The organism is Marinomonas sp. NPDC078689, from assembly GCF_044542435.1.
GTDB classification, from domain to species: Bacteria; Pseudomonadota; Gammaproteobacteria; order Pseudomonadales; family Marinomonadaceae; genus Marinomonas; species Marinomonas arenicola.
Map to the genome: position 1 here is coordinate 86,913 of NZ_JBITUJ010000009.1, position 56,940 is coordinate 143,852.

The 56,940-nt window shown below is 45.6% G+C and carries 55 protein-coding genes and 1 tRNA gene; 38 read left to right on the plus strand and 18 right to left on the minus strand.

Annotation, left to right across the window (positions count from 1 at the left end; translation table 11 throughout):
- Positions 1 to 421 precede the first annotated feature (421 nt).
- Positions 422 to 577 (plus strand): hypothetical protein, encoded by a 156-nt coding sequence (locus ACIGBN_RS14545; RefSeq protein WP_396666264.1) that lies wholly within the window; start codon positions 422 to 424, stop codon positions 575 to 577.
- A 228-nt stretch (positions 578 to 805) separates the two neighbouring features.
- Here ACIGBN_RS14545 and ACIGBN_RS14550 read toward each other — a convergent pair.
- From ACIGBN_RS14550 to ACIGBN_RS14580, 7 genes are all read right to left on the minus strand, one after another.
- Positions 806 to 889: transfer RNA gene (locus ACIGBN_RS14550), tRNA-Tyr, on the minus strand.
- Between the two features lie 54 nt (positions 890 to 943).
- Complete coding sequence (locus ACIGBN_RS14555; protein WP_133002687.1) at positions 944 to 1,906, minus strand: ProQ/FINO family protein; 963 nt, start codon at positions 1,904 to 1,906, stop codon at positions 944 to 946.
- A gap of 15 nt (positions 1,907 to 1,921) precedes the next feature.
- The gene (locus ACIGBN_RS14560) at positions 1,922 to 2,074 is read right to left on the minus strand and encodes a hypothetical protein (RefSeq protein ID WP_341565338.1); all 153 of its coding nucleotides are present in this window, start codon (positions 2,072 to 2,074) and stop codon (positions 1,922 to 1,924) included.
- Positions 2,075 to 2,088: 14 nt separating this feature from the next.
- The gene (locus ACIGBN_RS14565) at positions 2,089 to 2,565 is read right to left on the minus strand and encodes a hypothetical protein (protein ID WP_133002688.1); all 477 of its coding nucleotides are present in this window, start codon (positions 2,563 to 2,565) and stop codon (positions 2,089 to 2,091) included.
- Entirely contained in the window at positions 2,562 to 2,792 is a 231-nt protein-coding gene (locus ACIGBN_RS14570; protein WP_133002689.1) for a cell division protein ZapB, read from the minus strand. Before ACIGBN_RS14570 ends, ACIGBN_RS14565 begins: the two co-directional genes overlap by 4 nt.
- Before the next feature lie 56 nt (positions 2,793 to 2,848).
- A complete protein-coding gene (locus ACIGBN_RS14575) occupies positions 2,849 to 4,039 on the minus strand; it encodes a flagellar assembly protein T N-terminal domain-containing protein (RefSeq protein WP_396666267.1) in 1,191 nt (396 codons plus the stop codon).
- Positions 4,039 to 4,656, minus strand: a complete 618-nt coding sequence (locus ACIGBN_RS14580) for an LPP20 family lipoprotein (protein ID WP_396666269.1) — start codon at positions 4,654 to 4,656, stop codon at positions 4,039 to 4,041. Before ACIGBN_RS14580 ends, ACIGBN_RS14575 begins: the two co-directional genes overlap by 1 nt.
- A 334-nt stretch (positions 4,657 to 4,990) precedes the next feature.
- Between ACIGBN_RS14580 and dinB the strand changes: the two genes are divergently transcribed.
- From dinB to ACIGBN_RS14625, 9 genes are all read left to right on the plus strand, one after another.
- A complete protein-coding gene (gene dinB, locus ACIGBN_RS14585; RefSeq protein WP_396666271.1) occupies positions 4,991 to 6,052 on the plus strand; it encodes a DNA polymerase IV in 1,062 nt (353 codons plus the stop codon).
- A 68-nt stretch (positions 6,053 to 6,120) separates the two neighbouring features.
- Complete coding sequence (locus tag ACIGBN_RS14590) at positions 6,121 to 7,101, plus strand: hypothetical protein (RefSeq protein ID WP_396666273.1); 981 nt, start codon at positions 6,121 to 6,123, stop codon at positions 7,099 to 7,101.
- A 187-nt stretch (positions 7,102 to 7,288) separates the two neighbouring features.
- Positions 7,289 to 7,957 (plus strand): alpha/beta hydrolase, encoded by a 669-nt coding sequence (locus ACIGBN_RS14595; RefSeq protein ID WP_396666275.1) that lies wholly within the window; start codon positions 7,289 to 7,291, stop codon positions 7,955 to 7,957.
- A gap of 29 nt (positions 7,958 to 7,986) precedes the next feature.
- Positions 7,987 to 8,784 carry an inositol monophosphatase family protein gene (locus ACIGBN_RS14600; RefSeq protein WP_133002695.1) on the plus strand — a complete coding sequence of 266 codons (798 nt, stop codon included), beginning with the start codon at positions 7,987 to 7,989 and terminating at the stop codon, positions 8,782 to 8,784.
- Between the two features lie 83 nt (positions 8,785 to 8,867).
- The gene (locus tag ACIGBN_RS14605) at positions 8,868 to 9,332 is read left to right on the plus strand and encodes a DUF2489 domain-containing protein (protein WP_396666277.1); all 465 of its coding nucleotides are present in this window, start codon (positions 8,868 to 8,870) and stop codon (positions 9,330 to 9,332) included.
- 53 nt (positions 9,333 to 9,385) lie between these two features.
- Complete coding sequence (locus ACIGBN_RS14610) at positions 9,386 to 9,700, plus strand: hypothetical protein (protein ID WP_243711969.1); 315 nt, start codon at positions 9,386 to 9,388, stop codon at positions 9,698 to 9,700.
- A gap of 50 nt (positions 9,701 to 9,750) precedes the next feature.
- Positions 9,751 to 10,572, plus strand: coding sequence for a mechanosensitive ion channel family protein (locus ACIGBN_RS14615; protein ID WP_396666332.1), 822 nt, complete (start codon positions 9,751 to 9,753; stop codon positions 10,570 to 10,572).
- Between the two features lie 95 nt (positions 10,573 to 10,667).
- Positions 10,668 to 11,177, plus strand: a complete 510-nt coding sequence (greB, locus tag ACIGBN_RS14620; RefSeq protein WP_133002699.1) for a transcription elongation factor GreB — start codon at positions 10,668 to 10,670, stop codon at positions 11,175 to 11,177.
- Entirely contained in the window at positions 11,174 to 12,037 is an 864-nt protein-coding gene (locus ACIGBN_RS14625; protein ID WP_396666279.1) for a DUF72 domain-containing protein, read from the plus strand. The genes greB and ACIGBN_RS14625 overlap by 4 nt, the downstream gene beginning before the upstream one ends.
- A 70-nt stretch (positions 12,038 to 12,107) precedes the next feature.
- Here ACIGBN_RS14625 and ACIGBN_RS14630 read toward each other — a convergent pair whose 3' ends face one another.
- The gene (locus ACIGBN_RS14630) at positions 12,108 to 13,118 is read right to left on the minus strand and encodes a D-cysteine desulfhydrase (protein WP_133002701.1); all 1,011 of its coding nucleotides are present in this window, start codon (positions 13,116 to 13,118) and stop codon (positions 12,108 to 12,110) included.
- Between the two features lie 150 nt (positions 13,119 to 13,268).
- Here ACIGBN_RS14630 and ACIGBN_RS14635 point away from each other — a divergent pair, with 150 nt between their 5' ends.
- The 5 genes from ACIGBN_RS14635 (at position 13,269) to ACIGBN_RS14655 (ending at position 18,559) form a co-directional block, all read left to right on the plus strand.
- A complete protein-coding gene (locus ACIGBN_RS14635; protein WP_133002702.1) occupies positions 13,269 to 14,174 on the plus strand; it encodes a LysR family transcriptional regulator in 906 nt (301 codons plus the stop codon).
- Positions 14,175 to 14,835: 661 nt separating this feature from the next.
- Entirely contained in the window at positions 14,836 to 16,149 is a 1,314-nt protein-coding gene (hisD, locus tag ACIGBN_RS14640) for a histidinol dehydrogenase (protein ID WP_396666282.1), read from the plus strand.
- A gap of 10 nt (positions 16,150 to 16,159) precedes the next feature.
- Positions 16,160 to 17,350 carry a DegT/DnrJ/EryC1/StrS family aminotransferase gene (locus ACIGBN_RS14645; protein ID WP_396666284.1) on the plus strand — a complete coding sequence of 397 codons (1,191 nt, stop codon included), beginning with the start codon at positions 16,160 to 16,162 and terminating at the stop codon, positions 17,348 to 17,350.
- Complete coding sequence (locus ACIGBN_RS14650) at positions 17,350 to 18,081, plus strand: aspartate/glutamate racemase family protein (protein WP_133002705.1); 732 nt, start codon at positions 17,350 to 17,352, stop codon at positions 18,079 to 18,081. The genes ACIGBN_RS14645 and ACIGBN_RS14650 overlap by 1 nt, the downstream gene beginning before the upstream one ends.
- 166 nt (positions 18,082 to 18,247) lie before the next feature.
- Positions 18,248 to 18,559, plus strand: coding sequence for an NGG1p interacting factor NIF3 (locus tag ACIGBN_RS14655; protein ID WP_396666286.1), 312 nt, complete (start codon positions 18,248 to 18,250; stop codon positions 18,557 to 18,559).
- On the opposite strand, the gene ACIGBN_RS14660 is transcribed toward ACIGBN_RS14655, so the two are convergent.
- The 3 genes from ACIGBN_RS14660 to ACIGBN_RS14670 all read right to left on the minus strand — a co-directional run bounded on the left by ACIGBN_RS14660 (position 18,537) and on the right by ACIGBN_RS14670 (position 21,199).
- A complete protein-coding gene (locus ACIGBN_RS14660; protein WP_396666288.1) occupies positions 18,537 to 19,082 on the minus strand; it encodes an NUDIX hydrolase in 546 nt (181 codons plus the stop codon). The genes ACIGBN_RS14655 and ACIGBN_RS14660 overlap by 23 nt on opposite strands.
- Positions 19,083 to 19,092: 10 nt before the next feature.
- Positions 19,093 to 20,349: an HlyC/CorC family transporter gene (locus ACIGBN_RS14665; protein WP_133002708.1), complete on the minus strand. Its 1,257-nt coding sequence runs from the start codon at positions 20,347 to 20,349 to the stop codon at positions 19,093 to 19,095.
- A gap of 82 nt (positions 20,350 to 20,431) precedes the next feature.
- Positions 20,432 to 21,199 (minus strand): inner membrane protein YpjD, encoded by a 768-nt coding sequence (locus ACIGBN_RS14670; RefSeq protein ID WP_133002709.1) that lies wholly within the window; start codon positions 21,197 to 21,199, stop codon positions 20,432 to 20,434.
- Positions 21,200 to 21,329: 130 nt separating this feature from the next.
- Here ACIGBN_RS14670 and ffh point away from each other — a divergent pair, with 130 nt between their 5' ends.
- The 10 genes from ffh to ACIGBN_RS14720 all read left to right on the plus strand — a co-directional run bounded on the left by ffh (position 21,330) and on the right by ACIGBN_RS14720 (position 30,594).
- Positions 21,330 to 22,712, plus strand: coding sequence for a signal recognition particle protein (gene ffh, locus ACIGBN_RS14675; RefSeq protein ID WP_133002710.1), 1,383 nt, complete (start codon positions 21,330 to 21,332; stop codon positions 22,710 to 22,712).
- A gap of 177 nt (positions 22,713 to 22,889) precedes the next feature.
- On the plus strand, positions 22,890 to 23,138 hold the full coding sequence (gene rpsP / locus ACIGBN_RS14680; protein ID WP_012071436.1) for a 30S ribosomal protein S16: 249 nt from the start codon (positions 22,890 to 22,892) through the stop codon (positions 23,136 to 23,138).
- Positions 23,139 to 23,153: 15 nt separating this feature from the next.
- Positions 23,154 to 23,699: a ribosome maturation factor RimM gene (gene rimM, locus ACIGBN_RS14685; protein ID WP_396666292.1), complete on the plus strand. Its 546-nt coding sequence runs from the start codon at positions 23,154 to 23,156 to the stop codon at positions 23,697 to 23,699.
- A 21-nt stretch (positions 23,700 to 23,720) separates the two neighbouring features.
- Positions 23,721 to 24,473: a tRNA (guanosine(37)-N1)-methyltransferase TrmD gene (gene trmD, locus ACIGBN_RS14690; protein ID WP_133002712.1), complete on the plus strand. Its 753-nt coding sequence runs from the start codon at positions 23,721 to 23,723 to the stop codon at positions 24,471 to 24,473.
- Between the two features lie 68 nt (positions 24,474 to 24,541).
- Positions 24,542 to 24,904 carry a 50S ribosomal protein L19 gene (gene rplS, locus ACIGBN_RS14695; protein WP_133002713.1) on the plus strand — a complete coding sequence of 121 codons (363 nt, stop codon included), beginning with the start codon at positions 24,542 to 24,544 and terminating at the stop codon, positions 24,902 to 24,904.
- Between the two features lie 104 nt (positions 24,905 to 25,008).
- A complete protein-coding gene (locus ACIGBN_RS14700) occupies positions 25,009 to 25,728 on the plus strand; it encodes a thioredoxin fold domain-containing protein (protein WP_133002714.1) in 720 nt (239 codons plus the stop codon).
- A 146-nt stretch (positions 25,729 to 25,874) separates the two neighbouring features.
- Positions 25,875 to 27,176 carry a homoserine dehydrogenase gene (locus ACIGBN_RS14705; protein ID WP_396666295.1) on the plus strand — a complete coding sequence of 434 codons (1,302 nt, stop codon included), beginning with the start codon at positions 25,875 to 25,877 and terminating at the stop codon, positions 27,174 to 27,176.
- Positions 27,177 to 27,188: 12 nt separating this feature from the next.
- Positions 27,189 to 28,574 (plus strand): threonine synthase, encoded by a 1,386-nt coding sequence (gene thrC, locus ACIGBN_RS14710; RefSeq protein WP_133002716.1) that lies wholly within the window; start codon positions 27,189 to 27,191, stop codon positions 28,572 to 28,574.
- 88 nt (positions 28,575 to 28,662) lie between these two features.
- Entirely contained in the window at positions 28,663 to 29,388 is a 726-nt protein-coding gene (locus ACIGBN_RS14715) for a 16S rRNA (uracil(1498)-N(3))-methyltransferase (protein WP_133002717.1), read from the plus strand.
- Between the two features lie 93 nt (positions 29,389 to 29,481).
- Positions 29,482 to 30,594, plus strand: a complete 1,113-nt coding sequence (locus tag ACIGBN_RS14720) for a GGDEF domain-containing protein (RefSeq protein ID WP_396666298.1) — start codon at positions 29,482 to 29,484, stop codon at positions 30,592 to 30,594.
- A 53-nt stretch (positions 30,595 to 30,647) separates the two neighbouring features.
- Here the strand turns inward: ACIGBN_RS14720 and ACIGBN_RS14725 are convergent, their stop codons facing one another.
- Both ACIGBN_RS14725 and ACIGBN_RS14730 read right to left on the minus strand, forming a co-directional pair.
- The gene (locus ACIGBN_RS14725) at positions 30,648 to 31,880 is read right to left on the minus strand and encodes a sugar MFS transporter (protein WP_133002719.1); all 1,233 of its coding nucleotides are present in this window, start codon (positions 31,878 to 31,880) and stop codon (positions 30,648 to 30,650) included.
- A 248-nt stretch (positions 31,881 to 32,128) separates the two neighbouring features.
- Entirely contained in the window at positions 32,129 to 34,513 is a 2,385-nt protein-coding gene (locus ACIGBN_RS14730; protein ID WP_396666300.1) for a methyl-accepting chemotaxis protein, read from the minus strand.
- Positions 34,514 to 34,698: 185 nt separating this feature from the next.
- On the opposite strand from ACIGBN_RS14730, the gene recJ reads away from it, so the two are divergent.
- From recJ to ACIGBN_RS14765, 7 genes are all read left to right on the plus strand, one after another.
- The gene (gene recJ, locus ACIGBN_RS14735) at positions 34,699 to 36,423 is read left to right on the plus strand and encodes a single-stranded-DNA-specific exonuclease RecJ (protein ID WP_396666302.1); all 1,725 of its coding nucleotides are present in this window, start codon (positions 34,699 to 34,701) and stop codon (positions 36,421 to 36,423) included.
- A gap of 114 nt (positions 36,424 to 36,537) precedes the next feature.
- Positions 36,538 to 37,380: a bifunctional methylenetetrahydrofolate dehydrogenase/methenyltetrahydrofolate cyclohydrolase FolD gene (gene folD, locus ACIGBN_RS14740; protein WP_341565313.1), complete on the plus strand. Its 843-nt coding sequence runs from the start codon at positions 36,538 to 36,540 to the stop codon at positions 37,378 to 37,380.
- 187 nt (positions 37,381 to 37,567) lie between these two features.
- Positions 37,568 to 38,158, plus strand: a complete 591-nt coding sequence (locus tag ACIGBN_RS14745) for a UPF0149 family protein (protein ID WP_133002723.1) — start codon at positions 37,568 to 37,570, stop codon at positions 38,156 to 38,158.
- Between the two features lie 77 nt (positions 38,159 to 38,235).
- Positions 38,236 to 39,549, plus strand: a complete 1,314-nt coding sequence (locus ACIGBN_RS14750) for an aminopeptidase P N-terminal domain-containing protein (protein ID WP_341567942.1) — start codon at positions 38,236 to 38,238, stop codon at positions 39,547 to 39,549.
- A gap of 36 nt (positions 39,550 to 39,585) precedes the next feature.
- On the plus strand, positions 39,586 to 40,791 hold the full coding sequence (locus tag ACIGBN_RS14755) for a UbiH/UbiF/VisC/COQ6 family ubiquinone biosynthesis hydroxylase (RefSeq protein WP_133002725.1): 1,206 nt from the start codon (positions 39,586 to 39,588) through the stop codon (positions 40,789 to 40,791).
- A gap of 128 nt (positions 40,792 to 40,919) precedes the next feature.
- Positions 40,920 to 41,747, plus strand: coding sequence for an HDOD domain-containing protein (locus tag ACIGBN_RS14760; RefSeq protein WP_133002726.1), 828 nt, complete (start codon positions 40,920 to 40,922; stop codon positions 41,745 to 41,747).
- A gap of 137 nt (positions 41,748 to 41,884) precedes the next feature.
- Positions 41,885 to 43,081: a class I SAM-dependent rRNA methyltransferase gene (locus tag ACIGBN_RS14765; protein WP_133002727.1), complete on the plus strand. Its 1,197-nt coding sequence runs from the start codon at positions 41,885 to 41,887 to the stop codon at positions 43,079 to 43,081.
- A 106-nt stretch (positions 43,082 to 43,187) separates the two neighbouring features.
- Here the strand turns inward: ACIGBN_RS14765 and ACIGBN_RS14770 are convergent, their stop codons facing one another.
- Entirely contained in the window at positions 43,188 to 43,844 is a 657-nt protein-coding gene (locus ACIGBN_RS14770; RefSeq protein ID WP_396666306.1) for an HAD family hydrolase, read from the minus strand.
- A gap of 135 nt (positions 43,845 to 43,979) precedes the next feature.
- On the opposite strand from ACIGBN_RS14770, the gene ACIGBN_RS14775 reads away from it, so the two are divergent.
- From ACIGBN_RS14775 to lgt, 3 genes are read left to right on the plus strand one after another with little or no spacing between them, the layout of a single operon-like run.
- Positions 43,980 to 44,483, plus strand: a complete 504-nt coding sequence (locus ACIGBN_RS14775; RefSeq protein ID WP_133002729.1) for an RNA pyrophosphohydrolase — start codon at positions 43,980 to 43,982, stop codon at positions 44,481 to 44,483.
- A 30-nt stretch (positions 44,484 to 44,513) separates the two neighbouring features.
- Entirely contained in the window at positions 44,514 to 46,802 is a 2,289-nt protein-coding gene (gene ptsP, locus ACIGBN_RS14780; RefSeq protein ID WP_133002730.1) for a phosphoenolpyruvate--protein phosphotransferase, read from the plus strand.
- A gap of 29 nt (positions 46,803 to 46,831) precedes the next feature.
- Positions 46,832 to 47,629, plus strand: coding sequence for a prolipoprotein diacylglyceryl transferase (gene lgt, locus ACIGBN_RS14785; RefSeq protein ID WP_396666308.1), 798 nt, complete (start codon positions 46,832 to 46,834; stop codon positions 47,627 to 47,629).
- 124 nt (positions 47,630 to 47,753) lie between these two features.
- Here lgt and ACIGBN_RS14790 read toward each other — a convergent pair whose 3' ends face one another.
- Entirely contained in the window at positions 47,754 to 48,605 is an 852-nt protein-coding gene (locus ACIGBN_RS14790; protein WP_133002732.1) for a thymidylate synthase, read from the minus strand.
- A gap of 165 nt (positions 48,606 to 48,770) precedes the next feature.
- Between ACIGBN_RS14790 and folA the strand changes: the two genes are divergently transcribed.
- A complete protein-coding gene (gene folA, locus ACIGBN_RS14795; RefSeq protein ID WP_396666310.1) occupies positions 48,771 to 49,280 on the plus strand; it encodes a type 3 dihydrofolate reductase in 510 nt (169 codons plus the stop codon).
- Between the two features lie 353 nt (positions 49,281 to 49,633).
- Complete coding sequence (locus ACIGBN_RS14800; RefSeq protein ID WP_396666312.1) at positions 49,634 to 50,911, plus strand: cation:proton antiporter; 1,278 nt, start codon at positions 49,634 to 49,636, stop codon at positions 50,909 to 50,911.
- A gap of 156 nt (positions 50,912 to 51,067) precedes the next feature.
- On the opposite strand, the gene ACIGBN_RS14805 is transcribed toward ACIGBN_RS14800, so the two are convergent.
- The 3 genes from ACIGBN_RS14805 to ilvD all read right to left on the minus strand — a co-directional run bounded on the left by ACIGBN_RS14805 (position 51,068) and on the right by ilvD (position 55,088).
- Positions 51,068 to 52,300, minus strand: coding sequence for a sensor domain-containing diguanylate cyclase (locus ACIGBN_RS14805; protein ID WP_133002735.1), 1,233 nt, complete (start codon positions 52,298 to 52,300; stop codon positions 51,068 to 51,070).
- 22 nt (positions 52,301 to 52,322) lie between these two features.
- Entirely contained in the window at positions 52,323 to 53,165 is an 843-nt protein-coding gene (locus ACIGBN_RS14810) for a 23S rRNA (adenine(2030)-N(6))-methyltransferase RlmJ (RefSeq protein ID WP_133002736.1), read from the minus strand.
- Between the two features lie 78 nt (positions 53,166 to 53,243).
- Positions 53,244 to 55,088 carry a dihydroxy-acid dehydratase gene (gene ilvD, locus ACIGBN_RS14815; protein WP_133002737.1) on the minus strand — a complete coding sequence of 615 codons (1,845 nt, stop codon included), beginning with the start codon at positions 55,086 to 55,088 and terminating at the stop codon, positions 53,244 to 53,246.
- Between the two features lie 134 nt (positions 55,089 to 55,222).
- On the opposite strand from ilvD, the gene ACIGBN_RS14820 reads away from it, so the two are divergent.
- Entirely contained in the window at positions 55,223 to 56,440 is a 1,218-nt protein-coding gene (locus tag ACIGBN_RS14820) for an HDOD domain-containing protein (protein ID WP_133002780.1), read from the plus strand.
- Positions 56,441 to 56,940 lie beyond the last annotated feature (500 nt).

The following is a 56,940-nucleotide window of genomic DNA, read 5'->3' on the forward strand; positions in this document are numbered from 1 at the left end:
TCGTCTATCGTCTATCGTCTATCGTCTATCGTCTATCGTCTATCGTCTATCGTCTATCGTCTATCGTCTATCGTCTATCGTCTATCGTCTATCGTCTAGTTTAAGTGGGCTGCCTATTTTTTTTGTGGGCTGGAGTGCTTGTAAAAAAGAGTGTCAGATTTAGATTTTCGTCGTGCCTTTGTTTGTGCTGGCTGATGGTTTTTTTAGCTATTTTCGTCCGCAAATGAATAGGGTGCCGCCGATTGTTTTAACTTTAACCTATGATCGGTTTCATTTATTCATCGGTTACTGGCCTGAAGGTCAGTCTACAAGGTTGAGTGTCGCTGGGCTAATAAAGCCAATCATGCGAGATGCGTGTGATGAAAGTGGTGTTTTTGTAGTGTGTAGGTGAACGCTGCGTTTTCAGTGCCGGATTCCCGTCGTGCCTCCGTTCGTGTTGGTCTACGATTTCAGCTCACAAATGGATGTGGTGTCGTCGATTATTTGGTCTTTGGCTCACATGGCGTCATTTGTTGGTTTGGCTTTCTGTGGTGCTCTGAGGGCTTGCGGTGTGGTGTTTCTTGTTTGGTGTGGGTAACTTGTGGTTTTGTTTGTTTTAGTGGATTAAAAGGCTCTGAATGCACGTTTTGTGGATAAGCTTGTGCTTAACCGGTGTAGTTATTCAGTTTTTTCTTTTTTAGTGTGATGGTGTTTTTCTGTGGATAAGGTTTTGATTGTTTGCTGATGTGGTGAGAAGTATCAGAAAAATCTAAATAGGAATGTCGTATTTATAGATAAAGGATTGATCTATAAAGAAAAGAATTAATGGTGGAGGGAGGTGGATTCGAACCACCGAAACTTTCGTGGCAGATTTACAATCTGCTCCCTTTGGCCACTCGGGAACCCCTCCACAGCAGCGCGGCATATATTATATGCCGCGCATCATCGTGTAAACACTTTTTTCTTATTTATTAAGAAGTTTTTCAAGTTTTGCCTTCATACGCTCTTCAGGAGACAGATTATCGTATGCGTCATCCTGGCGTTTTTGTGGGCTAGGTGCGTTTTTAGGCTTGTTGTTCGGCTTGCTAGCGGTTTTTTTGCTGGCTGGCGCTTTTGCCTTTGAACGTGGTGTTCTGTCGCTCTTAGGACGATTAAAGGTGGTTTTTTCCTTTTTAGGAATCATCGACTCAGGCAATGCTGGCTCGTTGTTAACAGGGGTGCCTTCAAGGTCAATGCGAGGTTGTCCTGACAATAGGCATTTTTTGTACCTGTCAGAGCGAGTGTAAGCGGCTAGGGCGCGTTTCTGCTTGCTGGCATTGAAGTCATCATCAAGAACCATGTCTTTATCGATACCGACCTTCAGAGGTTTAGGCTGGTTCCAATCAAACGCTTTTGGATAACGGTCTTCTAGCATCTTAATTAGGCGGCGGTTATTTTTTTGATTCTTCTGGCGCTTCTTTTGCTCTGGCGTCAGTGTCGCTGCTTCTTGCGTGCTTTCACTTGCTGGTTGTACATCGTTTGTGGTGGTTTCCACTTGGATTTCGTCTTGTACTTCTGGCAAGCCGTTAAGCTCTGGTTGTTGTATTGTCATGTAATCAGTCTGTTCTGTTGTCGTGGTTGTGATGCTGGTTTCAGCAAGAGAGTTCAGCAAGTCAAAGCTCAGTTGATTTTCCACTTCGCTTTTCGGTGCTGGGGTATTTATTGTGTCAGCCGGTACGAGAAGATCTAAAGAGTCTTCAATATACAATTGTAATTGATCTTCAGTCGAACGCGATACCATGTTCTGTAAAAGATCCATTGAGGCGCTACTGCTGTCAGGTGAATTTGCATTCTCCGTTTTCAGTTGTGCGATTTCCTCGTTGGCGGCTTTTAGCTTTTCGATAAGCTGGTCGACCTCAGCTTCGAGTTTGGCGATTAATTGTTCCATACGCAAGGCTCAATTCTATAACGGTGTTAATGGAATGCTTGGGGTGTTTTTCACTCCAATCATTTCTTGCCGTTGAGTATCATTCGGCTGAACGACCGAGATAGTCGGATTACTTTTATGCCATATGAAAGCAGAGGCAGCCAATAAGCAGATAAATAAGCTAGACATTAATTTCATATTGCTTAGAAAGTAAGTCCAGCTCCGACCATCACGTGTTGATCGTATTTGGCGCTGCTACTGTTTAACAGTTTTACAAAGACATCCAATCGACTTGTATTCGATGTTGCAATGCGAAACCCTGCTTCTGGGTAATAAACATTGTCGTCAAAAAAGTCGACACCAAGGCCAATATAAGACCACATTGGAGAGCCTGGTATTATTTGGAATGCAGGGGTGGCGCTGTAGTAGCGGCCACCTAAAGCAATCGCACTTTCAGGGTCATCACCCAATGAAAAAGCAAAACCACCGTACATAGAGAAGTTAGATGGTGTTGTGAATTCCATCATGGTTCTCAGAATAGAGGTTGTGCTGCCGGTATCATTGTCTGTTGAAGGACGAGCGGCCGTTGCTTCAAAGCTCAATAAGCTTGCAACTTGTCCTTCTTCAGCAATTGCGCTTCCGCAGAAGAAAACTAAAGTGGCAAAGAGTAAAGATCTCATTGTTTATTATCCAATTGGTTAAGACGGTTTAGCATCTCAGATAAAGAAGATTCCCAGTTTGATTGCTGTTCAGATTTTTGAGTTAGCATGGTTTCTAATTCACTTTTGCCTTCGCTTAGCTCGTAGTTCTGCATTTCTAGTTCAGAAATTTTCTGACGTAGAGAAGAGATTTCTTCAACAGCTTCGTTAATGCGTTGTTCTAGGTGGTGAAGTAATTCGTTGTTCATTGTGTTTATCCTAAAGTATATAAAATCGCTTTATAAAAATAGCGTTAGTGTGAAAATTACCAAGCAATCACAACATCTTGTTGCTGAACATTTAATATCTGAGCGTCAACGGCAAGCTCACCAATGGAAAAGTTGGGTTGCACTTGCTTGATAGTAACATTGATATTGGCATTATTCAGTTGTGTCTGCGCTGTTTGGTTTTGATTGTGGATTTCAAAGCGACGGTAGACGCTTAGTTTATCGCCTTGTTTAATTCCAGATAAAGAGCCGGCAGAAATATGAACGCGGTTGCCTTCGGTGTGAAATATGCTGGCAATAAAAGGTTGGCAGCGTAGTTTCTCACTGGTATCAATCGCACTTTCTCTTAAGATCTCTCGGACCACTTTACCGTAATGAACCGTCCAGAACTTGGCACTGCCAAAGCCTACACGTGCATTGTCTGCGATGTCCCACTCACCAATTTCGCTGTAGCGTTTTTGGAAAAAGAGTGCGCCGCTGAAACTGTCATAGATGTATAGATCTAGGACGAAGTTTCGTTCTTTTTGGATACCATCCTCTTGATTGTCAGAGGGACTATCGGGTGTTCTTAAATACAGCGGGCTAATGTCACGAATGACGCCGCTGATAATATATTGTACGCCCAGCTGCTGGCCGATACGAGTGACATTGCTTAACGCGCCTTCGTCGTTGATCGCCGATGGTGCATTAATAAGATCTGGGTAAATGGCGACGTTGGTTGCGTTCAAAGCCCGAAGAAAGCCTTGTTTGTTGATCGCATTGGCTAGATCTCTAGGAAGCTCCCTAGAAATATTATTGAGTCGCCCTAAGCTGGCTTGCTCTGGGTCTTGAAGTTTAAAGCCCGTCACGCCGACGGATTTTTGATAGAAGTTGGTCGCTCCATTGCCGCACTGAGAATCGGGTGTGACATTGACGCGAGCGACAACCGTAAGAAAGTCACCTTTGCGCTCTTCATGGAGGATTTTAGCTTGTTGAACGCGTCCAGCACTGCGAATTTGTATGTCGGAATCCAAATCGCCATTTTTTAGCCGATCATTTACGCTCACTCTAGAGCTGGATTGCAGAACGGCTTGTTTGATTGCTTGTTGCGTTGCTCGATAGCGTGCATCGTCTACATCGTCATTATAGACAATGGCCTTCCCGGTTGCGGTAACCGATTGCGCAAAGCTGGGTGCGATGGACAGCACCGAGAGCGCGATAAACAGACAATACTTACGTGTGAAAGACATTATTCAATCGTATAGAAATTAGCAGTGGAATTCGAGCGAGAGGCGTTCACTGTTTTGTAATTTTGGTGTGTCTGACATTGTGGGTTATTGGCAATATTGCTTGGCGAGCTAACGCATTCGCGGAAATTTTCCTGTAATGCCATTTCAACCACTGTTTCAAAGGTGCCATCTTCGTGTTCACGCTGAGATACGACCTTAGCGCCGACAAGGTAGGAGTCGATGTAAGAACGCAATTCGTCGTGTTGTAACACCATGTTATTCAAGGAGCTTGAACCGTCTAATTTCAAACCGTAGACACGTTCAGAAAGGTTTCGGTAAGCATCAAGAGTGGAGCTGCGCAGCGCCATAAGGCGAGCCTGAGACTTAGAAAAACGTTTGCTGGTGCTTACCGCAGCATAACCGGTTGCGTTAACAATAATTGGGGGTTGCTTCACGACGCGGCGAACTTGGCTTTGCGTGTTGGTGTTGAGCAGGCTGTTATTGCCAACGTCGACTGTGTTGCCGTTACAAGGTCCAACTGTGTTGCACTCTTCGCCTGTTCTTTGGAATAAATTCTGACAACCCGCAAGCGCTATACTCATTATGGCGATGGAAAATAATTTAAAACCTGATGTCATAATGGTGTCCCTGTCGTGTTTTATATAAAAAATCATGATAATTCTACGGTATAAAAGTGCATTTAATGGTGTAAAGAAGCAAGAAGCAGGCCACGGCTTGCTTTGATGCATTTTATACGATGCAAAATGTAAACTATTTTGCTTGTTAGCGTCCATGTTTGCTGGTGTAAATAAGCAAATTTCTGCTGTTTTTTTGGGAAATCTATACTTTCTCTTGGTTTTTTCTTTTTTACTTTAAGTGGTGTGGTAGCACAATGGCTCGATTGCGCTAGGTTGTTTTGCTTTGCTAAGTGTGTAGACTGTTTTTATATACAGTGTTTTCCTGAGCGTGACTATGTCTAACCCACGTAAAATTATTCACATTGATGCCGATTGCTTTTATGCCGCCATTGAAATGCGCGATGATCCTAGCTTATGCCAAGTGCCATTGGCGATTGGTGGTTCCTCCCAAACCAGAGGCGTATTAAGTACCGCTAACTATATCGCGCGCTCTTTCGGTGTTCGCTCTGCAATGCCAACGGCGGTGGCAAAGCGATTGTGCCCAGCTTTAATAGTCGTGCCTGGGAACATGGAAAAATATCGCCTTGCCTCGCGGCAAATGCATGCCATTTTTCGCCAGTACACAGACATTATTGAGCCGCTTTCTTTGGATGAAGCCTACCTTGATGTGACGGATTCTGACGCCTGCCAAGGCAGTGCGACGAGAATCGCTGAGCAAATTCGCCAGCAAGTTTTGGCGCAAATTGGTATCACTGTATCCGCTGGCGTGGCGACCAACAAATTCATTGCAAAAGTCGCCAGTGATTGGCAAAAGCCAGACGGCCTAACCACTATTCCCCCAGACCAACAGTTTGAATTTGTCTCGCAATTACCGGTTAAGTGCATTTCAGGTATTGGCAAGGTCTCTCAAGAGCGGCTTGCGGCGTTAGGGGTGTTTGTTTGCTCAGACCTGCAGAAAGTCGATTTCTCTATTTTGCAAAAAAACTTCGGCAGCATGGCTTTTCGCTTGTCTCAATATGCCCTTGGTATTGATCATCGGCCTGTGCAAACTTCCCGTGAGAGGAAGAGTGTGTCTGTGGAACATACGTTTGCCGAAGATCTGCAATCCTTGGAGTCGTGTTTGGCGCAATTGCCTGAGTTGCTCGCGAGTCTCGATCAGCGCATGGCTGGTCGTGGTTTTGATGCCCAAGTGAGCAAGTATTACCTCAAATTGAAATTTAACGATTTTAAGCAAACAACGATAGAGCAAGCGATTCAAAGTAGATTTTCGAAAGAGGTCTTTGTTGCTTTGTTAACGCGTGCCTACCAAAGGCAATCTCGTCCAGTGCGGCTGATTGGAGTGGGCTATCGTTTGTCCGCTCCCGCGCCCCGGCAGCTTGATATGATGTTTGAGTAGTGCTTAAAAAATAACCGCATTTTTATCTTGCTGCTATAGTTACTGAAGTAATGCGGAGGTACTGTCTTATGAATAGAAATCCCAAATTATTAAATGGCTGGAAGCATGAGGTGCCAGACTCGTTAGCGGGGCGTTTACGCTTTGAGGTTGAGCAAACTCTAAAAAGTTTGTACGCCAGCGATGCGTTAGTAGATCAATTAGGTGCTTTGTACTTACCTTTCTCAACTTGGTTAAGCAGTAAAGTGAAGTCGGCCAATGGCCCGTTAGTAGTGGGTCTTGGCGGGCCGCAGGGGTCAGGCAAAACGACTTTTAGTCGGGTCGTGAGCCGTGTGCTTTGTAAAGGCTTTGACATAAAGAGTATTGTGGTCAGTTTGGATGACTTATACAGAACGCGCAAAGATCGGCTCCATTATGCGCAGACCATGCACCCTCTATTTGCTACGCGAGGAGTGCCTGGTACTCATGATATTGATATGGCCTTGATGCTTTCTGAGCGGTTACGAACGCTGAAAGATGGCGAAATCATGAAGCTACCAGCGTTTGATAAATCCCTAGACGATAGAAAACCGGTGCATTTGTGGAGTGAAGTACAAGGTCCAGTGGACGTTATCTTTCTTGAAGGCTGGTGTGTTGGCGCATCGGCGTTAGGAGATGGACTGGATCAACCAATGAACCGTTTGGAAAAAGACAAAGATCAAGATGGGGTGTGGCGAAGTCTTATTAATCAGCACTTACAAGAAGGCTATAAAGACTTGTTCGCGAATATCGACATTATGATGTGGATGGAAGCGCCAGACTATGATGTTGTTTATCAATGGCGTAATAAACAAGAGCGCATGCTGGAAGCGCATCTGCATGATATTCATGGTGGTGTATTAGACACGCTTGATATCAAAGTGATGTCGCCAGAAGCGCTGAAAGGTTTTATGCAATATTACGAACGTCTTACTCGCCACCTTATGGCTACCATGTCTGAACGATCTGATGTTGTGTTTCGCCTTAATCATCAGCAAGAGGTGACGGGCTTGCGTTTTCCAACCGAGCATTAACGCTGTGGCGGGTTAATCTCGTCGAGTTGTCATAGTAAAGAGTTATCTACAATAAATATTTGTCGATATAATAGGCCATTGCTTAAAAAAAGAAGTGAACGAGTTTAGACTGCTCGTTCGCTTTTTTTTAACCTTATAGCCTATTTTTTGCCTGTACTGTTTGGGCCTGTATTTATTGGAGTAAAGAATGACAGATTTGTTGCCTTGTGTATTAGTAGAGGCGGCAGAAACAGCGGATGCAGCGATTATCTGGCTGCATGGATTAGGATCAGATGGGCATGATTTTGAATCCATAGTACCGGCATTAAAAATTCGCCCCGATCAAAAGTGGCGTTTTGTTTTTCCCCATGCACCGCAGCGCCCAGTGACGGTCAATGGCGGTATGGTGATGCGAGCTTGGTATGATATTTATGAAATGACGCTTGAACGCAAAGTAGATATGTTGAATATTGAAGAATCTTGCCAGCAAATCAGTGCTTTAATCGAAGCGCAAATCGCATCGGGAATTGATGCTTCTCGTATTATTCTGGCCGGTTTTTCACAAGGCGGCGTGATTGCTTATCAGCTAGCGTTAACCACCGAGCATACACTGGCAGGAGTGATGGCATTATCTACTTACCTGGCGAATAAATCTGATGTCCCTGCGGCGGCGGGCAGCCACAATGGTACAACTCCTTTCTTGATTCATCATGGATCTCAAGATCCTGTGGTGGCCCCTAGCTTGGCATTGGACGCGAAAAAAGCGTTAACGGATCAAGGGTTTAATGTTGAGTATAAAACCTATGAGATGCCTCATTCTGTTTGTCCGGAACAGATTGCTGATATTTCTGCATGGTTACACGCTCGTTTAGCTTGAGTTGGCTGGGTTAACAAAAGGAGAGCAAGATGACGCTGAACACAGACAAGTTGTTGGCATTCGCTAAACGGATTGCCTCCCACGCTGGCACTATCATGGTGGAGGCGAGGGAGAAGAAAGGTTTTTCTGCCGATTACAAAGCGGATCATGAGTTGGTGACATCAACCGATTTGGCGATCGATCATTATTTATGCCAAGAAATTATCGCAGCTTATCCTGATCATCGTATTCTTTCAGAAGAGTCTTCTCCTAATTTGTCTTTGGATGCTGTGCCGACATGGGTGATAGACCCTATTGATGGCACGGTGAATTTTGCGCACCATCATCGTCATGTTGCTGTGTCTATTGGTTTATACGTTGACGGTCAGCGCTTGTTAGGGGTCGTGTATGCTCCTTTCCTAGACGAATGTTACTGGGCCATTAAAGGTCAAGGTGCGTATTTGAACGGTGAACGTTTGTGGGTTGCCGATGGGGTTAGCTTACGCAATGCGTTAGTGGCCACTGGGTTTCCCTACCAAAAAAATGCGCTCGAAAAGCTGATTAAACGGGTTTCAAATGTATTACATCAATGTCAGGATGTGCGACGTAATGGGTCCGCAGCATTGGATCTATGTTGGGTCGCGGCAGGGCGATTACAGGCTTATTATGAATCCGTAAAACCATGGGATATGGCGGCAGGAGCCTTGATTGCTGTAGAGGCAGGCGCTGTCTTAGGGCGCTATGATGAGGTTGAATCTGCCTGGCCATTGGAGATTAACGGTGATTCGTTATTGGTTTGTGCGCCATCATTATATGATGCGATGCAACAAGTGTTGGCCGTGGATTAGTATGATGCCACTGGGGTACTTGAGCCAACTTTCTTAAATTAAGTGAATGATGAGTTAATTCTCATGATTAATATTGGATTTTTATGTCTTTTACTGTCTTTATAATACTGATTATCGGCTGTATTGCGGTTATATCTGCGTCTCTTTGGTTTATTGCCCGCCAATTAAAGGTGAACCGTTTACGTGAAGAGAGAATCCGTGCCGGAGAATCTTTTGTGGCGGAAGAGCGACAAAAGCGAATTGATAGCATTCAAATTTTATTAAAAGCCGTTGGTACGGATGAAAAGCTTACCTGGATCGAAACCAGCATACGGGTGAAAAACTTACTCGATCAGTTGAGTGTAGATCTATCGCAACACGATGACATTTCGGCTTTTTATATTATCACTGAAAAAACTGAGCATATTCCGACGCACGAACAATGGAAGAGTTTACCAAAAGATGCGCGGGCTAAGTTCAGCAATGAGATGACGCGTTACGAAACGGAATATCTTGAGCATTTGAAGCGTGCTAAAGCCGCTTTGTTGGTCTATTCTTTTGATTCATGATTTTACAGTTTGTTCTTTCTGTTTTTTTATGTTTTTGCTTGTTGGTTTCCTTGATGGTGTTTTATTTAAAGCACAAATCAAAAGTGCCTTATTATCGACTGAATCAGAGCGATTGTACTGCGCTATTGGAAAAAGCAGTAAATGGCGTCTTGCTCGAATATGATTGGAATGTTTTTATTGGCATGACAATTCGAGACAACGAACAATTTGAGCGGTTGCGGGAAGTTTGTCTTATGATTGATGATGAACATAAAAAGGGAGCCCAGCTTATTGGTGGGAAACTGTATGTTCGGTTTAGCAAAGCCGGGGTGAAGCAATTGGCCTCTTTGTTGGATGAGTGGCGACATAAAGTACATTATGCCGCTTAGCGGCTTATATCTTATTAACGTTAGATTAAGGATTAAAGCACATGAGCGATATGGAACAATTAGTAGATAAGGGCATTGAACTACTGCCTTGGATCTCAGAAATGGCAATTAACTTATTAATCGGCATTGTGATTTTCTTTGTCGGTCGGTTTATTGCCCATAAGGTGGCTCATTGGTGTGAGCATAGAATGCTTAAAGCGTCCGTTGATAAAGCGGTAGCCGGTTTCTGCTCTAGCATTCTTTATGCCTTGATGTTTGCCGGTGTTATCTTAATGGCGCTTGGGCAAGTCGGTGTACAAACCACTTCCTTCATCGCCATTCTTGGTGCGGCTGGTTTGGCGGTTGGTTTGGCCTTACAGGGGTCACTGTCTAACTTTGCATCAGGCGTATTGATCATTGTATTACGCCCATTTAAATCAGGTGATTTTATTGATGCTGCGGGTCAAATGGGTACGGTAGACCGTATCGAACTGTTTCATACCTACCTTAGAACACCGGACAATCGCATTATTATTGCACCGAACTCAGCGATAATGAATGGCTCTATTGTCAACTTTTCGCGTGAGAAAACACGTCGTTTAGATTTGGTTATTGGTATTAGTTACGATGCTGATATTCGTCTGGCAAAAAGTATTATGGAAGAAATTGTGGCTGCCGATGAGCGGGTGTTAAAAGATCCAGCTTGGGTAATCGCGGTTTCTGAACTGGCAGACAGCTCCGTCAATTTTAACCTTCGTCCTTGGGTGGCAGCAGCGGACTATTGGGCGGTCAGAGCGGATCTTCTAGAAAAGATCAAATACACCTTTGATGAACGCGGTGTCGGTATTCCATACCCTCAAATGGATGTTCATCTGCATAAGCAAGAGTCTTAATTACTCGCATTATTGCTTTCAAAATGCCGCCAAGTGATTAACATTGCTTGGCGGCATTTTTTATTTTTATTATTGTACTAAATAGGTTGTTATTAATGACTCGGTATCGTCCACCTTCCCCGCCAAAATCCGCCTACATCACACAAGAGGGCGCTCAAGCTTTATTGGCGGAGCTAAAATATTTGTGGAAAGAAAAGCGTCCAGCGGTGACAGAAACCGTTCGTGAAGCGGCAGCACAAGGCGATCGCTCTGAGAATGCTGAATACATTTATGGTAAGAAGCAATTACGAGAAATCGACCGTCGCGTACGTTATTTAGAAAAGCGTCTGGATGTGTGTACTGTGGTCGATCGTTTTCCTGCGGATCAGTCAAAAGTGTTTTTTGGTGCTTGGGTAACGCTTGAGGACGAAGATGGCACCTTAAAAGAATATCGTATTGTCGGCGCGGATGAGTTAGACCATAACCCTGCTTACATTAGCATCGACTCCCCAGTTGCGCGTGCGCTGCTTAAAAAGGAAGAAGGTGACGAAGTGCTGATTCGCTTAGCCGCTGGCGAGAAATGTTATGTAATCGACACCATAGAGTACCGTGCGCCAGCAGCATGAAAATTTATTATGGCATGGCCCAGTGGCAGCATCCGGCGTGGGTAAATTGGTTATACCCATCATCTTTGCCTGCCGCCGAACGAATTGCGCGCTATTCTCAGGTTTTTTCTACGGTTGAAGTGGGCAGCACTTTTTATACTAAGGTGGACCAAGCGCAACTGTTGCGTTGGTATTCCGTGGTATCTGATGATTTTCGCTTTGCTTTTAAAGCACCACAAACGGTCACCCATAGATTATTTGATCGGCCATGGCGTGACATTGTTGAAGACTGGTGTGTTTTTATGGCGTCGCTGCAACCTTTGCAGTCCAAGCTTGGGCCGACCATGCTGCAATTTCCTGCCGCGTGTGATGAACGCTTGCTAGAGCGCATAATGTTGCTTTGCGATTTGTGGGATTTGTCTGCTCCTTTATCCGTGGAGACACGACATCTGGCGTATTTTGATAAAACAGGTCATGAGTCCTTGTTATTAAAAGGGCTGGCGGAAAAAGGGGTGAATCGGGTGATTATGGATTCACGCCCCGTTTTTTCTACGCAAGCGTATTGTGACAGCTTGGTGGATGCGCAAAAGAAGAAGCCAAGAGTGCCTTGCCATCCTGTTGCAACCTCGTCTCATCCTGTGGTGCGCTTTATAGGGCATCCGGATTTGTCGCTAAATGACAAATGGTTGGATCAGTGGGCGGTGAAGTTGGCTCAATGGCTAGCGGCAGAATTAACACCAACGGTGTTTGTGCATTCATCTGATAACATTGCAGCGCCGACATTGGCGGCCACATTAGATCAAAGAGTTCAGCGCTTGTGTGGCGATTATCAACCGTCGCTTCAGCTTCCCCAAAGCCAAGAGCAAGCGAGTTTGTGGTAGCAGCTTAAAAAATAAAAGCGCCTCTTTAGTAAGAAGGCGCTTTTTTGCTTAATACGAAGGGGAGGCGTAATTAGCAATAATCTTTAAAATCAAAGGCTTCTCGGTAACCAAATAACGCTTGGCTGCCACCTGTGTGTAGGAATACGATGTTTTCATCTTTGCCAAATTCGCCTTTGCGAATCAAGTCAATTAGGCCTGCGGCGCCTTTCGCAGAATACACAGGGTCCAGCAAGATAGATTCGTACTGCGCAAATAACTCAATGGCTTCTAACCCACTTTGCGTTGGGATGCCGTAGCCATCGCCCACGTAGTTGCAATTCGCCACCACGTCTTCGCGCTTCACCACACCAGGAATGCTTAAATATTCTGCGGTTTTTTCAGCCAAGCGAAATACATTCGCTTCTTGGGTTTCTTGCGGTACACGCACCCCAATGCCCAATACTGGAATTAGACTGTTGGTGGCCACCAAGCCGGTGACCAAACCTGCTTGTGTGCCTGCGCTGCCTGTTGCATGAACCACACGGTCGATTTTGAGTCCCATGTCATTGGCTTGAGCTAGCAATTCAAGTGCGGCGTTCACGTAGCCAAGTGCGCCAATTGGGTTGGAGCCACCCCCTGGAATAATGTATGGCTTCTTGCCTGCTTTACGCAGTTTTTCAGCCACTTCTTCCATGGCTTGATTCATGTCGGTGCCCGCTGGGTATTTGCTGAGCGTGGCGCCAAACAGTTGATCGAGCAAGACATTGCCATTGTAGTTGTAATCCACGTCCTTACTGCCGGTACGGTCTTCTAACAGAATTTCACACGCCATGCCCATTTTGGTGGCAATGGCCGCGGTTTGGCGAGCGTGGTTAGATTGGGTCGCACCTTGAGTAATAATGGTGTCTGCGCCTTTTTCGATGGCGTCTCCCATGAGAAATTCCAGCTTACGTGTTTTGTTGCCGCCACCCGCTAAACCAGTGCAGTCATCGCGCTTAATCCATAACTTAGGGCCGCCTAAGTGTTCGCTTAATCGTGTCATTGGCTCAAGGGGTGTGGCTAAGTGGGCAAAATGTAATCGAGGGAAGCGAGAAAGATGCATAGGTATATCTCCATAAAGGGATGACGTTAAGTTGATTTAGAGATTACAGGCTCCATTTTCTACTGCCCAATGCTGTTTTATCTTGTCTCGGTTACTTTTCAGCATAGCAATGCTAACATCGAAAAAAGGCAGTTTTAGAAAGGGTGTCCCGTGGAGCTAAAGTGGTTAGAAGATTATCTGGCGTTAGCCAAAAATGGCAGTTTCTCGAAGGCCGCAGAAGCGCGCTTTGTGACTCAGCCCGCATTTAGTCGGCGCATTCGATCGTTGGAAAATTGGCTCGGTGTGAGCTTGGTCGATCGCACTCAATATCCCACTACGTTTACGGAGGCGGGCTCGGCTTTTTTAGAGCAGGCAGAAAGCCTAACCAAACAAATTTACGCCTCGCGCAACCATTTAACGTCTTTGGTGAACGATACGGCAGAGATGGTCGTTATGTCACAGCATTCGTTGGCCGTTTCCTTCGTCCCGGATTGGTTAGAACAAATCGAGCCTTTTATTGGTGACTCGCTGATTCGAGTTAATACGGACAACTTGCACGATTCTTTGGAGTCTTTTTTGGCCGGTGCGGGCGACTTTCTATTGTGCTTTTCTTCCCCCGATATTTTTAGACAATTGGATCGAGATGACATAGAGACGATCCAAATTACCACGGATCGTATTGTGCCTGTCACCGCGGTCAAGCCTGACGGCCATCCGGTTTATAGTGTGACGCAAGAGAGTCTAAGGTGGCTTACTTACCCTAAAGAATCGTTTTTAGGCAGTTTACTAACTCCCGAATGTTTGTCGGAACCCGGCAGTGAGCTGACGCTCAACAAGGTATGTGAAAATGCATTGGCTGAAGGGTTAAAGGCTTTGGTTGCGAAAGGTTATGGGGTCGCTTGGCTGCCTGAGTCTTTAGTTCAAAACGAATTGGATGAAAATCGTATGGCGGTGCTGGAGTCCCCTCTTAAATCGATCGATCTCGATATCAATATTTACCGATTTAAAGGCAAACACTCCGACTTTTCGGAACGTTTTTGGCATTACCTTTCAACGCTGTATGAATCTGCGTGTTAAGTATCAGAAGGGCGTCACTATAAATGACGCCTTTTTTGTTTTCAGAGGGGCATTTTCATCAAAGATGAGCGTCCTGCTGCCTGTTTTTTACCATACTAAGTGCAAACACAAGTGATCATCCGCCTAATTGCTGGAGAGTTTTCAGAGGTCAGAAAGGCGTAGCGACTTTAAGGGCTTAAAAACCTCTGGAGGAAGAGGGTGGTTAATGGTCTATCTTTTTGTTTTTGAAGGCTAAAAACCTTCAGAATAGATTTTTAAGCGCGTTTAAAAGGCGTCCAGCACGGCACATTACCCTATGCGAAAAAGTAACCGATCGCGATCAAAAAAGGCATTGGTCTCGGATTACGTAAATCTCTAAGGTGAAGGCTTACTCAAGGAAGAATATCTGTATTCAAACATATAAGAATAAATCTATAGGGGTAATGCAATGCAGCTTCCCAGTTTCTTTCGATGCTATTTTGTCCTGCTAACAAGGTTCTTTGAGCCAACGGCAAGGCCTCATTAGCATCAGAACACGGTGCGACGAATTTAATTTCTCTGATTACATAGGTGGTAACCCATTTGATTGGGTTACAAAGAGGTGTTTGGTCTTGAGTATAGCCCTAGCATGCGAGCTAATTGAGCGGCGCTAAAGGGTCCTCAGAGCAGTGAGAGGTGCTTTATGGAATATTTGAAAAATGCGGTATCTGGTGCTGTCGTTGCGGATGAAGATGAAAAAATCCAAGCGGCAGTAAAAACCATGCTACATCGAATTCAAGAGGAGGGTGAAGAGGCTGTTAAAGCCTATGCTCTGCAGTTTGATAACTGGCAGGGGGAATTCATTCTCAGTGATGAAAAACGTCAGGCATTGATTGCCAGCGTTCCACAAAGTGTAAAAGACGATATTGATTTTGCTCACCGTCAAATTAAGCGTTTTGCTGAAGCTCAGCGTAATAGTTTGGTTTCTTTTGAAATTGAAACAGAGCCTGGTGTTCGCTTAGGGCAACGTGTTATTCCTGTTCAATGCGCTGGCTGTTATGTGCCAGGTGGCCGTTATGCCCATGCCGCTTCTGCACTAATGAGTGTGGCGACGGCAAAAACCGCTGGTGTGCCTTTTGTGGTGGCTTGTTCACCGCCACGTGGTGACAGTGTTAACCCCGCTGTGGTTTATGCGATGGACGTCGCAGGGGCGGATGTTATTCTCGAAATGGGCGGGGTCCATGCGGTTGCCACTATGGCGAAAGGCTTATTTACAGGGAAACCAGCCGACATTCTGGTAGGGCCTGGTAATGCCTATGTGGCAGAAGCAAAGCGCATGCTCTTTGGCTCTGTCGGCATTGATGTGTTTGCTGGACCAACGGAGTCCGCCATTATTGCCGACAAAACAGCGGACCCGATGACCATTGCTGTGGATCTTGTGTCACAGGCGGAGCATGGAACTAACTCACCGGTTTGGCTATTTACCGACAGTCGTGAAATTGGCGAGAAAGTCATTGAAATCATGTCTCATGTGATTGCAGACATGCCCAATGCGGATGTCTGTGAAGCGGCGTGGCGTGATCATGGTGTGGTGATTTTGGCTGATGATCGTGATGAATTGGTTCGCATTAGTGATGAATATGCCTGTGAGCATTTGCAGATTTTGGCGCAGGATCTCGATTGGTGGAAAAACAATCTGAATAATTATGGTTCTCTGTTTTTAGGGGAAGGCAGCACAGTGACCCAAGGTGATAAGTGTTCAGGCACCAATCATATTCTACCAACGAAAAAAGCCGCCCGTTACAGTGGTGGTCTAAACGTACAGAAGTTTATGAAAGTGCTGACCTATCAAGAGTTGGATGAAGAGGCTAACTTGGCGTTCAGTGGCGCAGGCTCACGAATTTCTCGTACCGAAGGTATGGAAGGTCATGCCCGCGCTTGTGATTGGCGACTTCGTAAATTCTTCCCTGAAAAAGAGTGGGGCTTCACTGTCTACGATCAGAAGCGTTACGACTGAGGAGTGGCCGGTGAAAGTATTCAATAAACCCTTTACTCAGCAGGAAGCGATCCCTGAAGAAGGCATTTCGGCGGCGCTTAATGTGATGCGTTCAGGTCGATTGCATCGCTATAACACGCTTCCTGATGAAAAAAGCGAAACAGATTTATTAGAAATCGAGTTCGCGGAATATCAGGGCGTGCCTTATTGTTTGGCTTGCTCCTCTGGTGGCTACGCTCTGCATGTCGCAATGCGTGCCGCAGGCGTGCAATCTGGCGATAAGGTCTTGTGTAACGCTTTTACGCTGGCACCTGTTCCAGGTTCTATTCATAACAGTGGCGCAGTGCCTGTGTTTGTCGATGTAGCGGATGATTATTGCATTGATTTAGAAGACCTTGAATCGAAGGCTGCCAGCTCGGGTGCTAAGTTTTTTATGCTCTCTCATATGCGCGGGCACTTGGCAGATATGGATCGTATTATGGCGATCTGTGAACGCTACCATTTGTTTTTAATTGAAGATTGTGCCCATACTATGGGCGCCAGTTGGAATGGTAAGAAAAGCGGCACATTTGGCGATATTGCGTGTTTTAGTGCGCAAACATACAAGCATGTCAATTCTGGTGAAGGTGGCTTTTTAACCACTCGTCATAGTGATGTGATGGCGCGCGCCATTATGTATTCTGGGTCTTATATGTTGTATGAGCGTCACTTTGCAGCACCGCCAAAAGAAGCCTTTGAGCAAATCCGATTTGATACACCGAACTACAGTGGTCGCATGGACAATCTTCGTGCGGCTATTTTACGACCTCAAATTGCGAACTTAGATGCCCAATGTGAGCGCTGGAGTTGTCGTTATCGTGTGATTGAAGCTATTTTGACGCGTTGTGCTGATATTTTGCTTCCTGAGCGGCCGGCCGCGGAAGCCTTTGTTGGTAGTTCCATTCAGTTTTCTTTGCCTTCATTCGGTGCTCCCCAAATGCTTGATGTCGTTAAGCGTTGTGGCGAGCGTGGGGTGGTGCTGAAGTGGTTTGGTGACGCCGAACCGAAAGATTACACGAGCCGTTATGACAGTTGGCGTTATCTTGAAGATATACCCAAGTTGCCTAAAACTGAGCAGATTCTGGCTTCCTTGTTGGACATGCGAATTCCATTGACCTTTAGTGAAGAGGATTGCGCCTTGATTGCTGAGATTATCGTTGAAGTAATAGGAGAGTGTGAATAATGGCGAAAGCAAGTGCGGGTAAAGAGAAGGTCGTCGGTGTTATTGGTGGCATGGGGCCTGAGGCAACAGTGGATTTAATGCAGCGCATTATTGACCTGACGCCGGCGGCCGATGATGTGGATCACATTCATGTGCTGGTAGACAATAACCCGAAAATCCCGTCTCGCATTAAAGCATTGATTGAAGGTGGTGGAGAAGATCCTGCACCTTGTTTGATTGGTATGGCACAGGGGCTGGTGAAGCAAGGAGCGGACTTTTTGGTCATTCCTTGCAACACGGCTCACCATTATTACCCTCAAATCGCCGCCGCGGTTGATGTGCCTGTGTTTAATTTGATTGAACTGACTGCTGGGCATGCGAAAGCGATGAACCCTAATCTAACGAAAGTGGGTTTATTGGCGTCTTCGGCGCTGCAAATTATTCATCTGTATGAGCCTTGGTGTGCCAAGTACGGTGCCGAGGTTCTTTATCCAGAGTCACAAAAACAACAGCAGGTTATGGCTTTGATTCGCGCAGTAAAAGCGAAGCGGCAGACGCCAGAACAATTGCAAAATTACCAACAAGCTGCGGAAGATTTAGAAGCGCAAGGTGCTGAGTGTTTGGTGTTAGCGTGTACTGAATTGTCGGTGATTGGCGATCAGTTAAAAACGTCTCTGCCGGTATACGATGCCTCTGAGTTGTTGGCGCATGCGATTGTGCGTGAAGCGTTAGGTCTTGATGCAGAAGATTAAGCTCTTTTTCTTTCTTGGTGTGACGGTCGGTGCTTAGGGTGCTGGCCGTTTTTTTACTTTTCTTCTTTCGCTGCCATCGTCTTCGCCTATGATTTGTTCGTCGTTTGGCATTAAATAGGCAAGCAGTGAAGTGAAAAGTAAAAGTGAAATTAACAGGAGAGGCGCAATGTACTCGTTGGTGTTTTATGTTCCAGAAACGCATCTAGAGGCAGTGAAAACGGCGGTGTTTTTGGCTGGTGCTGGCTCAATTGGCGATTACGATCAGTGTTGTTGGCAAGTGAGAGGCGAAGGGCAATTTCGTCCTAATCTGAATGCAAACCCTTTTCTTGGTGAAGTGGGCGCGTTAGAAAAAGTAGAAGAGTATCGAGTGGAAATGGTGCTTAAGGATGACGTGAAAGCGGAAGTCACAAGGGCGCTGCTCAGTGCTCACCCTTATGAGGAAGTTGCTTATCACTTTATTCAGATACAGAGTCAATGATCAGGGTGTCTTCATGGAAGCCATAATTTCCTGTTTTATGATCCTCAATAAAGAGCTCTAGTGTTTTCGTAACGCTAGAGAACGCCAACTCGTCCCAAGGAATATCAGACAGTTCAAACAGTGCGACTTCTGAGCTTTCTGATGTGGCGTGAAAATCATCCTTTTGCAAATCGGCCAAATAAAATAAATGTATTTGATTGATATGAGGAATGCTGATCATGCTGAAAGCTTGTCGGCAAATGGCGTGAGAGCCGCTTTCTTCCAGTGTTTCTCTGAGGGCGCCTTCGCTTGTGGTTTCTTGGTTTTCCATGAACCCGGCTGGCAAAGTCCAATAGCCAAATCTCGGCTCTATGTTTCTGCGGCAAAGTAATAGTTTGCCCTGGTACATAGGAATGGTGCCGGTTATTAGGCGCGGGTTGTCATAGTCAATGTGCTCACAATTCGGACAAACGGCACGAACTCGGTTGTCGTTTTCAGGAATAATCATGTCTACTGCGTGGCCGCATTGTGGGCAAAATCTCATGACGATGTCCTTAGTGTTTTAGCTTTAGTTTGGCGAACTTCACAACCTTGTCTTCAATCTCTTGGATCTCAATGAGGTAATGGCCTACTTGCAGACTAATTGGGTGCTCTGGGATGAATTCCAGTGTTTCAATGATGAGTCCGTTTAGCGTTTTTGGTCCATCGGTTGGCAGATGCCATTCAAGGGTTTTGTTAATGTCTCGAATGTGAGTGGAGCCGTCCACTTTGAATGAACCATCATCCAATGGCTGTATTTCGTCTTCTTCTTCTTGAGTTGGCGGCGTGAACTCCCCAACGATTTCTTCTAATACGTCTTCCAGCGCAGCAATACCTTGAACATCACCGTATTCATCAACCACTATGCCCATTTGCTGGTGGTCTTTTTGGAAGTTCAATAGCACTGTGTTTAATGACGTACTTTCTGGAATGAAGTAAGGCTCAACGGTGGCTTTTAATAGCGCCGCTTTAGAGGGTGTTTGCTCGCGTAAGAAAACCGCCGCATGACGCGCGTGTAAAATACCAATGACTTTGTTTATTTCGCCGTTATAGACAGGCATGCGTGTGTGGCGGCTTTGGCATATTTGTTCGATGATCTCTTCAATAGAGTCTTCAATGTCGATACCGACCACTTCATTTCGTGGGATCATGATGTCTTCTACTGAGACTTTTTCTAAGTCCAAAATAGAGATCAGCATTTCTTGGTGAGCCGCAGGAATAAGACCACTGGCTTCATTTACCACGGTTCTGAGTTCTTCGGAATCCAGCGTGTCATGATTGCGTTGTGAGGCATTGACGCCGACCAATCTTAGTAGCCCGTTTGACAGCATGTTAATAAAGAACACAGCGGGATAAAAAACTTTGAGCAATACCGCCAGAATCCAAGAGGCAGGAAAGGCAATTTTCTCTGGATGGATGGCGGCCAGAGTTTTTGGCGTCACTTCAGCGAAGATCAAGACGATCACCGTCAGTGCCGCTGTTGCAATCGCAACCCCAGCATCCCCCCAAATACGCACGGCAATAATAGTCGCAATGGCCGACGCTAGGATATTAACGAAGTTATTTCCGATTAGGATCAAACCAATTAAGCGATCAGGTCTTTCTAATAACGTGCTGACCTTGATGGCAGAGCGGTTCTTGCTCTTTACCAAGTGCTTTAGTCGATATTTATTCAGCGATAACATGCCAGTTTCAGAACTGGAAAAGAACGCAGAAAGAAAGATAAGAGAAACCAGTATTCCACTAAGAATACCTAAGGGAACATCGTTCAAAAAGGGATTGCCTCAACTGTTTAGATAAACGGATTATTAGTGCTTAAAAAGTCGCTGTCAAACGACTTTCATGCATCATGAATTAATGGAGTAAAATTTGTAAGACAATCTTGCTACCAAAATAGGCAAGCATCAACAAAAAGAATCCGCTGATGGTCAGTTTAACCGCCAATTGGCCGCGCCAACCAGCAAAATGACGTCCTAACAAAAGCCCTGCAAACACAAACCAGGATGCGATAGTGAAAAATGTCTTATGCACAAGGTGCTGAGCAAACATATCTTCAATAAAGTAGAAGCCAGTTGCAATGGTTACGGTTAAAAGAATGAAGGCGGCCCAAATGAATTCGAACATCAGGCGCTCCAGTACTTGTAATGGTGGTACTCGTAGCAGCTGTTTTAGGCGGTGGTGTTTGAGTTGGTACTCTTGGATTGCGAGCAGTATGCCGACGCCGCAGGCCGCGGTAAATAAACTATAAGCGACCGACGCAATAAGGATGTGAACGCTGGTCCCCCACGATTCACTGTGCAGCTGTTTTAGGTTCCAAGGCTCAATGGCATTGAGTGCAATAATGATGGCGGTTAAAGGAAAGGCAATGGCAATGAGCAGTGATAAGTCTTTGTCTCTATTGCTTAGCCAAAGAAAAGCATTACCAATAGCGGCAATCAATAACCCAATGGTAAGAAAGTTAAAACCATCTTGGCTAAATAATGTCTGGCTCAAAGACAGGGTGTGCAATGCTATCGCTGCGGCACCGAACAGTTGTGTTGAGCGGGCTTGAGGGCGGAAGTAGTAGGCTAAACTAGCCACTATACAAGCAAAACAAGCGAGCCAAAGCGATAATTGAGTCATGAAACTAAAGGATCCATAGAGTAAAGGTATAGGGTGACAATCATTTATCCGTTATAATAGGGGGAATTTCACCTTGGATAAACCGTGAAAGTCGGTTTTTTCCATATAGGACAAAAAATTTGAGGGCAATATGTTCGACAATTTATCGAATCGCTTAACTTCCTCGCTTGATCGTATTCGAGGTCGCGCCAAATTAACAGAAGACAATATTAAAGATGTGCTTCGTGATGTGCGTATGGCACTTCTTGAAGCCGATGTTGCGCTGCCTGTTGTTAAGGATTTCATCGCCGCTGTCAAAGAGCGTGCGGTTGGAACCGAAGTTACAAAAAGCTTAAGCCCTGGCCAAGTTTTCTTAAAAATCGTTAAGCAAGAACTTGAAAAAGTCATGGGTGAAGCAAACGATGGGTTAAACCTTCGTGTGGCTCGTCCAGCGGTTATCTTGCTTGCTGGTCTGCAAGGGGCGGGTAAAACCACTTCGGCGGCGAAACTGGCGAAATACTTAACGGAGCGTGAGAAAAAATCCGTCTCGGTTGTCAGTGCGGATGTGTATCGTCCAGCGGCGATTAAACAGCTTGAGACGTTGGCGGGTGAAGTCGGCGTTGACTTTATTCCTAGTGATATTTCTCAAAAGCCAATCGACATTGCGAACAACGCGATCGATTATGCGCGTAAAGCACATAAAGATGTATTGATTGTCGATACGGCAGGCCGTTTGGCCATTGATGATGCCATGATGGCAGAAATCAAAGCGCTTCATGGTGCGATTAATCCGATTGAAACCTTGTTCGTTGTCGATGCAATGACAGGTCAGGATGCGGCGAACACGGCGAAAGCGTTTGGTGATGTATTGCCTTTAACGGGTGTCATCCTAACCAAAACAGACGGTGATGCTCGCGGTGGTGCAGCGCTATCGGTTCGTCATATTACCGGTAAGCCAATTAAGTTCTTGGGTGTGGGTGAAAAAACCGACGCGCTTGAACCTTTCCATCCAGATCGTTTGGCGTCTCGTATTCTTGGTATGGGCGACATGCTTTCCCTAATTGAGGAAGCTGAGCAAAAGATCGATAAAGAAAAAGCCGAGAAGCTTGCGGGCAAGCTGAAAAAAGGCAAAGGCTTCGATCTAGAAGATTTTAAAGAACAGCTTCAGCAAATGAAAAACATGGGCGGCATGAGTTCCATGTTAGATAAGCTTCCTGGAATGGGGCAGCTGGGCAATATTCAAGACAAGGTGAACGACAATATGTTCGTTCAAATGGAATCATTGATTAATTCAATGACGCCAGCGGAGCGTCGTAATCCGGATGTGATTAACGGTTCTCGTAAAAAACGTATTAGCAAGGGTGCCGGTTTACAGATTCAAGATTTGAATCGTCTTTTGAAGCAGCATAAGCAAATGCAGAAGATGATGAAAAAAATGACGGCCAAAGGCGGAATGAAAAAAATGATGCGTGGTTTGGGTGGAATGATGCCGGGTGGTGGTATGCCAGGTGGCGGTGGATTCCCTAAGCTATAGCCGTATCCTGTTGTTTTTATTAACGGCAGTTAAAAAACTGTCGTTTTTAATGTCTGGGCGAGCAATTCGCCCTTTTGTTTTTCTGGTTAATCGACTAGAATATGCCGCCCTCTTGTAGTATGAGTCAAAAGTCGACTCGGCAAGAGGCGTTTCGTTAAGCAATAAGGAACCAATAATATGGTAACTATTCGTCTTTCTCGTGGTGGCTCTAAAAAGCGCCCATTCTATCATTTGAACGTGGCTGATAGCCGTCGTGCACGTGATGGTCGTTACATCGAGCGTTTGGGTTTCTTTAACCCTGTAGCTCGTGGTCAAGAAGAACGTCTACGCATCGATCTAGATCGCGTAAACCACTGGGTTAGCCAAGGCGCTCAACTTTCTGACCGTGCTGCGCAGCTTGTAAAAGATGCTAGCAAAAACGCTTAATACTGAGGTAATGCTATGTCTGAATTAAAACAAGCGGCCGCTCCTGAGCAAGCCCTTGTGGTTGGACGCATTACATCGGTTTACGGTGTTAAAGGGTGGGTGAAGTTATATTCACACACCGACCCAATGCAAGGAATCTTTGATTACAAGCATTGGTGGTTGAAAACTCCTAGTGGGTGGAAGACCGTTGAATTAAGCCAAGGACGACTGCAAGGTCGTGGTTTGGTGGCATCAGTGAAAGGTTATAGCGACAGAGATCTTGTAAAAGAAATCTGCGGTATGGATATCTACATTGATGGCAAAGAGCTCCCAGCGTTAGAGGAAGGTGATTACTACTGGAGTCAGCTGGAAGGTCTTAGGGTTATTACCAAAGAGGGTGTCCTCTTGGGGAAGGTTTCTCAGCTTTTGGAAACCGGTGCGAATGATGTTGTCGTTGTCCGTGCGTGTGAAGGCAGTTTTGATCGCGAAGAACGCTTGATCCCCTATGCGCCAGGGTCTTATGTTGTAGATATTAATCTAGAACAGCAGGAAATGGTGGTTGATTGGGATCCAGAATTTTAAGCGTAAAGCTGGAGTCATAACGTGAAGGTCAGTGTTATATCGCTTTTTCCGGAGATGTTTCAAGCCATTACCCAATATGGAGTAACGGGCAGAGCCATTAAGTCTGGTTTAGTGTCGATGGATTTTATTAATCCTCGAGATTTCACCCATGACAGACATAAAACTGTGGATGATCGACCTTATGGTGGTGGTCCTGGGATGCTGATGAAAGTTCAGCCTCTCAAAGATGCGATTACAAGCGCCAAGTTATTGGTGCCGAACGCAAAAGTTATTTATCTATCCCCTCAAGGGCGTACGCTGACGCAAGAAGGTGTGCAACAGCTTGCTAAACAAGCAGAATTTATTCTGGTAGCAGGTCGTTATGAAGGCGTTGATGAGCGTTTAATTCAATCTGAGATTGATGAAGAATGGTCGATTGGCGACTTTGTTCTAAGTGGTGGCGAGTTGCCGGCTATGGTGCTGATGGATGCCGTACTTCGTATGGTTCCTGGAGTGCTAGGAAAGCAGGCTTCTGCGGACGAAGATTCGTTTGCAGACGGTTTGTTAGATTGCCCGCATTATACTCGACCAGAAGTGTTGGATGGCGAATCTGTCCCTTCTGTACTGCTTAGTGGCAACCATGAGGAGATTAGACGCTGGCGATTAAAGCAAAAGCTCGGAAGAACTTTGCAACGCCGGCCAGACCTTCTGCAAGACCTTGAGTTGGACAAGGAACAGCAGAAGCTGTTAGAAGAGTTTATTCGTGAAACTGAAGATTCAACCTCGGCAGAGTAGGAATTACGAGCTTGTCAAAGAGAAGAACCTTCGCTTGGCAAGAAACCATATCATTAGGAGTCACATCCATGAGTAATAAAACTAAACTGATTCAGCAAATTGAAGCTGAACAGATGACAAAAGAAGTCCCAGCCTTCGGTCCTGGTGACACTGTTGTTGTTCAAGTTAAAGTTAAAGAAGGTTCACGCGAGCGTCTACAGGCCTATGAAGGTGTTGTAATTGCTAAGCGTAATCGCGGTCTTAACTCAGCATTTACCGTTCGTAAAATCTCTAGCGGTATCGGTGTTGAGCGTGCTTTTCAAACATATAGCCCAATTGTTGAAAGCATCGAAGTTAAACGTCGCGGTGACGTGCGTCAGGCTAAGATCTACTACCTACGCGAGCGTTCTGGTAAATCAGCACGTATTAAAGAGAAATTGGCTAAACGTTAATTTTTCTGTGTTAAAAAAAGGCGACGAAAGTCGCCTTTTTTTATGGAACTTCCTCCTAGGGTTGTGGCCTAATGTTGATTACTCTTATTTGCTTGAGGTTATCAATGACGCCCTTCTTTCAGCTCTTTTCTCGATACGCAATAATCACTTCCCTCCCTGTTTTATTTTCCTCTCTTGCTTTTGCTGGTAAAGCGGAAGTAGATGCCGCTGTGCAACAGGCGCTACCTCAATACAGTATAGAAAATATTGAACTTCATTCTGGTTCAGGCTTATACACGGTGACCTTAAAAGATGGACCGGCTTTGCACGTTACTGCCGATGGAAAATATTTCACTACGGGGGATATTTATCATATCAATGGCACGGCCGTAGAAAACGAAACCCAGAAAGCGAAGCTTGCCGAGATAGAGGCGTTACCTGTTTCTAGAATGATTGTCTTTAAAGCCGCTAAGGAAAAAGCGCATATCACAGTGTTTACGGATGTCGATTGTGCCTATTGCCGTATGCTGCACAAAGAAGTTCCTAAGCTAAATGAAATGGGCATTACGGTACGTTATTTGGCTTACCCTCGTGCTGGGCTTGGTTCTGACTCCTACAAAAAAATGGTTAGCATCTGGTGTTCTGATGATCCTAAAGGTTGGTTAACGAAAGCCAAAGAAGGTGACGCGATACCAGAAAACACCTGTGTAAACCCAGTTGCAGATGACTATAACCTAGGGAATTCTATTGGCGTTCGCGGTACTCCAACGATTGTCTTGCAAGACGGTCAGTTGATTCCTGGCTATTTGCCTGCGAATGAATTAGCGAAAGAGCTTGGGTTATAGCTTTATCGCGAAATATTCCACTAAACATGAGCCGTGTTCAGGGTATTCTTCGTTGGGTTTAATTCACTCTGACGCTATAATGGCAAGGCTTAGATGTTGGAAATGAACATCGTATAAAAATTAAATTATCTCTGTGGGGTATTGTTTTGAAACCGGTAAAAGTCGGAATTTGTGGGCTGGGAACGGTAGGTTCTGGCAGTTTTAATATTCTGCGTAAAAACGCAGAAGAAATTACACGACGTGTCGGCCGTTCAATCGTAATTGAGCAAGTAGGGGCGCGTCGCGATAACGATGCATGCGACACCACCGGAGTGAACATGACCCGCGACATTTTTGATGTCGTGAATAATCCAGAGATTGATATTGTTCTTGAGCTTATTGGTGGCACATCCGTCGCGAAAGAGCTCGTGCTAACCGCCATCAAAAATGGCAAACATGTGGTAACTGCTAACAAAGCACTCATTGCAGAACACGGCAATGAGATATTCGCAAGAGCACAAGAAAAAGGCGTTATTGTTGCCTTTGAGGCCGCTGTGGCTGGCGGTATTCCTATTATCAAATCTCTTCGTGAAGGTTTGTCTGCAAATCGCATTGATTGGTTGGCGGGTATCATTAATGGTACGGGCAACTTTATTCTGACTGAGATGAGTGAAAAAGGTCGGAATTTTGATGATGTGCTAAAAGAAGCGCAAGCATTAGGTTATGCCGAAGCGGATCCTACATTTGATGTAGAAGGTATTGATGCCGCTCATAAATTGACTATTTTAGCCTCTATTGCATTTGGTATTCCTTTGCAGTTTGAGAAAACCTATACCGAAGGCATCAGTCGTATTACCTCTGAAGACGTCGCTTTTGCGCGTGATCTAGGTTATGCCATCAAACATTTGGGCATTGCTAACCGTACTAAAAATGGCATTGAGCTGCGCGTCCATCCGACGTTGATCTCGAATAAGCAGTTATTGGCCAATGTGAATGGTGTGATGAATGCGGTCATGGTAAAAGGCGACGCGGTCGGTCCTACTTTGACTTATGGTGCGGGCGCTGGCGCTATGCCAACAGGCTCATCGGTTGTGGCTGATGTCATTGATGTTGCGCGTACTTTGACGTCAGATCCTACCAACAGAGTGCCGCATTTGGCCTTCCAAGCGGATGCCTTGTCTGATGTTAATATTCTATCTATTGAAGAAATTGAATGTGGTTTCTTCTTGAATATGACGATCCAAGACCGCGCTGGTGTGTTGGCGAATATCACTCAGATCTTATCCAAAAATGGCATTAGCATTGAGTCTTTGATTCAGCGTGAGCGTGAAGGCAGCGACCTTGTGCCGCTGGTAGTCATGACCCATGACGTGAAAGAGCGTTCTATGAATGCAGCCATTGCTGAAATTGAAGCCTTGCCAGATGTTGCGGGTACTGTTCAACGTATTCGTGTCGAAACATTGGCTTAAGGGGAAACAATCATGAAATATATTTCAACTCGTGGTAAAGCACCTGCCTTGTCTTTTGGCGATGTGCTATTGGCTGGTTTGGCGAATGATGGCGGTTTGTATGTGCCAGAAACCTTACCTCATTATAGTAAAGAAGACATTGCCTCCTGGGCGAATCTAAGTTACCAAGAACTTGCTTTTAAAGTGATGTGGCCTTTTGTGGAAGGCGACATTCCTGCGGATGCGTTTAAGCGTATGATCGATGAAGCGTATTCGAGCTTCAATCATTCGTCTGTAGCGCCTATGGTTCAAGTTGGCAATAACGAATGGATACTTGAGTTATTCCGTGGACCTACCTTGGCATTTAAAGATTTTGCACTGCAATTACTCGGGCGTTTGATGGATTATGTTCTGTCTGAGCGTAAAGAGAAGCTTGTGATTCTTGGTGCGACATCAGGTGACACAGGGTCAGCCGCTATTGAAGGTTGCCGTCATTCTGAGCATTTAGATATTTTTATCCTGCACCCATATGAACGAGTGTCTGAAGTGCAACGTCGCCAAATGACGACCGTTATTGATGACAATGTTTTCAATATCGCAGTGAAAGGTAACTTTGACGATTGCCAAGGTATGGTGAAGTCTAGCTTTGCGGATCAATCTTTCTTGAAAGGCGCCAAGTTGGGCGCGGTGAATTCAATCAACTGGGCACGCATCATGGCTCAAGTTGTTTACTACTTTTCATCGGCTTTGTCTGTTGGTGCGCCACATCGTAAGGTGTCTTTCTCTGTGCCAACCGGTAACTTTGGCGATATTTTCGCGGGTTACCTTGCTAAACAAATGGGCTTGCCGATCGATCAATTGGTTGTTGCGACGAACCAAAATGACATTTTGCACCGTGTGATTTCAGAAAACGACATGAGTCGCCAGTCACTAAACGTTACCTTGTCTCCAAGCATGGATATTATGGTATCGAGTAACTTTGAGCGCTTGTTGTTTGATGCTCATGGCCGCGATGGCGTCGCAATCGATGACTTGATGGCACGCTTTAACAAGGGAGATGTATCCCTTAATGATCAAGCTTGGTCATTTGTTAAAGATAATTTCGACAGTTACAAAGTGGATGACAAGAAAACCTGTGATGTGATTGCTGATGTGTTTGCATCTACTCAGTATCTTCTTGATCCTCATACGGCAATTGGTTTGGAAGCCGCACGTCAGTGTTGGAAAGACAAATCTGTGCCTATGATTACTCTAGCAACAGCGCATCCGGTGAAGTTCCCAGAAGCGGTTGAAAAGGCCGGTTGCCAATCGCCAAGTTTGCCTGAGCATATGAAGGATCTTTTTGAGCGAGAAGAATCTTACACTGTGCTAGACAACAGCTTAGACGAGGTTCAATCATTTGTTGCCGAGCGTATTTAGCCGCGCAATAGTGAGTTAACGATAAATAAAGCCGGCTCTCTGTGAGGGCCGGCTTTTCTTCTTTTACCTTTCCTACCAGTTACTTTCTATGAACTTAATTTTACTTGATCCAAATAATGAGCCCAGTAGCGGACAATATGCGTTAACTGAGCGTCAACAATTGCATGTGTCAAAGGTTATCAAGGCGGTCACTGGCGATGTATTACGTGTGGGCTTGCTCAACGGCGGAATCGGTGAAGGTGTTTATCAGGCGCCAGAAAACTCAAACCCTGGTGTTATTCATTCATTGACCTTGCATTCTGAACCGCCCGCTGCCTTGCCTATGGTGTTAGTGATGGCCTTACCAAGGCCTAATATGCTCAAGCGAACGTTGCAAAATATCAGTGCGATGGGGGTAAAGGAAATCTATCTGATTCATTCTGCAAAAGTGGAAAAAAGCTATTGGCAGAGCCCTGTGCTGCAGCAGGATTCTATCCAGCAGTCGTTATTGGAAGGGCTGGAGCAAGCGAAAGACACCATTATGCCTGTGTGTCACATGATCCCGCGTTTTCGTCCCTTTGTAGAAGACCAATTGCCTGCGATTGTCGCGGATAAGCGAGGGCTACTTGCTCACCCATATCAAGCGAAGGCGTGCCCTGTGGCGATCAAAGAGCCTTGCGTGTTGGCTTTGGGGCCAGAAGGTGGCTGGAATGAGTTTGAAGTAGAAAAATGGCTCGAAGCTGGGATGGAGTCTGTGCACCTAGGGGATCGTATTCTTAGAGTAGAAACCGTCGTACCTGTGTTGTTGTCGAGACTGTATCCTGCTGGTTGTTAATGTCCCCTAATCTCTATTAATTTGTCTTAATACTGCTCAGTAGGGAAACTCTACGTATTTTAAGAGTGTAGTAAGCAAATGAAGGAGAGAGGAATGAGCGAAGTAGCTCGTGGTTGCCAGCCTGATGCTCAGCGCGATAATAAAAACTTGATGCAGCGTTGTGTTCATCACGTTTTTTATTTCGGCCTGTCTGGTGAGATATTTTCCGAGCAAATTCGTCGCACCTTGCTCGTTAATCTGTTTTCCATCGTCGGTATAGTCTTTACCTTCCCACTGGGTATTGCGGCGCTATACCGTTCTAATACTTGGCTTGCCCTTGTTTTGCTGTGTTTCGCATTCATCTTTTGTATCAACCAGTTTTATCTTAGGCGAACTAGAAACCATGAGATCTGCGCTAATATAATCATCTATCCTCTGTATTTTCTCATGCTGTATCTCGTTTTCACCGGTGGTGTTAATGGCACAGGGTATGTATGGATTTTTTGTGTTCCTGCTGTGTCTTTGTTTATTCAAGGGATAAAGCGAGGCGTGATCGAGATGGTCATTTTTACCTTGCTGCTTATCGTCATTCTGTATTTTTTTGCGAGTGTTTATGGTTTTGCTTTTCACTATGATGAAGACCTAAGGTTTCGTGTAATCGCATCTTTTATCGTGGTATTTTTCTTGTCGACTATTTATGAATATTCCATGTCGCGTTTTAATAAAGCTTTGCATGAATCGTCAAAGCAGCTTAAGGAACAGGCTGAAACAGACCCTTTAACGCAGCTATTGAATAGGCGAGGGATGCAGCAACGCTTAGAAGAGGCTGAAGGCGCTGAGCTGCGTTTGGTGTTAATTGACGTGGATTATTTTAAAAACATAAATGATCAATACGGCCATGATTGTGGTGATTTTATTCTCCGTTCGCTTGCCAGACTAATACAAAAAGAGCTGCCTGAAGGCGCTTGGTTATCTCGCTGGGGAGGAGAAGAATTTTTACTGGCACTTAATGACGCTTACTTAGGCCAAGCGATAGAAGTCGCCGAGAAAATTCGTCAGGCTATAGAAGGGTATGATTTTAATTACGATGAGCAAGAGATACGCATCACCGCCAGCTTTGGTATCGTTCCATTAGGAACTGATCACCCTTTGGCTCTGGCTTTGAAGGCGGCTGATAGCTTGCTATATAAAGCAAAAGACGCTGGTAGAAACAATATCTGCGTGTGATTGGTTGGCTTGAAAGTCCTCCTTAAAATATTTTAAGGAGGACTTGTTACTATTTAGTGAGTGCGAACTTTGGAGCCGATAGCCCCATAGTACGCAATGTATAGGTAGCAAATAACAGGCATAACAAAGGAGATCTGTAGGCCAATAGAGTCAGCCAGAGAGCCTTGAATGACGGGTAAAATTGCACCACCTACAATGGCCAAACAAAGTAAGCCAGAGCCGCGACTGGTCTGTGCGCCTAAGCCGCTAAGGGCAAGGCTGAAAATCGTCGGGAACATAATTGAGTTAAAGAAACCCACTAATAAGATAGACCACATGGCAATGTGACCGTCATTTAAGATCGTGCTTACAATCAAGACAATGGCCAATAAAGCGTTCATGGTAAGCAGTTTGCTTGCCGACATTCGCTGCATCAGCGCTGCCCCGATAAAGCGCCCAACCATAGCGCCTCCCCAGTAATACGCAACGTAGTGAGCGGCATCTGCTTCGGCCAGCCCTGCAATATTATCAAGGCCAAAGAAGTTAACGAGTAGGCTCCCAATAGAGACCTCCGCGCCAACGTACATAAAGATAGCCACAGCACCTAACACCAAATGGCGGTAACTTAAGATACTGATGTCTGGTGCTGCTGTGCTTTCTTCTTCGACATTCGAGGGCGTTGGCAGACTAATGCGAGTGAAGATAATCGCCAAAATAACAAGCGCTGCGGCTAACCCTATATAAGGGAAGATCACGCTTTCTGCTTCTTGCGCTTTGGACGCATATTGACCTGCAGCGGTAAACAGTAGTGCGCCACCAACTAAAGGAGCAAGGGTTGTTCCTAACGAGTTGAATGCTTGTGAAAGCGTTAAGCGACTGGATGCGGTCTCGGAAGGCCCCATAATGGTGACAAGAGGGTTAGCGGCGACTTGTAAAATAGTGATGCCGGACGCTAAGACAAAAAGAGCGCCTAGAAAAATGATATAAAGTTGCGCTTTTGCGGCGGCAATAAAGAGTAAACAGCCCGCTGCTGCAATCATTAATCCGATGCCTATGCCGCGTTGGAAGCCAATTTTCTTAACAAGGTTACCGGCTGGAACAGAAACAATAAAATAGGCGCCGAAAAAGCAGAATTGAATTAGCATCGCCTGTGTATAGGAAAGGTCAAAAACGCCTTTTAAGTGTGGGATTAGAATGTCATTAAGCGATGTAATAAACCCCCACATAAAAAACAGGGATGTGAGAGCAACGAACGCAAAGCGTTGATTTAACTGTGGCTTTTCAGCCATAGATGACGTGTTTTTCATAATTTTTCCGATCAGTTTAAACGAGGATTGTTCGTTTTTTATCTTTAGAATAGTTATCCAAATCAAAAAATCACGGCATCATAGCACCGTAAAGGCGCTTAAGTGTGTCGGGGGGTGTTGTGTGACATAAGTGTCCTAATAAGTTCCTAAATAGGCACTCTACTGTAAGGAAATATTACCTAGCCGTATTTTATGTAACATACTCCAGCCTCGTTTGTGAGCTGGCTGGAGTAGGTTATTTGGCGGGATTATTTATCTTGTGGGTCAACGTGACGAGTGAAGTCGCGACGATCGGTAGACCATTGCTTATCGGTTACTTGGAACTGGTTGATATTCACAATGATGTTGTCGGCGAGTTTGATGACATCGTAGCCAACCAAAGTGGAATGTTCGGTTTGTTGGTTGATCGCCACAAAGCTTTGCTTCATCTCGTCATAATGGGCGGTGACATCAAGGAAGTTGTTTTGTTGGCTTTTTATCGCATGGGAAATTTGCTCGACTTTATGTGAGATGGTTTCCATCGCGGCTTGTACTTGGGACAAAGAATCCGTGGCGTCCCCGGTGTTTTTCGACGACTGCTCAGCATTAATTTTGCTTTTCTCCATGCGTTTCACAACTTCTAGCGTACCGCTTTGAATGGCTTCAACCATGCTGGCGACTTCGTCGGTGGATTGGCGCGTTTTGGATGCCAATGAACGAACTTCGTCAGCCACGACCGCAAACCCACGACCGGTTTCACCCGCTCGTGCCGCTTCAATCGCCGCGTTGAGCGCCAACAGATTGGTTTGTTCTGAAATGCCATTAATCACATCAATAATGCCAGCGATTCTATCGGTATCGTCTTTGAGCTTTGAAAGCGCGTCGACGGCGAGACTAATGTCTTTGGACAGCTCGTCCATTGTTTGAGCGACGTTATTAACCACCTGACTGCTCGAATGAACTATCTTGTTGCCTTCTATCGTAGCTTCGCTAATTTGCTCCAGTTCGGCTTTTACTTGCAAAGTGGAATCATTGGTATCAGATAAGCAAATGTTAACTTGCTCAGCTTGGTTCTTTTGTTGTTGTGTGGCGATAGACAGTTGGCCGTTTACATCGGCCATGTCTTCTGAAATGGGCTTCAGGCGAGTGACGGATGCCAAAACCGAAGAAAATGTTTTATCGATGTGGGCGATAAATAAATTGATGCCTGCTGCTAAATCCGCGAGTTCGTCTTTGCGTTTTATGGGTAAACGCTGAGTTAGATCGCCTTCGCCCATGGCGATGTCGTGCATCACTTCACCCATTGCTTTAATTGGGCGAACTATGATGTTAGCAACCAGTAAGCCTAGAAGAGCGCCAACAATGAGGGCTATGACAGAGACAATGGCCAGCGTGGTGTAAATCCTTGCTTGTAATTGATAGACGGATTTGAGGGCTTCGGCTTCGCTGATTTCACTGATAATGGCCCAATTCATGCCTTGGATATTTAAGGGTTTGTAGGCAAGCAGGGCAGGGACGCCCAAATAGTTGGTTTCTTGAATGAAGCCTGTTTCACCATTAATTGCTTTTTTCACACCTTCTCCGGTTACCTTAAGAAGGTTGATGCTTGTGCCTCGATGGGCAATTTCATCCAACGTTTTTGGCGGTAGCTTGATGGCTTTTACTTTTTCTAAAAAGGCCGCTTTATTTTCCAGTAATAAACGCTCGTTACTGCGCATTAGATAGTCACTACCCACCAGGTAAGTTTGCCCTGTTTCCCCTAATCCACTGGCAGCCCAGTTTTGATGGTGAGACATCACTGAGCTGATGCGGTCAATAGGCATTTGGAAAATCAACACCGCAATGGTTTTGCCATTATCAATCACTGGCGTAGAGATAAAAGACGCCGCGGCATTATAGGATGGACCATAAGGAGAAAAATCTGTGAGATAGGTGGTATCTTTTGGTGCTTTAACCGCGTGTTTGAACGCTTGCGCTAAACCGGTATTTTTATAAGGTCCAGAGAGCAGCGAGGTGGCAAAATCGAGTTCTTTAAAAACGCTATACACGACATGACCGCTGTTTGCGTCGACCAGAAACACATCATAGAAACCAAAGCGCTGTTGGAACTCATGAAACATAGGGTGGAATTCTTGGTGAACTTTATCGTATGTAGAATCATTGCCTGCGCTGTTTAAGCTGTCTTTTTGACCTAATTGGGCTGGATTATTGCTGATGTAGGCTTCTTGCATGGCTTTGGCAATAGGACTTAATGCGGTTAACAATGCGTCTGGGTTGCTGGATTCACCCGCGTTAAGTGTTTGATAATTCTTATCGAATTGCTGCTGATAGTAGTCGTTTAATTTTTCATCGTCTGCGGCGGTGGTCGTAGTTGGAAAGGCGTTAAAAGCGCTTGAGAAAGCCTTGGCGGCCGCTAAGGTGCTGTTGTTATGGGATAAGCTGGCGATTTGTCGATCAATCAATGAAAAATAGGTTTCAACAGACTCTGCGGTTAGATCTCGCGACAGCGCGAGCTGTTTTTGAGCGCTGTCTTGTAAGGCACTCGTTCCTTCGTTTAGGGCATTGTTGCTTAATATTAATCCCACAACAATAGTAGGAACGACTGCTAGCAAGGTGCCCATTAGAACCAAACGCATCTTAATTGATAAAGCCATTTTTCATCCTAAAAATTGATTTAATCTAAATCATATAAAAATATAAACCGTTATTAATGCTTTAGTAAAGAAAGTGCAAAAAAATTGTCTTGATTAAATCCCAGCTGCATAAAAAAGGGTAAAGGATTTATGTTAATCTTTGGTATCAATTTGTTAACTACTTCCCCTGATTTTAGAGTATTTGTATGCGTATAGAACGTCGCTCCTACCAGACTACAGATGAGCACTTTTCTGCGGACATGCCGCCGAGTTTACAGCGTATATTTTTAGCTCGAGGTGTCTCTTCTAGCCAAGAGTTGGATTACCGTCTGCCCTTGTTGTTGAGGCCCGAGCCATTGTTTGGGCTGCAAGCGGCGGCGAGCATTCTTGCTGATGCCATTATGGGGGAGCAAAAAATTCTAATTGTCGGTGACTTTGATGCCGATGGCGCGACCAGTACCAGCTTGGGGATACTTGCCTTAGAAGCGATGGGGGCCATTGCTCCCGATTACTTGGTGCCCAATCGTTTTGAATTTGGCTATGGCTTAACCCCAGAAATAGTCGAAGTGGCGAAAGAGAAACAGCCCGATGTGTTGGTGACCGTCGATAACGGTATCGCCAGTTTAGATGGGGTGCGCGCGGCAAAATCCTATGGCATGAAAGTGGTCGTGACGGACCATCATTTACCTGGTGATGAGCTACCAGAAGCGGATGCAATCGTTAACCCGAACCACCCCGCTTGTGGCTTCGACAGTAAAAACCTTGCAGGCGTAGGGGTGATTTTTTATGTGATGAGCGCTTTGCGAGCTGAATTAAAACGACGAAACTGGTTCGAAGATCAGCATATTCCTGAGCCGAAAATGGCGGACTATTTAGACCTGGTAGCATTGGGGACTGTGGCCGATGTGGTGTCGTTAGATACCAATAACCGGATTCTCGTGCAGCAGGGGATTAAGCGCATCCAAGCAGGGTTGGCCCGCCCTGGTATCCTCGCATTATTGGAGATAGGTCGTCGTGACTACTCACGATTGAAAGCGTCTGACCTTGGTTTTGTGGTTGGTCCTAGGTTAAATGCAGCAGGGCGTCTTGATGATATGTCTGTCGGCATTGAATGTTTATTGACCCCTCACCCGCATCAAGCCAAGCAATATGCCCAGCAATTGGATCAGTTTAATCGCGAGCGCAAGGCGATTGAATCCGACATGAAAGATCAGGCTGAAGAGGTCTTATCTAGCTTGTTAGATGAAGATCAAGATATGCCCAATGGCATGTGTTTCTACGACCCTGACTGGCATCAAGGTGTGATAGGCATCTTGGCTTCTCGTATGAAAGAAAAGTGCCACCGTCCGGTGATTGCGTTTGCGCGTGTCGGCGACGATGAATTAAAAGGCTCTGCGCGTTCTATTGCTGGTGTGCATATTCGAGACGCATTGGATTTATTGGCAAAACGCTACCCTCAATTACTGAGTAAATTTGGTGGGCATGCAATGGCGGCTGGTATGAGCATTAAAGAGTCTCATTACGACGCCTTCCGTTTGGCGTTCGACGCTATTATTAGCGACTGGGTGACACCGGAGCAGCTCGAAGCTACGGTCTGGACGGATGGGCCTCTCGCCCCCGAAGATTTTAGTTTGAGTTTTGCTGAGCAGGTGCGTTTATCTGGACCTTGGGGGCAAGCGTTTCCTGAACCTTGTTTTGATGGTGTGTTTGAGGTGTTGCAACAACGCTTGGTGGGTGAGAAGCATTTGAAGTTGATGGTAAGGGAGCCGCAAAGTGGGCTCTTGCTCGATGCGATTTGTTTCTTTGTTGATTTGGAAAAATGGCCGAACGAGTCCTGTACGAAAATTCGCCTAGTCTACAAGCTCGATATCAACGAATTTAGAGGGCAAAAAAACCTCCAATTGATGGTGGACTATTTAGAAGCGGCTTAGTTTTGAGCGCTGTTTTTCTTGAATAAAATACCGCGAGGGCGCCTATCTATTCCTAACTTAGGTTACAATAGCCCTCCCTCAATCCACTACATTATTTAATGCAGGAGTCCATCCATGACTGCACAGGTTCTTGACGGCAAGCTTTGCGCCAAAGAAACCGAAACCCGCCTTCAAGCTCAAGTCGCTGAGTTAAAACAGCGTACTGGCGGTACTCCCATTCTAGCAACCATCCTCGTTGGCGCCGATCCAGCGTCTGCGACTTATGTCAAAATGAAAGGCAATGCCTGTCGTCGTGTTGGTATGGATTCTATGGCTATCGAATTGCCAGATACCACAACCACAGAAGAGTTGCTGGACACCATCAATGGTTTGAATGAAAACCCTGATGTTCATGGTATTTTGTTGCAGCACCCGGTGCCAGAGCAAATCGATGAGCGTCTGTGTTTTGATGCTATTGAAGCACGCAAAGATGTCGACGGTGTCACCTGTCTTGGTTTTGGTCGTATGGCAATGCAAGAGCCGGCATACGGTGCGGCGACTCCTGCTGGCATTATGCGTCTGCTAGAAGCGTACGATGTTGCCCTAGAAGGCAAACATGTTGTTGTGGTTGGTCGTAGCCCGATTTTGGGCAAACCAATGGCGATGATGATGTTGAATGCAAATGCAACAGTGACCATCTGTCATTCTCGTACGCAAAATTTACCTGACTTGATCAAACAAGCTGACGTCATTGTTGGTGCGGTTGGTAAGCCTGAGTTTATTAAAGCAGAATGGATCAAAGACGGTGCCGTTGTGGTAGACGCCGGTTACCATCCAGGTGGTGTTGGCGACATTGAATTAGCGCCATTAGTTGATCGTGTTTCGGCATACACACCAGTACCTGGTGGCGTTGGCCCGATGACCATCAACACCTTGATTTTGCAAACCTTAGAATCTGGCTTAAAGCAGCTGGGTTAATATCAAGCATTGAAAGCGGCGCGACCTTGCCCCATATAGAGTCTATAGGGTAGCAAAGAGAAGAACGCGACGCCTTTATGATTGATAAGAAGCCGTGCCGACAGGTGCGGCTTCTTGCTTTGCACGATTTAGTGAAGACAGCACGCTCCATTATTTAGATAACATAACAGAAATAGGTAGATGGCCCATGTCCACAGAAATGTTAAAAGATGCGCTTGATTTTGATTTGATCGCCGATGTGTTTGTCTCTGAGTCTATCAGTGCATCCCCTGCAGAATTGCATGGTCAGCTTTGTGGTTATCTGGCGTCAGGGGTGACCTTACCATTGGAAGATTGGCTGACCATGGTGGCGGAATTTTGCGACATTGAAAGCTGGAAAGAAGACGCCAGTCGTGCCGCTATTGTTGAGTTATACACGGCGACTTTGACCTTATTTCAAAATGGCGAGTACGCATTAGTACCGTGCATTTCGGATGAGGATGCGGAACTGTGCGAACGAGGGGTTACTTTATCCCAGTGGGCGCACGGATTTTTAGCGGGTTACGGTTTGTCTGGTCAGAAAAAAGAACTGAACGACGAAATCAAGCAAGTGTTGCGTGACTTCGCCAATATTTCTGCAATGCAAGCGGATATGCGCTCGCTTGAAAGCAACAATGATAACGAAACAGATCTGACGGAATTGGTTGAGTATGTTCGCTTGTCTGCCATGATGCTCTATTCAGAACACCATCAAGTCAATCCGAATGTAGATCACACGAAACAAAACTCCTTGCACTAATAATGGGCCCTTTGTTGTCCATCCAGCGAATCGAGCTGAGTGGTTATGGCCATCACCTTATATAAGAGAGAGTGAGCATGAAAATCGAAAGTCAAACTTACCAAGCTCGACGTGAGCGTTTGATCCAGTCGCTACCTGACAACACGGTTGCTGTGATTCGCACCGGCGACCTCTGCACACGTAACAATGATTGTGAGTATGAGTTTCGACCGAACAGCCGCTTCTTTTATTTAACCGGTTTCCCTGAGCCCAGTGCCTATGCTTTGATTAATGGGAAAGGTGAAACCGTATTGGTGACCTTGCCGAAAGACCCTGAAAAAGAGCAATGGGAAGGTTTTCGTTATGGCACAGAGGGGACAATTAGCACCTTTGGTGTGCACGATGCGGTGCCACTAGACGCGCTGGATAGCGTGGCGATTGCTGTGTTGGATGGCGCTCAACAGGTGGCCTTTCCGTTTGATGATGAGCCGCTTCGTCAGCAAGTTTTACAGTGGCGAGACGATTTGGCGTCACGAGCTCGGGCGGGGGCGATTGCTCCAACTCAGCTTTTGGATTTGTCTCCTGCTATTTCAGAAATGCGTTTACGCAAAGACGATGAAGAAATTGCCCTGATGGAAAAAGCCGCGCAAATCAGTGTGGCGGCGCACAAGCAAGCAATGCGAACCGTGCGCCCAGGGATGAAAGAATATGAACTGGAAGCAGAACTAAATTACGTTTTTATGAAATCGGGATCGCGTCAGCCTGCGTATAACAATATTGTCGCCTCTGGTCACAATGCCTGCGTTCTGCATTACATCAAGAATGACGACACCATTGATGATGGCGATTTAGTATTGATTGATGCCGGGGCGGAGTTTGGTTGTTACGCTGGCGACATCACACGAACCTTTCCGGCGAATGGCAAGTTTTCTGAACCGCAGGCCGCTTTGTACCAAGTCGTATTGGACGCTCATACCGCTGGGCTAAAAGAGCTAAACGTTGGTGCGCCTTATGAGGCATGCCATAACGCAGCAGTGAAAACCCTAACTCAAGGTCTAGTGACGCTGGGTTTATTGACTGGAAACGTCGAATCGCTGATTGAAAGCAAGGCATACCGAGATTTTTATATGCACAATACCGGACACTGGCTTGGCCTTGATGTTCATGATTGTGGGGCGTATCGAGTCGATGGCGCCTCTCGGCCCCTCGAAGCTGGCATGGTATTAACCATAGAGCCTGGCTTGTATGTGTCGTTAGACAATGAGTCGGTGGATGAAAAGTGGCGTGGTATTGGTATTCGTATTGAAGACGATGTCTTAATTCGTGCGGATGGCCCTTATATTCTAACGCATGGCTTGCCACGAGAAATCGCAGAAATAGAAGCCTTTATGGCACAGGGTCGTGAACTTTAATGTAGTAATCAGGCGTTTGTCGCCGGAGATGAGTAAATGGCAAAGCAATACGATTTAATCATAGTGGGCGCAGGCATGGTGGGCTCTTTAGCGTCTTTATTACTGGCCAATTCGTCGTTACGAATTGCTCTGGTAGATAGGCACAACGGGGACTACGCTTTGTCAGTGCCACCTAGCTATGATGCTCGTGTTAGCGCTATTTCGTGCCAATCTAAAGCCTTGTTAGAAGCGGCAGGCGCTTGGCAATCGATCCCTCAAAACCGCCTCGCTGCCTATAATAATATGGTGGTTTGGGACGGTTTAGGGGAAGGTTACATCGACTTTAATGCGCGTAAAACTCAGTTACCAGAATTGGGGCATTTGGTTGAAAACGCGATTTTGTGCACTAGCTTAATGACAGAAGTTAAGCAGTCTTCGAACATTGATTTGTACCTTGCTGATGAAGTGGAAAACCATGAATTGAGTGAGTCAGGGGTGACGGTTTCTTTGCTGTCAGGCCGCCAATTAGAAGCGCAAGCCATTATTGCGGCAGACGGTGCTCTGTCTAAGCTGCGTACCGAAAATGCCTTTGAGACCGTCGAGTGGGATTATGGTCATCAAGCCATGGTGGCAACCATTGAAATTGATCGCGCCCATGAAAATACGGCATGGCAAAGTTTTGGCGAAGAAGGCATTTTGGCTTTTTTGCCGCTGCCGAGTGTCGATGATCGTCATTTTGTATCCATTGTTTGGTCTGTGCCTCCACAAGAGGCCGACAGCTTGATGGCGCTGGATGATCAGGCATTTTGCAAACGACTAGGCTACGCCATCAGTCAGCGCTTTAGCGTGCTGGATATCACCACGGCTCGTCAGTCGATTCCACTGCGTCAACGTCATGCAAAGCAGTATGTGAAAGCAGGCATTGCTCTGATTGGAGATGCGGCTCATACGATACATCCGCTGGCAGGTCAGGGCGCTAATTTAGGCTTTGGTGATGTGAAAGCGCTGGTGGACGTATTGTCGAAAGCCCATCGACGTGGTGAGTTTTTAGGCGCGAGTCGAGTCTTGCGTCGCTACCAACGGGCTCGCATGCTGGACAATATCGCCATGGCGGCGGGCATGGAAGGCTTTAAGCGTTTGTTTGGTACACAGCAACCTTTGCTGGTTCAGCTGCGCAATCAAGGCATGGCCCATTTTCATAACAACACATCATTAAAAGAGAAACTCGTCGCCCGAGCGGCTGGCTTGTCTTCTTTTTCTTAATATTGAATCGAGTCTCTTGTTCCTTAATGAGCAAGAGGTCCACGGCTAGGCCGTGAGAGTTTTGCAATTCTTGAGATCTGTTTTATGCTCAAGAGAAAGATTATTGATAGGGTTTAAGGCTGCCGCATATGCAAGTACAAGATTTGTTGAAAAAAACGGATAAGCTCCCTAATGTCCCGGATGTGGTTAGAGAGTTGATCGTTCTGCTGAACGACCCTAATGCCAATTATTTTGATATCTCCCAAAAGGTCGCCCATGACCAAACCATGTCGCTTAAAGTGTTGCGAGTGGTTAATTCGGCGTATTTTGGCTTGTCTCGAAAAGTGTATTCGATTGATGAGGCTACGGTGATTTTGGGTATTAATAAACTCAAAACATTGGTGATAGCATCTGGGTTTGCTAATTCGGTAAAAAGTGTAGAAGGGATTGATTTAAAAGCGTTTTGGCAGGACTCTTTTCGTGTCGCTATTTTGGCGCAATGGCTTGGTAAACGCACCGACCTTGTTGATGCAGAAGAGGCCTTTACTGCTGGTATTGTGCATAACCTTGGGCGCTTATTGTTGCATTTGACAGAGCCCACTATCGCTCAAGAAATTCGAACGCGAACGAAAGAAAACTTTATCAGTCGTACGAAAGCGGAGTTAGATGCGCTGGGGTTTACCACTCAAGACGCCAGCAAAGCCTTAATGGATTTGTGGAAGTTTCCGCCAGAATTGGGGGAAGCGGTGCGAATGCACAAACGCCCCTTTAGCGAGGAAGACCCACAGCCATTAGCGTGCGTTTTGAATTTGGCTTGTTACCTAAATGCTTGTATTCGCAGTGAGCGCGACGAAGAATTGGTCGTCGATGGCTTCCCTAAAACGGTGGCCAAAGGCGCGGGCTTGCCAGAGCAGATTATTTATCAGCTTGGTGAGGCTCTGTTGATCGGCGATGATTTAGACTTGTTGTTGTCTTAGTATTTCATCTGACTGAGTAATGGCTGAGCAAGCGCAGCGTTGGCGTCAGCTAAGATGCCGAATTCAACGACGTAATTCATGGCAATTGCGTGTATAGCATTTATAATAGGTTTTTTTAAAATCACTGGGTGAAGAAATTGAGCGTTATTCGACTAAAAGGGCAAGCTGATCGACGTCTACGAGCAGGTCATCAATGGATCTACAGCAATGAAGTAGATACAAATAAGACGCCATTAAAGCAATTTACTCCAGGCGATCAGGTTGTAGTTGAAACGGCACAAGGAAAACCACTTGGTATTGCAATGGTTAACCCTAACACTTTGATTTGTGGTCGTTTAATCAGTCGTAGTGTTGACACTGTGATGAACAAATCTACCTTGGTTCATCGTCTTAAAATAGCCTTGTCATTGCGTGAAATTGCCTATAAAGGGCCTTATTACCGCCTCGTTTTTGGTGATTCCGATGGTTTGTCAGGTTTGGTTGTCGACCGTTTTGCCGACATCCTTGTGGTGCAAATCTCCACAGCCGGCATGGAGCGTATTAAGGGTGAAATAGTTGAAGCCTTGCAGGACGTGATCAAGCCAAGTGCCATCTTAATGAAAAACGATGGCAAGATGCGTCAAATTGAAGGACTGGACAGCTATGTTGAAGAAGCCTTCGGTACTGTGCCTGAGTTAGTTTATCTACAAGAAAATGATGTGCTTTTCCAAGCGCCAGTGTGGGATGGGCAAAAAACAGGTTGGTTTTATGACCACCGTGAAAACCGCAAAACCATGCAGAACTATTGTGATGGCAAGCGTGTTCTTGATGTGTTCTCTTATGTGGGTGGTTGGGGTGTTCAAGCCGCTGCCGCAGGGGCGACGGATGTGACCTTTATTGACGCCTCAGAAAGTGCGTTGAGTCATGTGGACGCCAATCTTAAATTGAATCAATACGAAGGCGGCTCTGAGCTCATGCACGGCGATGCATTTGAAGCAATGCAGTCTTTGATTGAAGACAAACAGCGTTTTGATGTGGTTGTTATGGACCCACCAGCCTTTATTGCACGTCGTAAAGACATCAAAGCAGGGGAAGGCGCTTATCATCGTGCTAACCAATTGGCGATGCGTTTGGTGGCAAAAGGAGGCATTCTTGTGTCGGGCTCTTGTTCTATGCACCTAGAAACCAACCGTTTGCATGACATAGTGCGCAGTAATAGCCGTCAATTAGAGCGTTTTTCTCAATTGATTTATCGTGGTACCCAAGCACCAGATCATCCGGTTCATCCGGCGATTGAAGAAACAGAATACTTGAAAGCGCTATTTTACCGCATCCATAACAACATGGGTCTGTAAGACGGCGTTGATCGCGTGTTATTAGCGATTTAAAAAAGCCTCTTTACTGTCATAAGTAAAGAGGCTTTTTATGGTCTAAACGACGGAGCAAACAAGGTGGTTTTGATTAATCTCGTAACGAGATATGAGGCCAGCCGCGTTCTTTAGCGATGTCAGTTAAGGTTGGGTCAGCGTCGACAGCAACAGGGTGAGTCACCAGTTCTAAAAGGGGTAAGTCGTTACGAGAGTCGCTATAGAAGTAGCTGCCTTCCATTGAGTGCCCTGTTTCGGCTAACCAGTCATTTAACCGTGTTACCTTGCCTTCTTGGAAGCTAGGAATGCCAACAATATTACCTGTGTAGCGATCCTCGATGATTTCGGGAACGGGGGCAATGATATGGTCCATGCCCATCGCTTCTGCAATTGGGCCGGTAACAAACTGATTGGTGGCGGTGATCATCAATAGAAAGTGTCCTTGCTTTTTATGATGCTCGAGTAACGCCTTGGCTTTCTCTTGCATCATGGGGGTGATTTTTTCTGCCATAAAAGTGTGATGCAATTGGGTAAGCTCTTCATTATTGAATAATGCGAGAGGCGCTAAGCTGAAGGCCAAGTATTCATGAATATCCAATGTGCCTGATTGATATTGCTGAAAGAAGCGGTCATTGGCTTTGGCATAGGCTTGTGTATCGACTAAGCCTTTCTCGACTAAAAATTGTCCCCAAGTGTAGTCACTGTCACCGCTTAATAAGGTGCCGTCTAAATCAAATATTGCGAGCGTCACGATCAATCCTTAGTTCTTTTAATGTATACAAAGTATAGCGATGGGAGAGATAAATAACACCTGTCTTAATTGTGCAATAAGGCGAATTGTGGAACAATGAATTCAATTTATTTTTATGTTAAAAGGTGATAGCTCGTGATTGATGCAGACGGATATAGGCCGAATGTGGGCATCATACTGATGAACGAGCGTGGCCAACTTCTTTGGGCGAGGCGTGTAGGGCAAAATGCATGGCAATTCCCCCAAGGCGGTATTAAACCTGATGAAACACCAGAAGACGCTTTGTACCGAGAATTAAAGGAAGAAGTAGGACTGGAACCTCATCAAGTAGAAATCGTGGGGAAAACCCGAGGATGGTTGCGTTACCGACTTCCCAAACGCATGTTAAGACACAACAGCAAGCCTTTGTGTATCGGGCAAAAACAGAAATGGTTTTTGTTGTCGATTCGTTGTGCTGACGCTTGTGTCTGTGTAGATGCAACAGATTGTCCGGAATTTGATGGTTGGAGATGGGTGAGTTACTGGTACCCACTTGGCCAAGTAGTGGCGTTTAAAAAGGATGTTTATCGCCGTGCATTAAAAGAGTTGATACCTAATGCACACCGAAAGTTAGAAAATATCATTAAAGCAACTCACTAAATTTACATTATTTAGGGTGCAAGGAGAACGATGCTAAGTTTGCTCAGACGTATAACCCAAGAAGTGACTGCTGCGCAGTCTTTGCCGACCGCGTTGGACATTATTGTTCGGCGTGTGCGCAGAGCAATGCGGGCAGAAGTCTGTTCAATTTACTTAGTTGATCCTAATACTAGCGAGTATATTTTAATGGCAACACGAGGCTTAAATGCTGGTGTTGCTGGCAGCGCTAGCCTTAAGTCCGATGAAGGGTTGGTGAGTTTGGTTGGGCGTCGTGCTGAGCCTGTTAACCTAGAAGACGCCCATGTCCATCCGTCATTCCATTATCTCAGTGGAACCGGTGAAGAGCGTTACCGTTCTTTTCTAGGGGTGCCCATTATTCATCACCGACAAGTGCTTGGTGTCTTGGTGGTTCAACACGAAGACAAGCGTCGATTTGATGAGGGAGAAGAAGCCTTTCTTATTACGCTTTCGGCGCAGTTAGCGGGGGTTATTGCTCACGCAGAAGCGACAGGCGCCATGACTAGCCTAAGCGCAACGTCTGCACCCGTTGGAGCAGATTTTCGCTATAAAGGTGTCTCTGGGAGTTCGGGGGTCGCCATTGGGCGAGGGGTGGTGGTGTATCCACTGGCCGATTTAGATGTGATACCTGATCGCACGATTACCGACACTGCTTCAGAGATTGCTGATTTTTATCAGGCACTTGAAGCCGTACGTGAAGATATTCGGCGTGCAAGTAATCGCCTTAGCCAGCATTTATCCACGGATGAAAAAGCGTTGTTTGATGTCTATTTGAAGATTTTGAATGATAACTCGCTGGTGGTTGAGGTCGAGAAGAAAATCAAAAAAGGCAATTGGGCTCAAGGGGCAATCAGGCAGGTTATTCAAGCCCATATTGCGCATTTCAATCGAATGGATGACCCTTATTTGCGCGAAAGAGCGACCGATATTCGGGATCTCGGACGCCGCATTCTTTCTCATCTGCAAGAAAAAGCCCCTAATTTAGCAGAACGTTTCAGCGAACCGAGTATTATTATCGGTGAAGAGCTGACGGCGTCTATGTTGGGTGAAATTCCCATTGATAAGATCAAAGGCCTGGTGTCGGTGATGGGGTCCAGCAACTCTCATGTGGCGATTCTTGCCCGTGCGATGGGGATTCCTACTGTCATGGGGGCGCTGGATTTACCTTACGCCCAGTTAGATAAAGTCGACATGATTGTCGATGGTTACTTGGGGCATGTTTTTACTTATCCTTCTGAGAATCTAATCCAAGTCTACACTCAGATTGTTGATGAAGAGCGCCAGTTAGAAGAAGAATACGAAACACTAAAAGACCTGCCATGTGAAACGACGGATGGTTATCGTCTCTCGTTATTTGTGAATACAGGATTAACCGCCGATATTGCGCGTTCTTTGGATCGCGGTGCTGAGGGGATTGGTCTGTATCGTACAGAAGTGCCCTTCATGGTGCGTGATCGTTTTCCCACAGAGGCAGAGCAAGAGCACATTTATCGCCAGCAGTTGGAAGGTTTTGCGCCCGCGCCAGTGACCGTACGTACATTGGACATAGGCGGCGACAAAGCGCTGCCATATTTTCCGATTGCCGAGGAAAACCCCTTTCTTGGTTGGCGTGGCATTCGAGTAACACTCGATCATTTGGAAATCTTCATGGCGCAAATACGTGCCATGATTAAAGCCAGTGCCGGTCTGCACAATTTAAAAATCATGTTGCCAATGGTGTCCAACGTAGCCGAAGTGGAAGATGCTTTGGCGCTTATTCGCCGTGCTTATGCCGAGGTGAAAGAAGAAGGTTACGATGTCAAAATGCCACAAGTGGGCGTGATGATAGAAATTCCAGCGGCGGTTTACCAAGTCAAAGAGTTGGCGGCATTGGTCGACTTTATGTCTGTTGGAAGCAACGATTTAACACAATATTTGTTGGCGGTGGATCGTAATAACCCGCGTGTAGCAGACTTATATAACTGTTTTCATCCTTCGGTTTTGCGAGCTTTATACTCGATTGTAAAGCAAGTGAAAAGCGAAGGGATAAACCTAAGTGTTTGTGGTGAAATGGCGGGTGATCCTATGGGAGCGATTATTCTCATGGCAATGGGTTACGACGTGCTGTCGATGAGTTCGACCAGTTTACCCAAAGTGAAGGCGGTTATTCGCAATATCTCGATGGAACAAGCGCAAGATATGCTGGATCAAGTGATTCATTTAGCGCATGCCGACGCCGTCACTCAGACGATGACGAGATTAATGCGTGAAGCTAACATCGAGCGTTTAGTTCGCCCTTCTAAAACAACAACCGTGAATTAACACCCCCTTTAGAGGTTTTTCTTACCGTTATGATAGCTTATCCAACGATAGACCCTGTCGCTATTTCGATAGGGCCGCTTGCTGTGCATTGGTATGGCATTATGTATTTAATCGGTTTTGCTGGCGCGTATTTATTAGGCAACTATCGAGCAAAAATGTCCAATGGCTTGTGGACGAAAGATATGGTCAGCGACATGATCTTTTATGGCGCCTTAGGCGTTATATTAGGCGGCCGTATTGGTTATATTCTGTTCTATCAATTTCCTTTTTTTGTCGACGATCCCTTAGTAATCTTTAGAATTTGGGATGGCGGTATGTCATTCCACGGTGGGTTACTGGGCGTGATTGTGGCGATGGCCATATTTGCTCGTCGTTATAATAAACACGTTATTGATGTGACCGATTTTGCCGCGCCTTTTGTGCCGATTGGCTTGGGTGCGGGACGAATTGGTAACTTTATTAATGGTGAGTTGTGGGGTAAGCCAACGGATGTGCCTTGGGCCATGGTGTTTCCCAAAGATGTGTTGCAATTAGCGCGTCATCCATCGCAGTTATATCAGTTTGCATTAGAAGGCGTCGCTCTGTTTTGCATACTGTGGTTCTTTTCGAAAAAGAGTAAACCACGCTGGTGTGTATCGGGCCTCTTTTTGCTGTGCTACGGCGTGTTTCGAATTTTGTCTGAGTTTGTTCGAGAACCGGACCCGCAAATCGGATATTTAGCGTTTGGTTGGGTAACAGAAGGGCAGGTTTTATCGCTGCCTATGGTGATTATTGGCATCATGCTGATTGTGTTTGGCTTTAAAATGAAGAAGTTCCCACAATCCTAGATAACGCCTTTTTTGTGATAGGCCAGTTACTGAGAATCGTACTAAAAAAGCCAGTTACTCAAGTAACTGGCTTTTTTGGTTTAGGCTGCAAGAGCGCTTTGCGGCGGCTTGTAAAAAAGCCTCGTTAGACAGAAAACGGGTAGGCGATAGGCTCGTGGAATTGGTACCCTTCAACAGAAAAATCATCCATAGTCACCCAAGTTTCAATGTCTTCTAGGGACTTGATGTCGGGGTTGATCTTAAGTGTTGGCAAAGCATAAGGTTCACGTTGTAATTGCACGTCACGCATCAGCTCTAGCTGGTCTTCATAAATGTGAGCATTGACTATCTTATGGAATGCTTGCCCCGCTTTGTGCCCTGTAATTTGCGCCACAATCGCAAGCAGTACATAGACCTGCACCATGTTGAAGTTAAGGCCAAGTGGGACATCACAGCTGCGTTGAGTGCTGTTTAGATACAGGGTGTCGCCTAACAAAGAAAAGTGGTGGCTATACATGCAAGGGCGCAGGCAGGCCATGTGAAATGCCCCCGGGTGATAAAAAGTGAGGATTTCCCCACGGTTATCCACACCCTTGGTTAAATCTTCAATGATTTGCTTAAGCAAATCAATGTGACCGCCATCTGGTTTGGGAAAAGCACGACCGATTGCGCCGTAGCACAAGCCCATGTCGTCTTCGCCTTTACGGTGTACGTTATTTAACCATGCGGGGTTGTTGTTTGCATTGGCATCCCATGTTTTGGTGCCAAGGGCTCGAAAATCAGCGGCGTTATCATAACCTCTTAAATAACCAAGAATTTCTGCGATAGCCGACTTCCAATAACTCTTCCGAGTCGTAACCAAGGGGAATTCGCCCTTACTCACATCGTAAGTCAAATCCGCATTAATAACGGTTAAGCAGCGTTTGCCGGTGCGTTCGTTTTCTACCCATACGCCTTCATCAACGATGCGCTGGCAAAGATCTAAATATTGTTTCATGAAGAGAGCCTTGTATTTATTGTCTGGCAGCGACTTAAATCTTTTTAGAAATGCATTCTGGTCTGCCATGAGTATAATAGTTTTCATCGATTATATCAGAACCCCTACCTACTAAGATGCCGCATTTACGATTTCTGTCTAGGGGCTTAAAACAAGGTTTATTATATGTTGTCTTTAATTGTTGCCATGTCATCTAACCGAGTTATCGGGATCAATAATTCATTGCCTTGGCACCTTCCTAATGATCTTAAATACTTCAAACAAGCCACGATGGGAAAGCCGATTGTTATGGGTCGTAAGACCTTTGAGTCTATTGGTAAGCCGTTGCCAGGCCGACGTAACATTGTCATCACTCACGACAGTGATTATCAGGCAGAGGGCATTGATGTAGTGACTTCGTTAGAGGCGGCAATTTCGTTAGGTGAAGACATTTGTTTAGTGAATGGCCAAGAAGAAGTGATGGTTATTGGCGGCGCACAGATTTATCAGTTGGCGTTAGAAAAAGCGGATCGTTTATACGTGACTCATGTGGACGCTGACATTAATGGGGATGCGTATTTTCCTGAAGTGGAATGGCCTTCTTTTACCTTGATAGCGGAAGAAGCGTTTGCGGCAGAAGGCCCTAATCCTTACGATTATCGCTTCTCAATTTATCAAAGAACCAGCGCAAAATAGTAGAAGAAGTGGTGGGTGCTTATTGCGATAATAATAGACTAAACCATAGTCAGTATTGATTTAACGTATTGTACTGGGCTCTTTAGAGTCTTATATTTACCGCTCCGATGATGGCTTGAAAACTCTTTATTGGTTGCCCTTATTGTTTAGGCAGCCAAATACCTTTTCAATTGAGTCACCACATTTTGTTTTCTGCTTTGCCTGAGGGTTTAAAGCCGAGGACTATTATTGAGCTTAGCGTTGTCAGCTACACCTAAGCCGATGCATTTTCAGATTCAGGAATCGTTCTTGATCAAAGAGCATTCCAAAAGATTTCTTATTTCAAATAATTATCTTACTAGCTTGGAGAAAAAATGAACGCTTGGTATTTCCTCTGTTTATTATCAGTGGTGGCGATTTTTATCGCCTTCACTAACCAGTATGTTCTGAAATTGCAAACAACCATCGCAATAACCACAGGTTCTGTGGTTATTTCATTGCTGTTGATGGTACTAGCATCGGTGTCAGGTGGCGGTATTACGGCATCGATTGCCCAAGCTGTTGATGGGCTTAACTTTAATATGCTGCTATTAAAGGGGATGCTTGGCTTCCTCCTATTTGCAGGGGCGTTGGAGATTGATCTTCACCTACTGCGTAATCAGCGTTGGGAAATTGCCATCATGGCATTAGGATCAACGTTAATTTCAACCATCATTATTGGTTACTTCAGTTACTGGGCGTTGGCGCTGTGTGGTTGGGATCTGCCGCTTATTTACTGCATGCTGTTTGGTGCCTTGATTAGCCCAACTGACCCCATTGCGGTCTTGGCAATCATTAAAAAAATGAACGCCCCAGATAAAATTTCGGTACAAGTTGAAGGGGAATCACTCTTTAACGATGGTGTTGGCTTGGTTGTTTTCTCAACGATCTTTGCATTGATTTTCACCGGCCAAGAGCCAACGTTTACCGGCGTTGTTGAGCTGTTCCTTGTCGATGCAGTTGGCGGGATTTTATTCGGTGTGGTCTTGGCATTGGTTGCTCACTGGCTGATTTGTCGCAGTAATGACAGCAGCATCGAATTGTTGATTACCTTGTGTATTCCTAGTGCGGGTTATGCATTAGCAAACTTGCTCGACATTTCAGGGCCTTTGGCCATGGTGGTTAGTGGTATCTTCATTGGTAATGTGACCCGTACCGTTGGTTTTTCTGAGCATAGCCAGCAAACTTTGTCGCATTTCTGGCATACAGTGGATGCCTTCCTTAACTCCTTGTTGTTTATCTTGATTGGTCTTTTGTTGGTGGTATTGCCTGTCACTTGGACAGAAGCAGCGTTGGGCTTATTGATGGTGCCTCTTGTGTTGTTGGCGCGCTTTATTAGTGTCTCTTTGCCGTATCTTGGCTTCCGCCGTTTTCGTACATACGATGCGCACTCCATTAAAATACTCACTTGGGGTGGATTACGAGGAGGGCTGGCGTTGGCTATGGCGGCCTCTATTCCCCACGGTAAGTTGATTATTAATGGTGTGGATTACCATACCTTGATGGTTATGATGACTTATGTTGTGGTGATTTTCTCGATTGTTGTTCAAGGAATGACGATCTCTCCGATCATCGAACGGAGTATTGAAGAAGGGAAAAACGGACAGGCGTAATGGTTATGTCTTGATTTGGTCGCTGTGCAAGCCGTATCGGCGCATCGACCAAATAGGAGAAAGCTTGTTTTAGAAGCACAGATATAAAAAAGGCGCTTGATGGCTGGATTGTTTTATCCAGTTATCAAGCGCCTTTTTTATGACGGAAGAAAAGGCTTAGTTAATGACGACTCTAAGTTGTTTTTGTCGACCAATTTCAACGGCCTCGTTTGCGCTTTGTGCTAATTCTTCAATCGTCTCACCGTCTTCAGGAAACGCAGCAATCCCGACACAGAAGTCGAGAGGGTCAGATTTTCCTTCGATTAATGTGGTGATCTCATTATCGGTTGGATTGATGATGTTCGTCAGCAAGGTTTGCGCGTCTCTAATGCTGGTATTAGGCAGCAGAAGCAGCAGTTTATCGGGTTCTACTCGAGCCAGTACGTCCGCTTCACGTACTTTTTTATAGATATGTCGCGCTGAGGTCTGGATGGCCAAATTGCGTATTTCCATAGGCAAGGCGGCCAAGCGGTTTGTTGCGTCCAGGTTTATTTTCGCCATGGTCAAGGGGGTGTATTGACGTTTGGCAAGCCCCAGTTGCTTCTTAAAGTGCGTAACAGCAGCGCCACGGTTTAATAATCCGGTCAGTTCATCGAACGTTGCTTGGTTGCGTAGGTGCTCTTCAAGGGTTTTCTGTGGGCTAATGTCTTCAACAAAACCAATGATCTTCTTGATGCTGCCATCGATGTGCTTTGTGTAGGTACGACCGCGCTCTTTTACCCACATGTATTCATTGTCGGATTTACGAATGCGGTATTCCGCCTCGTAATAATTTTGGCAATGGTTGACGTGTTCGGTCACAACCGTAGACAGCTTTTTGACATCGTCAGGATGAACAAGAGCATGCCACTCCGTGGTGGAACGTGGTGTTTTGTCTTGTGGTAATCCCAGTAATGCACCAATCGATTGAGAGCACGAAATCAGATCCGAATCAGTTTCCCAAATCCAAAGGCCTGCCGATGACTCTGTTAGGGCAAATTTAAGCAGAGTGTTTTCTGCATCAACCAGATCCATGTGATCTGTGTTGTAAACACAAGCGAGCACAAAGCCGCCCATGGCTTGAAATTCAAGTTGAGTGTTGACCTGTTTATTGCCAATGCGTAATAGATTTTCACAGCGATCAATATGGCCATTATGAATCTTTTTGTACAAGTCTTGCCAATCTTCTAGGCTGTTTGCTTCTTCGCACAGCTCGACCCAGGAGTCGCCTGGTGTCGCGTTAAAGCTTTCAAATAAGAGTGCGAAACTATGGTTAATAGAATGCAGCTTCCCTGTTTGGCTTTCTATAATGAAGGCCGGTGTTGGCATGTGCTTAAAGGCCAACTCAAAAGGGTCTATCACGGTATTCATTGTGCCGCTCCTTTTAAACAATTTATTCCGGGGTGATCCAACTTACTTGGAAGTCAGCGTGTGCGTCTTCGGCTAACAGCTTAGTCAAAACAGGAAGAAACTCATTGGCTTCTTTTTCCAATGTCCAAGGAGGATTGACTATGATCATGCCGCTACCGGCCATACCGCGCTCTTTTTCAGAGTCCCTAATGGTCATTTCTACCAATAGCACATTTCGTATTTTGGTTGTTTCTACCGCTCTTAGCAAATTATCCGCCTGTTTGCGGTTTAATACTGGATACCAGATGGCGTAGCTGCCTTGAGGAAAGCGCTTGTGGCCATCCTGCAATGCCTGCACAACATACTGATAATCTTTTTTCACTTCATAAGGCGGGTCCATCAGAACAAAACCGCGTTTTTGAGGAGGGGGGAGCATCGACTTCACGGCATCAAAGCCGTTGTCTTTGACCACATTGGCTTTTCGTTTATTCGGAAATAGCGCCGCCAAAACTGGGTAATCGTTTGGGTGCAACTCACAAAGGTGAAGTTTGTCTTTTTGGCGTACATAGTAGTCGACAATTTTTGGGCTGCCCGGATAAAAGGCCAACTTATTGTCTGGGTTCATGTCCCGCACGATATCGAGTAAGGACTCAATCGCATCCGGTAAGTTCTCTTCTTCTAATAAACGCGCGATGCCGCTTTGGAATTCTTTGTTCTTTTGTGCTTGGGCTGAATCTAGAGGATATTGACCAATGCCTGCGTGGGTATCTAGATAGAAAAAAGGCGCATCCTTTTTAATCAGATGTTTGCAGATCTCACTGACGATGATGTGTTTTAAAATATCAGCGTGATTGCCAGCGTGATAAATATGGCGATAGCTAAGCATGTCGTTTCCTGTGTTCAATGAAAAAAGGCCGCAACGCCTAAGATGACGCTATGCGGCCTTTTGGGTTTCTTTTATTAATTATTTAAGCTGATCAAGATCGCGCACTGCGCCTTTGTCGGCACTGGTCGCAAAATGAGCATACACTTTTAATGATGTAGAGACTTTACGAGGACGGTCTTCAACCGGTCTCCAAGCATCGGCACCTTTCGCGTTCATTGTATCACGGCGTTTTTGCAATTCTTCGTCGCTAAGCAGAACATTGATGGTGCGGTTTGGAATGTCGATACGAATAATATCGCCACTTTCTACCAAACCAATAGCGCCACCGGCAGCCGCTTCAGGAGAAACGTGACCAATAGACAAACCAGACGTACCGCCAGAGAAGCGACCATCAGTCAATAGAGCACAGGCTTTGCCCAAGCCTTTTGATTTGATGTAAGACGTTGGGTAAAGCATTTCTTGCATGCCCGGGCCGCCTTTTGGTCCTTCGTAACGTACGATAACCACTTCACCTGATTTTACTTTGTCATCAAGGATGTTTTTAACCGCTTCGTCTTGAGACTCTGTGATGTGAGCAGGGCCTTCAAAGACAAGGCAAGACTCGTCAACACCGGCGCTTTTCACGACACAACCATCTAGTGCGATGTTGCCGTAAAGTACGGCCAAGCCGCCTTCAAGGGAAAAGGCATTTTCAATCGAGCGAATACAGCCTTCCGCACGATCGCCATCCAGTGATGGCCAGCGAGTGGACTGACTAAAGGCCGTTTGTGTCGGAATACCAGCAGGACCCGCTTTGAAAAACTCGATGATTTCAGGCGTTGGAGAACGCATGATATCCCATGTTTTCAGAGCTTCAAGCATGGTGTTAGAGTGCACAGTGTGACATTGATTATGCAGTAGACCAGCGCGATCCAGTTCACCTAATAAGGCAAAAATACCACCCGCACGGTGCACGTCTTCTACGTGATATTTCGGTGAGTTAGGCGCTACTTTACATAACTGAGGAACACGACGAGACAAGCGGTCGATGTCTTCCATTGTGAAGTCCACACCCGCTTCGCGAGCAATGGCCAATAGGTGAAGAATCGTATTGGTTGACCCACCCATGGCAATGTCGAGCGTCATGGCGTTTTCAAAGGCTTCAAAGGTAGCGATGGCACGAGGAGACCATTGTGGTTCATCGTTGTCGTAGAAGCGTTTTGTGATATCGACAATGCGACGGCCTGCTTCTAGGAATAGGCGATGACGGTCAGAGTGGGTGGCAAGCGTTGTGCCGTTACCCGGTAAACTTAAACCTAGTGCTTCGGTTAGACAGTTCATTGAGTTGGCAGTAAACATCCCAGAACAAGAGCCACAAGTAGGACAAGCAGAACGCTCGTACTCTTCGACTTTCTCATCTGAGGCGGTTGGGTCTGCCGCGATGACCATGGCATCAACCAAATCCAGTTTGTTTTCTGAAAGCTTGGTTTTACCTGCTTCCATTGGGCCACCAGAAACAAAAATCACCGGAATGTCTAGACGCATTGCTGCCATTAACATGCCAGGGGTGATTTTGTCACAGTTAGAAATACACACCAGTGCATCGGCACAGTGAGCATTGACCATGTATTCAACAGAGTCGGCAATCAAATCGCGAGAAGGTAAGCTGTAAAGCATGCCATCATGGCCCATTGCAATACCGTCATCGACAGCAATGGTATTGAATTCTTTTGCCACGCCGCCAGCTTCTTCGATTTCTCGACAAACTAACTGGCCAAGGTCTTTAAGATGTACGTGACCTGGTACAAATTGCGTAAAAGAGTTCGCGACGGCAATGATTGGTTTATGAAAGTCATCGTCTTTCATACCAGTTGCACGCCATAAAGCGCGCGCGCCGGCCATGTTGCGGCCTGAAGTCGTTGTTTTTGAGCGATATGCTGGCATTGCTTTCCCCACAGATTTTTTTGCTTTATATAGGCACTCATGTTACCAAGTTTATTGTCTCTGCCCAATGGCAATTTTCAGTGAACTGGGTACAGATTAAGAAAGTTATTTTTCAACGGAGCGAAGTGAAAGACATGGACACCTCTTTAGATAAGACTCATCACCAGGTGGTGCTGGCTCGACAGCCGATTGTAAACACCAGTCTTGCTCCTATGGGGTATGAGTTACTTTATCGCAAAAATAGCGATGCTTTGTATGCTGAAGTCATTGATGAGGTTGGTGCTACGGCACAAGTTGTGGCCGCCAGCTTACTAGAATTGGGCATGTTGAACCTTGTTGGTGATAAAAAGGCCTTTATTAACTTTCCTCGAGCCTATTTGCTTAATCCTAATGGTGTGCCGATAGACCCTAACGTGGTGGTGATTGAGGTGCTTGAAAATGCCCAGTTTGATCCCGTGTTATTAGCCGCTTTACGCCGTTGGAAAAAAGCAGGGTATACCATTGCGTTAGACGATTTTGTTTTTGATATTAAGCTCGTGCCGTTTATTGAGCTGGCGGATTACATAAAACTAGACATTATGGCGTTAGGGCAGGATGCGTTTCATCGCCAGGTTGAGGCACTACGAGGCTTTAAGGTTGAGATTATTGCTGAGAAAGTGGAAACTTGGGAGGAATACCAGTTTTGTCGCTTATTGGATATTAAGTACTTACAAGGCTACTTTTTTGAAAAGCCTGAGTTAATGGCGAGCAAATCGTCCCGAGTAAATAGTATGACATTGCTGCGCTTGATGGCGGCGATGCTCAATTCATCGGAAATGGATGTGGCTGAGTTGGAGCGTCTTATCGGTCAAGATGCTGGGCTTGTTCACAAATTATTGCGCTTTCTAAATTCTCCCGTTACCGGCTTGATGGCTTCTGTCGATTCTCTCCGCTTGGCCATTACTTTGATCGGTATGGAAAAACTGAAGTCATTGGTTAACTTGCTGCTCATGTCGGAAATGACGGGGGATCGTCATGTTTTACTGCAAAGTATTATGATACGAGCCAAGCATGCAGAGCTTTTGGCGCGCCGCAGAGCTTACGATAATGAAGACAAATATTTTCTAGCGGGCATGCTGTCGATGATCGATGTTTGTGTTGGCATACGGTTAGACAAAGCACTCAGTGAGTTACCACTTCCCCATGAGTTTATTAATGCCATTGTTCATCGTTCTGGTCGCGTCGGCCAAACACTCAATCAAGTGGAACAGTATCGTCGTGATCACGCCGTAGAAAGCAGTGAGCAAAATGAGCTTTATGAAACTTACCTAGATGCGATTAAGTGGTCAGATGGTTTTATTTCTTGTGTGTGATGACGCTTTTTTGTAGGGGAAATCTGACATTCTTGTAGTCCTTAACCTATTGTTATGTAGTAAAAAAGGAGAGAATGTGTGGTTTTATTATAAGCTATTGATTTATAAGTATTTTGTATTTGTTTTTTAGCTTGTTTTCTGTTTTTTCTTTGCTTGTTATTTACTTATTTCGTGTTACATTTAACTCATCCAAAGGGAATTCACGGATGATTGGCATAGGAAGTGCACCAAACAGGATGTTGGTGGATAAATGGAAAGGACTAGGATGGTCTTTGCTATGGATGAGCGAAACGGATTTAACAAGGCTCAATGGATTGTGTCGGATTAACAGGGAATGGTTGATAGCTTCTGGAAGAAGCGAGCAGGGATGTTAACTCATTGGATGAGTCGCTTAACAGGATGTGAAGCGATAATAGGGCGACTTAGGTCGCCCTTTTTTGTGCCTGCTATTTTGCGTAGCACACTCAAAAACAAAAAAAGCGACATCCGCCGCTTTTATA

Bases quoted from the DNA above. Each gene is read 5' to 3' on its own strand.
- ACIGBN_RS14555 (WP_133002687.1), bottom strand. From the start codon at position 1,906: ATGGAACAATTAATCGCCAAACTCGAAGCTGAGGTCGACCAGCTTATC.
- ACIGBN_RS14560 (WP_341565338.1), bottom strand. From the start codon at position 2,074: ATGTCTAGCTTATTTATCTGCTTATTGGCTGCCTCTGCTTTCATATGG.
- ACIGBN_RS14565 (WP_133002688.1), bottom strand. From the start codon at position 2,565: ATGAGATCTTTACTCTTTGCCACTTTAGTTTTCTTCTGCGGAAGCGCA.
- ACIGBN_RS14570 (WP_133002689.1), bottom strand. From the start codon at position 2,792: ATGAACAACGAATTACTTCACCACCTAGAACAACGCATTAACGAAGCT.
- ACIGBN_RS14575 (WP_396666267.1), bottom strand. From the start codon at position 4,039: ATGTCTTTCACACGTAAGTATTGTCTGTTTATCGCGCTCTCGGTGCTG.
- ACIGBN_RS14580 (WP_396666269.1), bottom strand. From the start codon at position 4,656: ATGACATCAGGTTTTAAATTATTTTCCATCGCCATAATGAGTATAGCG.
- dinB (WP_396666271.1), top strand. From the start codon at position 4,991: ATGTCTAACCCACGTAAAATTATTCACATTGATGCCGATTGCTTTTAT.
- ACIGBN_RS14590 (WP_396666273.1), top strand. From the start codon at position 6,121: ATGAATAGAAATCCCAAATTATTAAATGGCTGGAAGCATGAGGTGCCA.
- ACIGBN_RS14595 (WP_396666275.1), top strand. From the start codon at position 7,289: ATGACAGATTTGTTGCCTTGTGTATTAGTAGAGGCGGCAGAAACAGCG.
- ACIGBN_RS14600 (WP_133002695.1), top strand. From the start codon at position 7,987: ATGACGCTGAACACAGACAAGTTGTTGGCATTCGCTAAACGGATTGCC.
- ACIGBN_RS14605 (WP_396666277.1), top strand. From the start codon at position 8,868: ATGTCTTTTACTGTCTTTATAATACTGATTATCGGCTGTATTGCGGTT.
- ACIGBN_RS14610 (WP_243711969.1), top strand. From the start codon at position 9,386: ATGGTGTTTTATTTAAAGCACAAATCAAAAGTGCCTTATTATCGACTG.
- ACIGBN_RS14615 (WP_396666332.1), top strand. From the start codon at position 9,751: ATGGAACAATTAGTAGATAAGGGCATTGAACTACTGCCTTGGATCTCA.
- greB (WP_133002699.1), top strand. From the start codon at position 10,668: ATGACTCGGTATCGTCCACCTTCCCCGCCAAAATCCGCCTACATCACA.
- ACIGBN_RS14625 (WP_396666279.1), top strand. From the start codon at position 11,174: ATGAAAATTTATTATGGCATGGCCCAGTGGCAGCATCCGGCGTGGGTA.
- ACIGBN_RS14630 (WP_133002701.1), bottom strand. From the start codon at position 13,118: ATGCATCTTTCTCGCTTCCCTCGATTACATTTTGCCCACTTAGCCACA.
- hisD (WP_396666282.1), top strand. From the start codon at position 14,836: ATGGAATATTTGAAAAATGCGGTATCTGGTGCTGTCGTTGCGGATGAA.
- ACIGBN_RS14650 (WP_133002705.1), top strand. From the start codon at position 17,350: ATGGCGAAAGCAAGTGCGGGTAAAGAGAAGGTCGTCGGTGTTATTGGT.
- ACIGBN_RS14655 (WP_396666286.1), top strand. From the start codon at position 18,248: ATGTACTCGTTGGTGTTTTATGTTCCAGAAACGCATCTAGAGGCAGTG.
- ACIGBN_RS14660 (WP_396666288.1), bottom strand. From the start codon at position 19,082: ATGAGATTTTGCCCACAATGCGGCCACGCAGTAGACATGATTATTCCT.
- ACIGBN_RS14670 (WP_133002709.1), bottom strand. From the start codon at position 21,199: ATGACTCAATTATCGCTTTGGCTCGCTTGTTTTGCTTGTATAGTGGCT.
- ffh (WP_133002710.1), top strand. From the start codon at position 21,330: ATGTTCGACAATTTATCGAATCGCTTAACTTCCTCGCTTGATCGTATT.
- rpsP (WP_012071436.1), top strand. From the start codon at position 22,890: ATGGTAACTATTCGTCTTTCTCGTGGTGGCTCTAAAAAGCGCCCATTC.
- rimM (WP_396666292.1), top strand. From the start codon at position 23,154: ATGTCTGAATTAAAACAAGCGGCCGCTCCTGAGCAAGCCCTTGTGGTT.
- rplS (WP_133002713.1), top strand. From the start codon at position 24,542: ATGAGTAATAAAACTAAACTGATTCAGCAAATTGAAGCTGAACAGATG.
- ACIGBN_RS14700 (WP_133002714.1), top strand. From the start codon at position 25,009: ATGACGCCCTTCTTTCAGCTCTTTTCTCGATACGCAATAATCACTTCC.
- thrC (WP_133002716.1), top strand. From the start codon at position 27,189: ATGAAATATATTTCAACTCGTGGTAAAGCACCTGCCTTGTCTTTTGGC.
- ACIGBN_RS14715 (WP_133002717.1), top strand. From the start codon at position 28,663: ATGAACTTAATTTTACTTGATCCAAATAATGAGCCCAGTAGCGGACAA.
- ACIGBN_RS14720 (WP_396666298.1), top strand. From the start codon at position 29,482: ATGAGCGAAGTAGCTCGTGGTTGCCAGCCTGATGCTCAGCGCGATAAT.
- ACIGBN_RS14725 (WP_133002719.1), bottom strand. From the start codon at position 31,880: ATGAAAAACACGTCATCTATGGCTGAAAAGCCACAGTTAAATCAACGC.
- ACIGBN_RS14730 (WP_396666300.1), bottom strand. From the start codon at position 34,513: ATGGCTTTATCAATTAAGATGCGTTTGGTTCTAATGGGCACCTTGCTA.
- recJ (WP_396666302.1), top strand. From the start codon at position 34,699: ATGCGTATAGAACGTCGCTCCTACCAGACTACAGATGAGCACTTTTCT.
- folD (WP_341565313.1), top strand. From the start codon at position 36,538: ATGACTGCACAGGTTCTTGACGGCAAGCTTTGCGCCAAAGAAACCGAA.
- ACIGBN_RS14745 (WP_133002723.1), top strand. From the start codon at position 37,568: ATGTCCACAGAAATGTTAAAAGATGCGCTTGATTTTGATTTGATCGCC.
- ACIGBN_RS14750 (WP_341567942.1), top strand. From the start codon at position 38,236: ATGAAAATCGAAAGTCAAACTTACCAAGCTCGACGTGAGCGTTTGATC.
- ACIGBN_RS14755 (WP_133002725.1), top strand. From the start codon at position 39,586: ATGGCAAAGCAATACGATTTAATCATAGTGGGCGCAGGCATGGTGGGC.
- ACIGBN_RS14760 (WP_133002726.1), top strand. From the start codon at position 40,920: ATGCAAGTACAAGATTTGTTGAAAAAAACGGATAAGCTCCCTAATGTC.
- ptsP (WP_133002730.1), top strand. From the start codon at position 44,514: ATGCTAAGTTTGCTCAGACGTATAACCCAAGAAGTGACTGCTGCGCAG.
- lgt (WP_396666308.1), top strand. From the start codon at position 46,832: ATGATAGCTTATCCAACGATAGACCCTGTCGCTATTTCGATAGGGCCG.
- ACIGBN_RS14790 (WP_133002732.1), bottom strand. From the start codon at position 48,605: ATGAAACAATATTTAGATCTTTGCCAGCGCATCGTTGATGAAGGCGTA.
- folA (WP_396666310.1), top strand. From the start codon at position 48,771: ATGTTGTCTTTAATTGTTGCCATGTCATCTAACCGAGTTATCGGGATC.
- ACIGBN_RS14800 (WP_396666312.1), top strand. From the start codon at position 49,634: ATGAACGCTTGGTATTTCCTCTGTTTATTATCAGTGGTGGCGATTTTT.
- ACIGBN_RS14805 (WP_133002735.1), bottom strand. From the start codon at position 52,300: ATGAATACCGTGATAGACCCTTTTGAGTTGGCCTTTAAGCACATGCCA.
- ACIGBN_RS14810 (WP_133002736.1), bottom strand. From the start codon at position 53,165: ATGCTTAGCTATCGCCATATTTATCACGCTGGCAATCACGCTGATATT.
- ilvD (WP_133002737.1), bottom strand. From the start codon at position 55,088: ATGCCAGCATATCGCTCAAAAACAACGACTTCAGGCCGCAACATGGCC.
- ACIGBN_RS14820 (WP_133002780.1), top strand. From the start codon at position 55,223: ATGGACACCTCTTTAGATAAGACTCATCACCAGGTGGTGCTGGCTCGA.